Raw genomic sequence first — 57,671 nt, forward strand, 5'->3', positions numbered from 1 at the left:
GAAAGAAAGAAAGAAAGAAAGAAAGAAAGAAAGAAAGAAAGAAAGAAAGAAAGAAAGAAAGAAAGAAAGAAAGAAAGAAGTTAAAAGGGTTTGGCACAGACTCACAAAGAAATGGTATAAATATTCATTGAGTAATATCATGTCCGCTTGATTACTTATTAAACCCGAAGAACCCCACCCCGCCAAAGCTACACTTTGTCTCCCCTCCCCGCAAGCTCTTAGGGGTTGGGGGTTGGGTGCAATGACTGTGGGAATCATAACTATTTATACGGACATGATATAACATCTGCAAAATTTTTTGTATTTTATATTTTTAATGCCGACTTACCCAAAGACAAACAAATCACGTCATCTTGGGGTGTATGAATACGACTACAAAGAACATCTCGATAATGTCTTTCAAGGGGATTTTTTTTAGATAAACCTGGATTTCCGATGAGTTTTAAACCAATTTTTACGGCTCGAATGGCATTACTTGTAGCCAAATATTTCACTGTTTGTGCTTGCAAATTAAGATTCGGCTCGTGTTCACCTTTGTCAATATCTGCTGCCAAACTGTAAATTAATCGATGGTTAGCGTATAGTAATGCTTCAATTTCACCAACAGATGTTTGAAAGTGGGGTAAAGTTGCTAGACTTGCACCTAAATTCGTCGGCGATCGCTCATTTAAATAATCAACTAACCAGTCTCGTGCTGCTGTTGCTACCCCTTGATACAACGCACTTAAAAATAAACTGCCAGCTGCCAGCATTAAGGGATCGGTTTTTGACCAAAGCTTGACGGGACGGACATCTAAGGCGTATTCTGTGGGAATATAGGCATCTTCTAAAATCAAGTCGTGACTGCCCGTTGCCCGCATCCCTAGGTGATCCCAAGTTTCCACAATCTTTACCCCTGGAATGTCACGAGGAACCAAAAAACTCCCTACTTGCGGTTCATCATCATCTGTCCGCGCCCAAACTACGAAGTAACGCAAAATCGGACTGCCAGTAGTGTATTGTTTGTGGCCAGTTATTAACCAACCATCAGATGTACCTTTGGCGATGGTTCCAGGTAATCCCCCTCTGGCTGGTGTACCTAATTCCGGCTCCACACGGGCAGCATTTAGCAAAGCGATACCTTGCACAGACTCCCGACACAGCTTTTCATAGACAGTGGGATGCCAACGTCGGTGTCGGGCGGCGCTAGCGTGTTGTAAGTAGTGCATCGTCAGCACTAAGGCAGTGGAAGGATCACCACTGGCGATCTTTTCAATCACCTGACAGGCTGTGGTATATCCTACAGCCTGTCCACCAAACTCTACTGGTACAGTTAAACTCAATAATTTTGCTTTGTGAAGAGCATCAAAGTTTTCAAAGGGAAAGGAACTATTGCGATCGTGGATGGCGGCGCGGGTGGCAAAATCAGCAGCAAGAGAATCGGCCAGATCCAAGAGATTGGGCAATAATTTTGCTGTTGAGGTAACGGATGCTTCTAAAATAGGTGATTTTGACATTTAGCTTTTTACTCCTTGCTGCAATTATTGGCATTTGGCGATATCTTTATTAAAACTGCTGTCCCAAAGTTGTTTCACGTCAACTTTTGTGGGAATTACACCTGCTTGAAAAAAGGTATCAGCAACCTTTTGCTCAGAAGCAATAGCTGCGTCAGAAACAGGGAATAATTTTTGAGGATGCTGTTGTTGTCCTTCCTTGGCATCTTGATAAACGATGTCTTCATCAACATTAATGGTAGTTGCATAATTCTTCGACCATTGCTTGAGATGAGATTCCCGCCAAGTTTGGGATTTCTGCAAACGACAGAGAAAATCAGCGATCGCTACTTTCTTTTGTGGATCGGCGATCGCATCGGGTGAAGCAATAATCACGAAGTTACCGCTCAAAATATCTTTTGCAGATTCCAGTACTCGCGCTCCTTCTTTTTGGGCTTGGGGGATGGAATAACCATAGGTAGCCCAAGCATCAAGTTCACCTTTACGAAAAGCCGAAAGTCCATCGGGTATGGATAAAGGAATTGCATTGATATCCTTCATCGTCAGCCCGACTTTTTCCAACATCTTAATCAGGAAGTAGTGAGCAGTTGTAGCTTTAATGTAACCCACTTTCTTACCTTTGAGGTCAGCGATGGTTTTGGCAGTCGAGTTCTTGGGTACGAGTACAACTTGACCAACCGTAGGCCCTTTGAGAGTGGCAATAATTTTTACAGATGCTTTCGATTCAATCGCAAAAATCGGCGGAATTTCACTAGCAGAGGCCAGGTCAATTGCACCAGCATTGATTGCCTGTACCATCAAATTACCCCCAGTGAACTCAGTAAATTGAGTTTTGTAAGAGGAATTATCTAGTCCAGCTAACTTTAAATTTAAGTCCCAGCCACCTTTATACTTACCAACACGCAATTGAGTTGTATTCGACACTGCGATTTGGGATGGACTAGGATTAGCTGCGATCGTTGCCGGACTGGTAGAGTTAACCTCTGAGCAAGCTGTTGTTGCTAGAGCTAACAAGCAACCCAGAGGGAAGAAAAAATTTTGCCGCAGCCAATTGGTAGACATTTTAATTTTTGGGTATAAAAAGACAAGGAAGACAAATAACCACCAACTAATCTAGTAAGCCTGTTTCTTCGCCCACAATTGGGCCCTAGAGTGGCTGAAAGCTAAACCAACTACTACTTGGTTATGAGCAAAAGTTACTAACCTCGTGCCTTCTGCCTTCAATAAATTGATGTCAATAACTTATCTATCGCTGCTTTAAACGCCGTTGCTGCACCAGCACTCATGTCACGGGGGGCGCAGATGCATGCGATTTCTCAAATATACGAAAGCGATCGCACCCACAGCAGCGAAGATAGGATCAACACTACTATTTTTACCACCAGTCCTTCCACCCGATATAGCGGTTCTCGTTTACGTGAAGTACACCCGTAGGGGCACGGCAGTGCCGTGCCCCTACACCTTGTGATGTAATGTTGTACCGCATCTGAATGGAAACCGCTATAAAGTTTCGCTATTGCTATGAATGAGATAATCAGCTAGTTGTCGCAGGTGAAAATCAACAGCGTCCTTAACTGTGGTAAAATCATCATCTGCGGCTATTGCTTGGACTCCAGAGTTTTTGATAATATCTCTAAAACTTCTTTCCAAGTTGACACTGTGTTTTGAATAGACATTTTTTACCTCGCTTTACTAGGAATGCCGGAAAACACAAATAACTGTTGTTCTTTGGGTGCAGCCAAGTTTTCACCAAAGTATCGATGAATACCTACTCCCATATCTCCTGTACCCGTGAGTTTGAAGTTGACTTCCTCAAATCCAGATGCAGACAAAATTTTCCGTACATTGTCAGAGTAGGAAATACCTTTAGAGTGTCCGCGAGTCCAGATAACAAAAGCACCTGGTTTACTCAGAAAACTCAGGTTATCTAGTAAGCGATTGAGTTCAGTTTCCTCAGCCAGATTGCCAAAGACACCACATACAATCACGATATCTGCTGGTACTGCCCCTACATAGTTAGTGGCAAGAGTTGCATCACCATTGATAAACTCAATTTGCTTGGCTAAACCCAAAGATTCTATAGTTGCTCGTCCACGCTCAACTAACTGGGGGCTGAGTTCAACAAGTCTTGCATATACGTCATTTATTCGAGGGTGATTTTTTAAAGTTCCTAGTAAATCTCGCCCATCACCCGCGCAAACACTGACTATTCGGATAGTTCCAGATGGCGACGCATTCAAGCTGTAAGCAATATATTCCTGCACGATTTCTAGACGCTGCTGCAATTTTGGCTCAGTGTTGTAGAGGTCGTGCCATTCATACCAATCTTTTGGCATAAGGAGTGATTCCCGTTTGATGCACACTATGTAATCACAAACTACGGTTATTTTATCAAGTAACTGTTGTTTATGGATGAAGGCAGGATATCACAGAAATTTATATCAAATCAAGTCTTATTGAATAAAACCGCCCTTAATTGCTTGGTTATACGTAAAAATTATATATAGTATCAATGCGTAAATACTTGTATAAAAAATTCAATACCCGTTGCTAAGAGGTTCTTTATTTGTCAAATACAGTAAGATGATTTTGGGTAGAGAAAATTTTTAAGCGTTTTTAGCCTGTACAGTAATGGCGTTTGATTATGCGGTTTTGGGAAGAAAGCTCAAGAATGCGCGGGAAAGTCTTTTAATTACTCCGCAAGATCCTGCATCACGCCTTCAAATAAGCTTCCAGGAGTATCTAAATATTGAAGAGGGTAGGAACAGAATTACAGGTGATCAGTTAGTATTATTAGCCGTTCTATACCGTCGTGATTTTAGATACTTCGTTACGGGTGACTATCCATCAGCAGAGTCACAAGTTCAAGAGATGTTTCGACGAAATGCTGCCCTTTCCCAAAGCGATCGCGTCGCTATTCAGGAATTTGTTCGGCTCTGTGAATACGAAGATTTCCTGGAGCGAGAAATATTTCAGCGTCAGTCTATACCGATTCCCAATTATGAACAATTTTCATTTGGTCACAGACACTTCAAAAGACAAGGCGAAGAAGCTGCCTTTTTTGAGAGAGAACGTTTAGCTGTGGGAAAACAACCAATAGAAAATATATTTGAGTTGATCAGAAATCAAGGTATTCATATTTTTAAACGTCAATTAGAGGATAAAAATATATCTGCTTTATACATCAATCATCCGGTTGCTGGACATTGTATTCTTGTCAACTACCTTGATGACTTGTATCGGCAAAATTTTTCTGCTGCTCATGAGTACTGTCATGCTTTATTTGATTCATCTCAAGGTCAAGAGGTTACATACTTAAAGTCCTCAAATGATAAATCTGAGCTTGAATGGAGAGCTAATAGTTTTGCAGGTAATTTTTTGGTTCCAAAGCAAAGACTGGAATTAGACTACTCACCTGCCAACACCTATGAAGCCTGGATTAGTCTGATCCGACAAATTGCCGAACGCTTTCGAGTTAGCTCACAAGTTGTCATAATCCGTTTATTTGAACTTAAATGGATTGATAAAGCTTTACAACAGCAGTTATTTCAAGATCAACGTTTAGTTATTAAGCATGATGAGAAATTTGATCCTGAAACTCCACCAAGTTTATCTTTAGGGATACGAGACAAATCGACTCAAATTATACGCCGAGGTTTATCTTGGCACTTTATTGATCTTGGTACAGAGGCATACAGACGTGGAGAAATTACTTATCAAAAACTTCTAGATATGCTGTTACTTCCTTTAGAAGATGGTTATCAACTTCTACATGAACTCTTAACGTTTCTGGAGGTAGATAGCTAGTGAAAGGAGTGGTAACTATTGATAAGTGTTCAATTTTGAATTTCATGTATATCAATCGCTTTTATCTCCTAAAAGCACTTGGTTATTCTGTAATTACAACGGTGTATGTTCAACTGGAATTTGAGAATGCAAAACACAAATATCCTGATAGCTTGACTTATTTCAGTGATTTAGTCAATTCTGGTGAAATTTCAAGATTTCCCTTGGAAATAGAGGATTTAGTAGAAATGTCAACTGTTCCTCAGTCAAAACGTGCAAGCGATGCAGAGTTATCTTGTTTTGTAGTTGCCAAACGTATTGGTGGTAAAGTCATGACTGATGATGGGAGGGCAATTAAGTACATTCAACGATACATTCAAATGCCTCCAGATAGTGTGACTCAGTTGGTTGAGGTTTTAATAGAAGCTTACTTGGAAAATCACTTAGGAGATCATGAACTTAGACCAATACAAAAAATGCTAGCAGACCATAAGTTTGTTATCAAGATTGATTTAGCTAATGAGGCAGCGAAAAGAAGATGGATGTTGGGTGGCTACAGTTGATTAGTAATTAATGTATTCAATAATCCTATCATGAGGAATTTGTACAACGTTTTGGTTATTTAGTTTAGCAATAAGGGATGATTACTATGTAATCCCAAACTACGGTTAATTTATCAATTAAATGTATTTAATACCTAGAAAACAGGTACTATAAGAATTTAGACGTAATAAAGTCTTAATTCTTTTAGATGGGTTGTAAATACGTTTAGTCCCGTTAGATAGACTTTATGAAATCGGCGTAACTATTGATTCTAACTAAGACCGCTATGAACACTAGTTTTTTAACTGCCCAGACTCCAACCACGATCGCAATTGTTGGCGGAGGTTTTAGTGGTTCTCTAGTCGCTACCCATCTATTGAAAACTGCCAGCCAACCCCTCACCATTAAGCTGATTGAGCGTAGTCATCAAATTGGCAAGGGAATTGCCTATAGCACAGATACTAATTGTCATTTGCTGAATGTATCGGCAGGCAACATGAGTGCATTTGCCCACGATCCAGGGCATTTATTACGTTGGCTTCAGCACAACCGCGATGAGTTAACAGCATTTTTGCCCGAAGAAGTCAATGCCAGTACCTTCATACCTCGTAAGGTCTATGGTTTATACATTCAATCGGTTTTAGCAGAAGCAGAAGCCACAGCACCTAGTGATGTACGACTAGAACGCTTCACGGATGAAGTGGTAGGGGTACAGCCTGAAGTCAAAGGCGCAATGATTTCTCTGCTTAGTGGCCGCTGTTTTGCCGCAGACAGAGTTGTGTTGGCATTAGGAAACTCACCCTCTGCACCCCCCACCATACAAAAGGCCAACAGTGATGATGAAAGTTATCTGCGGAATGCTTGGTCAGCCGATGCCCTAGCAGACCTTGATGCTGATGCACCTGTGTTGCTAATTGGGACAGGACTGACGATGGTGGATATGGTTTTATCTCTGAGCGATCGCCAACATCGGGGTAAAATTTATGCTGTGTCCCGACGAGGATTATTTCCCCTAAAACATCAACCAGCTCAACCTTATCCCTCCTTCTTAACCCTAGAAAATTCACCGAAAAGTGTACGCGGCTGGTTACGTCGGCTACGTGCCGAGGTGGAAATTGCTGTTGCCCAAGGCTACGACTGGCGAGCAGTAATTGATTCTCTGCGTCCCATGATTCAGAAAATCTGGCAAAAACTATCGACGGAGGAACAGCAACGTTTTTTGCGTCATTTGACACCCTATTGGGATGTGCATCGTCACCGCATTGCCCCAAGAGTGGCGGATGTTGTCACTGAAATGCTGGATTCTGCTCAACTCACCATTACCGCCGGACGGATTCGGGAATATCAAGCTTTGCCGGCCGGTGTGGCAGTGACTGTATGCCAGCGCAAAACCCAAACTAATCATATCTTACACGTCCGCCGGGTGGTGAATTGTACAGGGGTAGCAGCAGATTATCGCCGATCGCCTCATCCTCTAATTACTAATTTGCGATCGCAGGGTTTAATTCGCCCCAATGCCATCGGTTTAGGATTAGATACAGATACCCACGGTGCTTTATATACAGCAGACGGTAATGTTTCGACGCTGTTTTATACTATGGGAACTCCCCGCAAGGGCGACTTGTGGGAAACTATCGCTGTACCAGAATTACGGGGACAGGCGCAGGAATTATCAAAGGCGTTGTTGCAGTCACTACCAGTGCGTGTGCGGACTATTTCGACTATGCCGGTGTTCAGCGATGGCAGTGCAGAGATACCCCAGTCAACTTTCCTATTTCGGCAATTTTTTGACCCTGCAACTAGTAGTTATACTTATTTAATTGCCGATCGGCAGACAGGAGATGCGGTTCTAGTCGATCCTGTATTAGAGCAAGTTGACCGCGATTTGCAATCATTAGATGAACTGGGATTAAAGCTACGCTACTGTCTAGAAACTCACCTTCATGCCGATCACATCACAGGGGCAGGTAAACTCAGGCAACAAACAGGCGCTCAGGTGATCGTTCCCCAGAATACTGCTGTGACAAAAGCCGATCGCTCCCTTGTCGGCGGCGAAATCCTAGAGGTGGGATCGGTAATGATCGAAACAATTTTCACACCAGGTCACAGCGCCAGTCACATAGCATATTTGGTCAACAAAACCCATCTGTTAACTGGTGATGCTTTGTTTATTCGTGGTTGTGGACGCACAGATTTTCAGGGAGGCGATCCTGGAACTTTATACGATGTGGTGACACAACGCTTATTCACCTTGCCAGATGATACCTGGGTATATCCTGCCCATGACTATAAAGGGCGCACTGTTTCCACCATTGGCGAAGAAAAGCGGCTTAATCCCAGATTTAGCGATCGCAGTCGGAGTCAATTTATTACAATCATGAATAATCTCAAATTGACTTATCCCCAGAAGATGAATGCAACAGTACCTGCCAATGAATACTGTGGTGATTTTATTCCTCAAGATAGCTTAGACCGGGCTACGAGTTCGGCAACAGATCAAGAACAGAAACAAATAGAACTCACAGTCATGACTAATACAGAAATTTACAATGATTACTTTGCTATGTATATCTAGAGCCGGATGAAAATGAAATTGGTGATGTTTGACATTGATGGCACTCTTACTGAGTCAAATAGCCTAGACCATGAATCATATTTACAGGCATTGCATGAAGTATTCGGGTTTTCAGGAATCTTAAGTGATTGGACATCATATACTCATGTAACAGACGCTTGTATATTAAAGGAAGTTTATCAAAGTCAACTTGGTCACGTTCCTTCATCTAGGGAAGTTGAGTCATTCCAAAAACGTTTTTTGGAATTATTAATTGATGGTGCAAAAGCACGCGATGGAGTGAAAGCAGTACCAGGTGCATCAGATATCTTGAAAAAGCTACTTGCATCTCCTGACTATGAAGTAGCCTATGCAGGAGGAGGCTGGTCAGCATCAGCGATATTCAAGCTGAAGTCTGCTAATCTTACAACTGAAAATATTCCCCATGCTTTCTCGGATGACGACGATTCACGCGAGGGAATTATGGCGATTGCACGTTCTAGATCCGAAGCGTATTATCGTCGGTTTTTTGCTGACGTTGTTTACGTTGGCGATGGGATTTGGGACATTATTTCTGCTAATAATTCAGGATATTCATTTATTGGTATTGCATCTGGCGATGAAGCCCAAGCCTTATATAAGGAAGGGGCGACTTATGTTTTTCCCAACTACGATGATTACGAGAGTTTTTTGGCAGCGTTATTTACAGCAGAACAAAAAGGCGGTGGATATAACAGTTGAAAGTCTCTGGTCTAGTTGCAAAACTTAATAAGCTGGTATTGATGGATCAAAATTTCTCTCAGCCAGGTGTTCTGAATCAGGCGATCGCAGCATTTAAATAACCATTTTTTGATAGAGTGATCCTTTGTCGATCGCTGGAATCTCTATGTCCCAGGTATCGCTCCCCCAATCGCTCCATCCATACCTACCCCTCACAGCTCTTGCGCCTATGCAGGATGTGACAAACCTCTGGTTTATGAAGGTCATTGCCCACTACGGCAGTCCTGACTACTTCTTCACCGAGTATTTCCGCGTGAATGATACCTCACGCCTCAATCGTCACATTCTGGCAGCAATCACCGAAAACGACACAGGTCGCCCCGTTTTTGCTCAAATGATTGGCGAAAGCATTCCAGACTTAGTAAGAACAGCACAGGAACTCTGCAACTATAATATCGCTGGAGTTGACTTGAACATGGGCTGTCCAGCACCTAGAATCTATCGCAAAAATGTTGGCGGTGCATTGCTACTCTCACCAGAAAAAGTGGATCGGATTTTAGGAGAACTAAGGCAGGCAGTGAACGATCGCCCATTGACCGTCAAGATGCGCGTAGGCTTTGAAAATACAGATAACTTTTACAAAATTCTAGATATAATCAATCGCCACAGCATTGATTTGCTGAGTTTGCATGGTCGCACGGTGAAAGATATGTACCACGGAGCAGTGAAATATGATTTGATCGCTGAAGCGGTTAAACAAGTCCATTGTCCAGTGCTTGCCAATGGCAATATATACTCTGCGGCAGCTGCCCTTGAAGTGCTTTCTCAAACCGGCGCGGCGGGTGTGATGGTGGGACGCTGGGCGATCGGGAATCCTTGGCTTTTTAATCAAATTCGGCAGGCTTTGCGCTTCGAGACGATCACGCCCGTTCCTTTAGTAGAGGTACGCAACTATATTGATCGTTTATGGCAAACTCCAACTGCGGCAACTATGCCAGAGCGATCGCGCGTAGGCTACCTCAAAATGTTCCTCAACTACATTGCCCTGAGTGTTGACACTGATGGTCATTTCCTGCGGCTGATGCGACAGACGCAGACTGAGGTAGAACTGTTTAACCTTTGCGATCGCGTTCTCCTTGCTGATCTGACGAAAACTTTAGCCCTAGCACCTTACTTAGGCGTTTAACTATAGCAACTATTTATTTCAGGTTTATCAGTACATCGGAGATACAGACTATACATTGAGCTATATTTACGCACAGTAGCTGATGAGTATAAATTTGCCAGATAAAGTAATACCTCTATAGCGTTTCCTAATCACATTATACACATCTTAGCCCCCTCTCGAAGAGCGGGGAGGGGGTTGGGGGTGGGGTTCTTGTACCTCACTCAAGCGAGAACCGCTATAGAACAATTTCTAGAGACATTACTACGACTAGCCCTTTCAAGGTGAGTAAATATTTTGCTCAAAAAACTCCTCTTTAATCTCTTAACTCTGTGTTCTCTGCGTCTAATAAGGTTAAATAAATTACTTTTCAACCGCAGAGGCACAGAGAGCGCAGAGTAAAGAGGGATTCTTTGACCAAAATTTTTACCCACCTTGAAAGGGCTAGTCCTAATTACTTTTAAGTCCTGTTAGGGATTTCCAAGAAATAAATTATGCAAATAAACGTAGACGCGATAGCGGCTTGCCGCAGGCTACCACAGAGACAAGGCAGCGCGGTCTTCTCACATTGGGAGAGGCTAAAAGCGATAGCGCCGGCGGCAAGCGAGTCCGCGTACCCTTACAGGGAAGCAAGCTACGCTTTTAGCGTCTCGTAGAGAGCGTCTGGGGTCTCCCCCTCCGGGTTCGGCAATCCCTCTTTGTTGGGGCAACAAGACCGGGCTGCCTCACCAAGTGGAGCATCTGGCGTGGTTTCCCCCATGAGCGACTGCCGCGCAGAGAACACAGAGAGAGGAGAAATACAGAGGTTTTTGCGTCAGTTTTGGGATATTTTTTTCTTTGGAAGTCCCTTCAATGTAGGTACTTATGTCTTGAAAGTAAGGCTGATTTCTTCTGCTACTTTGTCATTGTGCCAGTAACTGCCGTGAGCGTCACCACCATGCAGTAAGGGTAAAAGTGACTGTGCAATTATGAAGTCGAATAAGCTTGATTCCTGTGTGAGGATATCTTGAATGTCTAGATATTTTGTGTCCCCATCCACTAAGTCTGTCATCAGTTCCTTCAGTGGATAAGCAAGGGGATCGCCAGGATGAATGTAATTCTTCCAAGGTAGCTTCACTCCTTGACGCTCTTGTTGCAAAGACTCTAGCAGTTTCTGCAAATTGGGTGTAATGTCATGAGTGCTAGGCGAATCAGTGCCATCTTTACCCGGTACTATATTAGTCAGGCTAAAAATTGCTACTGGTGAACCCATAGTGTGAATACTGGCAATTTTGATGCCTTGATCGGGATTGGGATCTTTGCCAGATATACCAAAGATAGCATCACGAATCATCATCACATCATCGTGACCAGGGACTTTTGGATCATCCCAGCGAGCAGCAAACAAAATGTCAAACAGAATCACGGTTCCCCAACTGTGCGTCACTAGGTGCAGGCGGTCATCTGGCTGAGGTTTCGCCAAACCATTAACAAGTGCCTGTTTTTTGAGTTGTTCAACAACTTTCGCGCCGACATAACGGCTAATATAGAGTGCAGCATCTCCAGCAAACTGTAGAATTTGCTGTAAACGAAATTCTTGAAACCAAATCTGCTTCCAAAGGGGTGAAGCTTCAAATTGATTACGAAGCTTATTTTCATTCTCCTCATTAACATTACCCCAATAAAGAGCTACTTTCTTAAGTACTTGTTGATTATTTTCAGCGTTTTTTTCCAGAAGATTGAATAATGAATCAGCGTAATGAGGTTCTTCACGCTGCTCTCTAGTATTAACGCCGTGAATGAATAGAATGTAGTCAATAGCCATTTTTTCTCGATAATCTCTAGATATTTTGGTGTTGAAAGTTTTATGCAATCTGCCCATCATCCCCGGAGAAATTACATAATTGCGATCGCCCAATACAGTTATGGTTAACTATTGTTCAAAGAGAGTGATGGACTAATTACGGATTACTCCTGGTCAATTAATATCTGATAATTCTGGTATTTTGGGCTGTTGTTCTGAGTTAATGAATTCAGTCTTAACTGGTTTTCCGATTGTTTTAGGAGGTTGTGGTCTATCTTCTGTGGGTTGTGGTTCTGGTTGTGGGTTATCATTCTCGCTCATGTTGATTTATCTCCATTTATCCATTTGTAGCTTTAATCATTTGACTGTTTTAAGATTTCTTGCTTGGAGTGGCTAAAGCAAGAAGTTCCGTAAACTCTGTGAGTTTCTGTTCTAACTGACAATTATGACTTCAAAGGATGTCATCTCAATTCCGTAATCCTGTTGAAAATTTTGCGCCCACTAAGAGAAGCTACGGTAGATACCTTGTGGGGGGACATTCCAAACCTTGGCTTTTCGTAGCAGTAGCCAAAGCAGAAAATTCATCCGCGCCACGAGTGCAGGTGCATACTTGTAGATGATGGAATGCTGAGGGAGCAAGCCTGTTAACCAGGCAAGGCGATAACCTAACTCACATCAGCAGTAAAACACAATTTATAATCATTTCATATTAACATGACGCACTTATGACAAAGTTGTAACAAAAGTATGACCCGATATTTTTACTGAACAGCCTGTTTAAAATCAGGAAATGAAAGAAACTTATCCAGATGAATATTGGTCATAAAATTTTGACAATCAAGACTCATAAATGAGGAGATTTATTATATGAATCGGATTTTTTCTAAGAGATTACTGGGGCTGACAGGTGTATCATTTTTACTTTGTTCATCTCAATTAGTAATGGCGCTTGTGCCCAATAATGTTGCAATTATCCTCAATAGTGGATCTACAAATACCATTGGATACCGCATTTACGTATCACCATCTGGAGAAGTTAGTTATGTTGATGGTAAAGGGTCTAATCAAGGTAAATTGTCCGAAAAATTAACGAAAAAGTTTTTCCGTGACCTGAAAGTTGCTGAACCTTTATCTAACTTGCCAAAACAAAGTTGCGGCAAATCTGTTTCTTTTGGTACAACTACTACCATTAGATTAGCTGGTGAGGAGTCGCAAGACATTAGCTGTCCTGGCAATGCTAAAGCTCAACGATTGGATAATGACGTTATTGCAATTGCCAAAGCTTTAAACGTAGTTAATGTTCCTAGAAGCCAAGGAAAACCACTGCCACCTCAGAACTTTTAGGAAAACGATCAGTAGCACCTATGGAACGCCAGTTTTTTCAATGCTTGAGAATCTGAGGTGTAACTTGCGGTGTTCTGATAGCCCTCTGGGTTGACTTCTGACTTTTAATTCCTGCCCAAACGGTGAGCGGTTGTCCAACTTGCTTGTACATCAAGCTCTCCAAAATTACACCATTGTTGTTGGCGGTGAGAGTTTTATTAGGCTGATGCAAGGACTCATAAAAGCCGTTGTACCAGCCATCTTTTGATTTGAGGTTGCTTTGAACAAAATCAAATAACTGGCGGGTATAAGCAGTGTTATAAAGTACATGCCAGCCGATGGCAGCTTTGGCACTGAGGAATCGTAAATCGTTGTGCTGTTCTCTGGTATCTGCAATGGTTGCCCAAGGTTCTCCATTGACAAACAGACTACTGTAAACGAAGTATGGCGGGCGATCTAAGTTGTCTTCGGTGACGGCGGTTAATTGTTTTGTGGCTTGATAACGCGCTGCTTGAGCAGCTAAAATCCGATCGGCATAAGCTTTTGGCAAAGCTTGAAACCCAGTTTCGATACCATCTAAAATATAAGGCTCGCTCAAAACATAGTTATTGGCTCCAGAGTTTTTATAGTCGCGGCGATCGTAAGGAATTCCCTCTCCGTAAAGATCCACAAAGGCAGCATGGGACTGATAATCTAAAGCTTGCTTAACATCCAAGCCCCATAGTTTCAAACCATAAGCAGCATAATTTTCATAGCCCAAGCGACCTTCTTGGTTGTATTGTTCTTTACCTTCGATGACGCCAGTACCGTACATTTGGCCATTTTTGGTTAGACGCTTGACTTGCCAATGTTTCCAAACGGCTGCTGTTTGCGATCGCATTTGTGGATATTTTGCCCCGACAATTTTCAGCCAGATTGCCATTCTTCCCAAATCAATAGCTGACCAACCAATTTCTTCCCGTTTTTCTAGTTGACCATAATTAACGGGTACAAGGGTTTTGGCATTGTAAACCTTGTTGGGTAATTCCCCTTTGTATAAGGGCATAGATGCCAGTGTATCCAACATTTTGGTCATTTTGGCTTCAAATTCAGCCACAGGCACGATATTGAGTTCTTTAGCGCTGACCAAAGCGGCGATCGCTGCTGTCTGATCCCACATACTTACAGAGGCAAAGCCATCAACGGAATTGACCAAGCCAGTTTCATCATTCCAGTTGCGCTGGAAGTATGACCAAGCTTGACGAGCAGTTGTCATTTCCTCTGGGGTGAGTTTTCCAACTCCCGGAGCAATATAGGGAATTATGGCTACTGTTAGTTGGTTCTTAGGAATGGGTTTACCTGGCAAAACTACAGATTTGGCATCAAGGCTGGCAACTATTTCTGCTTCTGGAACAGCAGAGACAGGGGGTTGGGGTTTATTTGGTTGTACCAACTGCCCTGAAGCAGTTTGAGACGATGATATTTCCGGTTTTTCTATAGAAGTCTGGGAAAGTTGCTTAGACGAAGCATTTAAAATTGCGATCGCGGTTATAGCAGTGACTACTCCTCCTACAGAAGCTAGTATGGACAAACTCTTTGGTGGCGGTTGAAAATCTGAACTCATACTGATTAAAACCTTATCTTGTAGGTTAGCGTTGCTTGCGTAGTTTCACCAAATACATTCTTCCCAATTTTGAAATCTAACTAACACCCAGAAGTTCACCTGACGGAAACTATTAAAATTTACATTCCGCCCACTACAATAAAATAGTCACGCACCCGATCTCTGGAGTTCTTGCAGTGGGCTTATTTGATGATTTGAGTCGGTTTCTAGAAAACCGTTTAGAAGAATTCTTGCGTAACAATCCACATTTGGAGTTAGAGGCGCTGCTAGAACAGCTGCGTGAGCAAGAAGAAGATACATTAAAGCTGATCGCAGATTTACAATTACAAGAGAAGCGATCGCAAGAAGAAATTCTCTCCACCGCTCAAGAAATTCAGCGTTGGCATATCCGGGTTCAAAAAGCTAAAAACGCTGGTAGAGAGGATTTGGCGAGTGCAGCAGGTGAGCGAGAAGCAGCCCTATTGCGCGAAGGAAATCAGCGCTGGGGACAGATGCAAGGGCTGAAAGAACGCATTAACCAATCTCAGGAACTACTACAAAAAATTCAGCAGCGACGACAGGAGGTGCAAGCCAAAGCAGCCGAAGCACAGACAGCCCGTGCTAAAGCCCAAACCCAGCAACGTTTTGAAACCAGTGGCTGGTCGAATCAAACTAGCAATTATTCTGGTGGTTTTGATGACTTAGAAGAGAAGTTTCGGAGTTGGGAAACTCAGGATGAGTTAGAACAAATGAAGCGAAATATGCAAAAGTAATCGGATGAATAAGCGTCTACCCGCACTCAAAAAAGAGTTTTAACGGTGAGCATAACCTGACAGACAAGTGCTGCATTTCTCCTCTAATCTGCTGAATAAACCAGTGTTGAATGCTGCTCAACAATTGGGGTGGATTCTAGCAGTTGCAGCCGGGGTAGGCGGTTTCGTTCTGGGAGGGGTGGCGATGCTACTATTACGTCGCAGGACTAAGGAACAAACCGAAAAAATATAGCAAATAAAGTGGGAAGAAGCACTTATCAGCCCAGTAAAATTAGCTTTCATCACCGTCTCAAAGCAACACTAGTAGTTTTATTAGTTTGGGGTGGCGTGAGTTTGCTGCACTGGCTACCAGCAACACAATGGTTGATGCTGGCATTAACGGCAATCCTGACTGTGCAAACATTACGGATGCTGTTAGCAAAACCAGGGGCGGCGGTGATGGAGAGTGAGATTTATTTACCGCCAGTGTCGATTTTAGTTCCCGCTAAAAATGAAAGTCTAGTCTTGGCTGATCTAGTTTACAGCCTATGCCAATTGAATTATCCAAGGGATTCCCTAGATATCTGGGTTGTTGATGATGGTAGTACCGATGAAACCCCCCAGATATTGAGGGAATTACAAACTCAATTTCCCGCTTTACAAGTTCATCGACGGGAATCAAAAGGTGGTAAATCCGGGGCGTTGAATGCGGTGTTTCCCTTTACCCAAGGGGAGATTATCTTAATCTGTGATGCGGATGCTCAGTTAGCTGCCAATTTTCTGCGGCAAACAGTACCTCTGTTTCAGAAACAAGCGATCGGTGCAGTGCAAGTGCGAAAAGTGATTTCTAATGCTAATACCAATTTCTTAACCCGTTGTCAGCAGATGGAAATGAATTGTGATAGCTTTTTGCAAACCCATCGCATTGCTATTGGTGGAATGTCTGAACTACGCGGTAATGGGATGTTAGTTCGTCGAGAATTGTTAGAAAAGTGTCAAGGTTGGAATGAGAACACTGTCACCGATGATTTGGATCTTTGTTTCAAACTCTATTTAGCAGGTGCAGAAATTGAGTTTGTGACAGTTACATCAATTCAGGAAGAAGGTGTAACTAGTTGGGAGAAACTTTGGAATCAACGCTGTCGTTGGGCTGAAGGTGGCTATCAGCGTTACCTAGATTATTTTCCTGAAATTCTGACTTTAGATTGGGCAAAAGAAATTGATTTACTATTGTTTTTTCTATTGCAATTTCTTCTACCAATTGGACTAATTCCCGATTTACTTTGGACAATATTTTATAGCCATCATCCAGTTTTATTACCAATTCAGACATTACTCACCATCATTTTAACAATTGCCTTTATTGCTGGACTTTACCAATTTCAAAGTTTACGAGGATGGTCTTTGCTTTGGGCAACAATTCAAGGCTCATTATACATGGTGCATTGGATTCCTGTGATGATTGTAACCACTTTGAAAATGTGTGTGCAAAGGGAGCGATCGCACTGGGTGAAAACTGAACATCTTGGTGGAAATGCCTTACAGTGATTCTGGCAAAAAATAACATTACAATATTGGTGTACTCGTATTATCCCTAGACAATGGCACTTTTAAAAAGCTAATTGAAGGAGATTTGCAGGATTCATTAGACTCTGAAGATGTAGAAATAGTAGAGATATATTCTGCTCCATATAACTTCGTTCAGCCAAAGTATCAAATAAAATTTTGTAATGCACTTAGAATAACTTCTATAAAGGAACTATCCCAATGGGGTAAGCTCCCTTCAGAAGGCTAATAAATCACTGCACAAGATGATTATTTGAGCTTTTACACTGTCTCTAAAGTTTATTCGTAGGAGGTAAGCTATGCCATTATTGGGGGAGTGAAAGGTTATCAGTAGATCGAGAATATCTAGTAATAAGCGATCGCAATTCTGAAACAACCCCAGCAAATCCTTTTTCCGCTCAAGCTACAATCAATTTAGAATCAAAACTAGACAAAAGAGTGAGATGAGTATTAACCTGAATCTCCCATCAGAACTAGAAAATGAACTTCACACCGAAGCTTCTCAACTCAATTTACCGTTATCCGAGTATATTTTACGTATTTTATTTACAAGAAAATCTGTAGATAATTTACCCAAAACTGGAGCAGAGCTTGTTACCTACTGGCAAAACGAAGGTGTAATCAATTCACGCCCCGATATCACTGATAGTCAAGCCTATGCTCGTGAGTTGCGCCATCAGGCTGAAACACGGGAACGCTCATAGGTAAATTTAATGTACTTATTGGATACAGACATTCTGATTGATATTCAGCGCGGCCACACTCCTGCAATTGCTTGGTTTGCCAGCCTTCCAGAAGTACCGAGCATTCCTGGCTTTGTTGTTATGGAACTCATCCAAAATGCTCAAAATACTCAACGAGTCCGCAATACTCTCAAACTCGTTGCTCCCCTACCCGTGATTTGGCCTAATGAAACTGATTGTGGGCTTGCTCTATCAAATTTCACCAGCTATCACCTATCAGATAATTTAGGCTTACTTGATGCTTTGATTGCCGCTTGCGCTGTTGGCAGAGGAGCTACGCTGTGTACCTTCAACATCAAACATTACAGGGTTATACCTGACCTTATTACAGCACAACCTTACACACGCTGAAGTTGGAATTAAAGAATTAGAAGATATCAGGCTAAGATAAACAAACTTTTTATTGATAAAGTGCTAGAGAATCTCAAAGCCATACCCTAAAACTTGCAAGTAAGCCAAGGGAAAAAATCATGTTAGATTTGCTGATTCAAAACGGGTTAATTTTCGATGGCTTAGGCTCTCCACCTGTTCGCGGAGATATCGGCATTCAAAATGGCCGCATTATCAACCTTGCACCCTCCTTAACTACCCCAGCGCGTGAGGTGATTGATGCTTCTGGGTTATGGGTGACACCTGGATTTATAGATATTCATACTCATTACGATTTAGAGTTAGAAATTGCACCAGGATTAAGCGAATCAGTGCGTCATGGTGTTACCAGCGTGGTTATTGGTAACTGTAGCTTGTCTGTTGCGATCGCAGAACCCCAAATCCTGGCTGATATTTTTCAGAGGGTAGAGACACTTTCTCATCGATTGATTGCAAAATGGCTAGAAAAGTCGGTTTCCTGGCAGACACCAGCAGAATATTTACAGCATTTGCAACAGTTACCCCTTGGCCCCAATGTTGCCCCAATGTTTGGACACAGTGCCTTACGCGCTCATGTGATGGGATTAGAACGCAGCTTAACGGTTCAGCCGACAAAATTTGAACTAAAACTTATGCAGCGCATAGCCATAGATGCTTTAGACGCTGGCTTTATTGGCATTTCTATTGATATGTTTCCTTGGCATCGGATGAGTGGAAAATGGCAAGGTTGCACAATTCCCTCTCAACACGCGAAATTTAATGAATATGCAATGTTAGCGGATTTGTGTCGGCGGTGCGATCGTGTTTTTCAAGTCACCCCCAATTTACAAAGACTTGCTTCCTTTGTGGATATTCTGCGTATGGGTTCAGGGATTGGACAAAAACCCCTCCGGCTGACAGTCCTCTCAGCCTTAGATGCCGTACACGATCGCAACCTATGGCGAATATTTTCCCCCCTACTTTTTATTTGGAATCGGCTTCTAAATGGTAATGTGCGCTTTCAAACCCTAACGGAACCTTTCACTATTTACTCTGATGGATCTGTGACTCCCTTATTTGAAGAATTTTCCACAGGCGCACAACTCAATGGCTGTCAGTCACGAGAGGAAAGGCAACAACTATGGGCATCAGAAATTTTTCGTCGTCAGTTTCGCCAAGAATGGCTGAGTAAATGGCGTCAATCATTCCATCGTCAGTTAGATTTAATGGAAGTTATTCACTGTCCCGAAGTAAGTTGGCAAGGGTTAAGTTTTGCCGAAATTGCTCGTCAAAACCAACAAGAACCAGTAGATTTATTTATCCATGCATTACAAAAATACGATACAGATTTACGCTGGGTGGCCACAGGAGCGAACCATCGCCTAAAACCCCGTTTAGCGATGATGCAGCATCCTCATATTTTGCCTGGTTTTACCGATGCTGGCGCTCACGTCCGTAATCTGGGCTACTATGATGGAGCTTTGTCTTTGCTCAAACAAGCAGTTACAACCAAGTTTCTTTCACCGGAAGCTGCAATTTGCCGCGTTACGGGGGAACCGGCTGGTTGGTTCCGTCTGGATACGGGAGTTCTCAAAGTTGGTGCCAAAGCGGATATAGTTTTACTCGATCCCAATGCTTTAAATCAACCAATTAGCCCCCAGGTGCAGATATCAGATCCCGTTTTAGATGGTGAACCTCGAATGGTTAAGCGTGGTTCGGATGAGATTGTGCAAGGGGTTTATATTAATGGGGTTCGGGTTGTTTGTGGGGGGAAAGTGAGCGATCGCTTGGGGCGTGAAAAGTTGGGAACGGTTTTGTTTCCTTGTTGAAGTATCTCACGCAGAAGTGCAAAGAAAAGTTTGAGAGACTTCCAAGAAATAAATTATCCAAATAAACGAACCACAGAGACACAGAGAACACAGAGAAAGGAGAAATAGAGAGGGTTTTTGGGTCAGTTTTGGGACATTTTTTGATTTGGAAGTCCCTGAGAGGGGAGCATTGAATTGCTTTTACCCCACACCAGCAATGACTTGTCCAATATCTTGAGGGGTTGCACCTGTCGCTAACATTGCCCGGATCAACAATTCAATTGATACTGAAGCATCGCCATTTTCAGCTTTAGCAATCCGAGGTTGGCTGGAACTAATCTTAGCAGCGAGTTCACTTTGAGTCATCAGTTTTTGCCGACGCTCTTTCAAGTTTTGGCTGAGAGCTAGCTTAATTTCAACAAATATAGTTTCTTCGGGTGTTAACTCCAAAAAATCTGAAACTGTGCCAATTTTCCAGCCTTTAGATTCTAAACGTTCTCTCTTAGCTTGATCCATCACATTACTCCTGTTGATCGGTATCATATTTGCTCAGGCGCTTTTCGCAAACCTCAATTATCTTTTTGGATGTTGTTCTCGTTGTTTTATTAAAGACTTCAACAATCAAGATTGCATCGTCATCAATTCGATAAATGATTCTCCAGTTTTTATCTGTATCTCGAATACGTAATTCATGACAGTGAATTACTATACTTGGCATAGGGCGTGAATGTGGCAACCCAAGGGATTCACCTTCCTGTAATTGTCTGAGCAGAACACCCGCTTCTATGCGTGCTTCTTGACTGAAAGGTGGGGTTTTAACTTCGCCATGTAACCAAACTAAAGGTTTACTTTGATCTCCCATGCTCTATTTATATCATATCTGATATATCGATCCATTAACTTAGGGACTTCCAAATAAAAAAATGTCCCAAAACTGACCCAAAAACCCTCTCTATTTCTCCTTTCTCTGTGTTCTCCGTGTCTCTGTGGTTCGTTTATTTGGATAATTTATTTCTTGGAAGTCCCTTAGAGATGAGATTATGGGCAAACTACATTGATGTTATATTGGTCATAGCTTCTAAATTTATGTCAGATTACTTATTTTCCCAATTTAAAGCCAACGAATTTGAAGCCTTGCATAAGGAGTTATCTAAAGTTCTGGATATTTCACAAGATAAACTACAAAATCTCTACGAGGAGATGCTGCAAGAATTTGAATTAGAGGGCTATCCCGACGATCGTAGGCTTCCCAGAAATATTTTTCAATCTCACAATGAAAGTTTTCATAAATGCTACGAAGACGCTTTAGTTATTGGAGTAGATATTCCCAGTCTCCTGGAAAAGAACAATAATATTTCCAACAAGAAAACTGTTGCTATCCTCGGACAAGATCCTTTAAGAAAAAGTGATATAAGAGTAGAGAAAATTGGGATTGCAACACCCTACGCTTTGCATTTGAAGGATTGTCGTGAGAAGTTGCGTAATACAAGGCTATACTTTGATTTGATCAAAATCTTACTAGATGCAGGATACCGAGTCTACCTCACAGATATTTTCAAAGTATGGGTCAGTAAGGCTAGTTGCGATGACGGTATTCCTCTAAAGAAGCAAGATCGTACTCGCTTTATTCAAGTTCTGAAGACAGAGTTAGAAATTTTTGAACCAGTTGCAGTCATTACCTGGGTAAAAAAAGCAAGTAGCGCCATTAGAAGTATAAGTTTAGAAGTAAAACACCTTGAGTTTCCTCATCCTAGTGGTGCAGCAAATGGTGCTTGGTGTAAACTAATGGGCAAACCAGCAACACGAGAAAACCGGATTAATTACTGGCAGGAAAAAGTTTTTGCCCACTTATCAGGGTTGTAGACAAGGCTAGTTGCCAGTGCGTTGGTGCAACCCGCCGTAGGCATCGCTTTTCCTGTACGCTACATTAACGAAATATGACGCACTATTTTTATGAGAGTGATACCTACGATGGGTGGAGCGATCGCTGATTAGGAATGTTAGGCTTAATTCGGGATAAAAGTTAGTATCTCTTGAAGTGACTCTATCTAAATAGAGGTTGATGTATGGAATTACGTCCAATTAGAACCCAAGCTGACTATCAGGAAGCTCTTCGAGAAATTGAGTTGCTGTTTGATGCCGTCCCTAATACACCTGAATGCGATCGATTAGATGTGCTGAGTACCTTAGTAGAAGCTTACGAAAAGGCACATTTTCCCATTGAAAAACCAGATCCTATCGAAGCAATTCAATACTACATGGATACCCGTGGCTGGTCTCGTCGTGATTTGGAATCATGTCTTGGCAGTCGAGCTAGGGTATCTGAGATACTATCTCGTAAACGCTCCTTGACGTTGGAGATGATTCGGAAGTTAAATCAAGAGCTAGGTATTCCGGCTGAGATTCTGATCCAGCCGTATGATTCGGTGCAAACCTCTGCTTAATAATGGCCAGAAAAAAGCGACAAAATATGAACAATGAGTAATAACTTGTAAAATTTAAACAGCGAAAAATTCCTCCATTCTTATGAGTGAAAAACTTCAGACCGAAAAAGACAAGCTACAGGGAAGCACTAGTATAGAGATAAATCAAGAAACAGAAAACGAAAAAGTTTTATGTTCTCATTGCCAGCGTACTGCTACGAACGGTATTAAATGTAAAGGTATTTGTGTGGCTGATAATGACTATTAAGGGATAAATTCTATGGCTTTGTCACAAACTCTATTATGAGTAATATCAATTCTAATCCTCAACAAAGTTTGAGAAATCGGATTAATAATCAAATTCTAGATCATCCTTTTACAGACTATTGGGATATTTTTATCCTTAAACATCAGCATCCAATCAATATTACTTTACACATTTGGGGGATATTATTTTTTTACGGCTTACTCTTTTATACTTGTAAATCGCAAAACTTTTGGTTACTCTTGGGCTTACCATTAACTCAATTCTTGGGATTAACCGGACATTTTTTCTTTGAGCGTAGCCATATTGATTTGCAAGACGCTGTTTTTTCTTGGCGGGCTTCTTACTGTTTGGGTAAAATGTTATTTAGGATTTTGATGGGTAAATATCAAGATGATATTCGCCAACGACAAGAAATATTAAATAATTATATATCAAAAAATTATGCAAATATTCAATAATTGGAATGTAATTGCTAAGGGTTGGTATATTGCCTGTCCTAGTCATGAAATACCTAAAAAAACAGCAAAATCTGTAGACGTGTGCGGTCAGAAAATTGCCATTTTTAGAGGTGAAGATGGGCAAGTGCGGGCTTTAGATGCTTACTGCCCTCATTTGGGGACAGATTTAGGAATTGGGAAGGTTGATGGTAATTGGATTCGTTGTACATTTCATCATTGGGCATTTGATGAAACAGGGATTTGTCAAAATATTCCCTGTCAATCAGAAATTCCTACTCAAGCTAAATTACAAGCTTATGCAACAGAGGAAAAATATGGATTTATCTGGATTTATCCAGATGCTAAAGCACCAGAAAAAGTGGTTGATTTTGATGAATTGAAGGATAAAGAAATTATTACAAAAGCTGATAACGCATTTGCCAGAAGTTGCCATCATCATATTTGTATGATGAATGGGATTGATGCTCAACATTTAAAAACAATTCATCATTTAGACATCAAAATGGATCTGTCGCTACATCAAAGCAAATTAGGTACAGAAATAGACTTTACAATGCGGGGACAATTTCCTCAAACTACTTGGAGAGAAAAGTTAGCTCAAAGATTTCTGGGTTCCACATATCAGTATTCAATGCGTTATGCTCATGGTTGCATTGGCTTGTTAACAATGATGAAAGATGTGCGGCTTTTTCCGCCACTATATATGATATATGCTTATACTCCAATTACACCTGGAAGAACGAGAATTCAACCAATTTATGTAACTGAAAAACGTCAAGGTATTGTGGGATATCTGCTGAGTCAGTTTTTGCTATTTTGTACTCGCTTGGCTTACTATATGCTCAGAGATGAAGATGGCAAGATTTACGACAATATTCGCTTTAATCCGAAATTACTTCTTAGTATTGATCAGCCATTAGCTCAATATATGGACTATGTAAACCAGCTAAAACCGTCTCGATGGTCAAAAAATAGCGGTATAAAATAGTAGGTTGGGTTAGCGATCGCGTAACCCAACAAAAGCTTTGACAATGTTGAGTTTTGTTTCTCAATTTAAGAGGTTGTTTTAAAAGTATTATTGCTAACATCTAAGCCTCGGAAACCCAACCCCTCTTCCCTACAAGGTAAAGGGGGTTTCAAAGCCTCTCTCCGTTGCGGGGAGAGGTTTGGAGAGGGGTTTTTAGTATACTTTAAGACTATTTCAAACATCCTCTAACCTATACCTGAATTATTTTGTAGAGTAGGTAATGCCCACCTGAGAAGGTGCAAGATGTGAATACGGAATTGTAGCGTAAATAACCATTCTGGAATCTGTCACATTACACCGTAATTTTACCAAATTGGTCGATAAAGTGTTATAAAAAACATCTGACAAATCGAGTTTAGGTAATTTCCGAATAATGAAGAGTTTGCTGATTCCTGTTCAAAAGTTGCAACCAAGCGATCGCACCGCCATGTATGCGCTACTACAAAATCACTTTAAAGGTATAACCTGGGATGGATTTCAAATTGATCTAGAGCGTAAAAACTGGGTTTTGTTGTTGAGAGATGAAACATCCAACGCACTCAAAGGATTTTCAACTCTGATGTTATGCCAAAAAACTTTTTTGGGAGAAAAAATTAGTGTAGTATATTCCGGCGACACTATCGTTGATCCTAGTGCTTGGTCTAGTACAACACTACCACGTTGCTGGATTGCCGCTATCAATTTTCTGCGTCAACACTATGCAGAAAATAAACTTTACTGGCTGCTAATTTGCTCTGGTTTTCGCACTTATCGTTTTTTGCCTACCTTTTGGCAAGATTTCTATCCTCGTCATGATGTCACAACACCTGCCGATGTTAAGAATCTAATGGGGAATTTGGCACGGGAATACTATGGTAGTTTATACCAAGAAGCAACTGGTATTGTCCGGTTTCCGCATCCCCAAATTTTACGGGAAGGGTTGATTGAAATTCCATCAGGACGACAGACTAATCCACATATCCAGTTTTTCGAGGAAAAAAATCCCGCCTATCGTTTAGGTGATGAATTGGTTTGTTTAACTGAAATTAACTATGACAATCTCACCCGTGCTGGACAACGGATGTGGCAATCAAATTCATTGTTACAATCTGTACAAGATCCTGTTCTTATTTAATTTTTCCTCATATCAATTCAAAAAAAATTGCGCCGGATAAGGTATTGAATAAAGCTACCAATCACTTTCCCTATATATCAATTTTCATGAGCATCGGTGATATTTTATGCATTCTACCAGCCCACACTCAAACTTTAACAATCCAACGCAATTTGTGGAGGGATGGTACTGGGCATTACCATCGAGAAAATTAAAATTTAGCAAGGTGAAAGCTGTAACCTTGCTGGGTAGAAATTTGGCAATTTATCGGGGAGTTAGTGGTGAAGTGGTGGTGGTGGATGCTTATTGCCCACACATGGGCGCTCATTTAGCAGAAGGTAAGGTAGAAGGTGATGGAATTCGCTGCTTTTTTCATAATTGGAAGTATGACAGTCGCGGAATTTGTGTAGATGTTCCTTCTCTGGGAAAACCGCTACCTGTGTGTATTAAGACTTGGCACACTGCGGAAAAGTATGGCATGATTTGGGTTTGGGTGGGAGAAGAAAAGCCAAATTCACTGCCCTTTGTACCAGAATTAGAACAGGCAGACTGTGATTATATATTGGGGACTCGCTTTGTCAAAAACTGCCATCCCAATGTCTTACTAATTAACGCAATTGATGCTCACCATTTCAATACAGTACACAATCTGCCCTTAGAGATTGTATTTAATTCTCAAGACCTCAACCCCAACGCTATTAGCTTCAGCAACACTACACGGGGAGGGGATGATTCCTGGTTAATTCGCCTGATTCGTCCTCTATATCGCAACGAAGTTACTTATAGTATGTGTTACTGGTATGGCAGCACTGGTACTGTAACGCTAGGCCCGGATTTTCTGCACTTTTACATTCTATTTACACTGCGAATGATCGAAGGTGGTAAAACAGAAGGGCAAACAATTCTTGTCACTCCCAAGCGTCCGAGATTTTGGGGATGGGTTTTAAATCGTGGTTTGTTATGGTTAACTCAACAAGTTGGTAATTACTTCGCAAAAGGAGATACACAGGTATTTAAAACAATTCAGTTTGATTTGAAGACTCCCACCAAAGCAGATGAATCTATTCTGAAATTTATTCAGCACGTTAATCACCAGAAAGCCTTAACCTGGGGAACTTGGGACACTGTTAATTATCCAAATATTCAAACTCTATCAACACCTAACCCTGAATTCACATTAATTGAACAGGAAAAAAATGGATTTAAAATATAATATTGTCGGTTTGGATCTACCGCACACTGATTCTCATGATCGTTTGCGACGTATATTAACAGCAGCATTACCCAATCAAAATAATTATGCTCCTTACCCACAATCAAATTATTGGGATGCTGATTTTTTCAACTTACATCAAGTTAAAGTTTTTCAAGAATCTAATATTAATGAACAATCTGCTATTCTAGAACTTGCCAACCGCAGTCTGTTAGAAGAATCTTATGTTATTGAGAAAGCAGGCGTTGGCTACATGGCAAAAATGGTACTGTTAGCAGAAACAGTTGAAGAACGAATGCTTTATGGACTGTTTACGGCTGATGAAGCTACCCACCTTCACCAAATTAGCCATTTTTTACCAGAAATGGAAGTAAATAGCACGGACGATCCGTTTGTGCGCTTACTATCAGAAGTGGTTGAAAGTGCAGATAAAACAGTTTTGTTGTTTGTGCTGCAAGTCGTTTTAGAAGGATGGGGTTTAACCCATTATCGGCGTTTAGCGAAGGAATGTCGCTATCCAGTTTTAGCAGAACTTTTTTCCAGCTTTTTACAATCTGAATCTCGTCATCACGCCACGGGAACCACCTTGTTTAATCAAATTACTGTTTCAGCATTTAGTCAAACAACAATTCTTGATGTATTGGCACAGTTTTTGTTTATGGTACAGGTGGGGCCACAAAGTCTACTAACAGCAGTTGAACAGGTGAAAGGACATCTGACGCGATCGCAAAAAATCCAAATCTTAGAAGAACTAGATACAGAGACTCATAGCGGAACCCGATTACAAATATTGCGATCGCTCATGGGAGGAAAATCAGCCCAGTCTATCCTGCAAACCTTAGAAGAACGCGGAGCCTTTGAACCCCTCCCCGCCCATCAATGTGTGTAATAAATATCAATCTTATCTCTGCGTGAAATAAAAACGGATATGGAAAAAACTATTCATCGCAAATTACAAATTAACCACACGCGCAACAAACAGCAAGATCATACTGCTTTAATGGATGAAGCAGTTACCAATTTTCGCTATGAAGATTGCCAAAACGAGTATTGGAACCCAGAGGAATTTTCCCTGCTATACGGTACACCTCTATGGGAAGAGTCAAGCCAACATCAGCGTATAATTTTAAACCAGCTTTACTGGGTAGCTTACTACTCACAAATTGTTTCTGCTGAAATTGCAACTATCTTTTTCAATCAAACCAGTGCAGCCGGACTTTACGCTCAAGAAGATTTTCGCTTAATCTGCGATACCTTAGATTTGGAATCCGCCCAAGAGCGATCGCACATTAACGCCTTCCGCACAATTGCCAAACAGGTTGAACAAGCGTTATTTGGGGAACTTCTCTTTACCTACCCCATGCGTAGCCCCTTTACAGAAACGATGGTTTATGCTGACACCAATGCTCTAAAAACTTGGTGGAAAAAAATTCAACTTCAGTACTTTGGGCTAATTTCTGCGAATAATACTTTTTTGGCTTGTCAGTATTTCACTGTCCGGGGAGTACGGACACTAAACGGCAAGTTAGTACAGCACAAACTCAGCAATTATTATCAAAAACATCCCCATCCTGAAGCTGCTCCCATTCCTGCTAAAGTCTCCTATTATCACTTCATGGATGAAAGTTTTCACTTCAATAGTTCGACTATTATATCTCACGATGTTATCACTTGTCTTAAGCCACCGACTGCATTTGAGCGACTGGTGGCTAATTTAGGATTGCTGGGATGTCAGCGCGATCATTATCATTTTTCGGCGGCGATAAACGGGATTTTTTGGTACGATCCGGCGCTCTATGGCAAGATTTATCGGGTGTTGCGATCGCCCATTTTTCAGATGAGTGATAGGGATGCTAAAGAAATGATGCGGCGTTGTTTTACGGAGGAATCGGAAGGATTGCAGCACAGTTTTTCAACTCATCAGGAAGCGATGAAATCTTATCAGGTGTATGTTGAAAAACTCGATTATCTTTGGCAACGTAATCGTGATATGTCACTGATGGCTACTAATTCAATTTCTCGATATTTGGCAACTCAAAAAAGGGCTTTTCAAGGTTTTGAACACCAAGAGGATTTGTTTATATCTCACGCAAAGGCGGAAAGGCGCAAAGAAGAATGGGAGAGTGTTGTTTAGGTAACAGTGTTTTTGTTATGGCTGATTTGTGTAAGATATCGTTTCCGGGAAGTGATTTTGTTACTATCACTCTGAAATGTCATCAAAGTTTGTCTGAACATCTCACGATTCAGAATTCACCTGTTTTATTTGGTTGTCGAACTGGTATTTGTGGCACTTGTTTGGTTGAGGTTATTGGTGATATTCCTCCACCTCAACCTGATGAACAGGAAATGCTGGAAACTTTAGCAGCTAATCATTCTCATGCGCGGTTAGCGTGTCAGGTTGATGTTACAGGTAATCTTGAAATTCGTAAGATTTAGATGGTGATTTAAAAAAAACTAAAAGAACAAGTATGGATTTGTCAATTCGCAATTTACCCGAACCACTTAAGCTTATTTTTAACGAAAATCAGCTTCCGCCATGTTCAGATTTGGAAATAATTCAATTTGAACAACAAGGTATTATTTTGCCCAGTAATTACAAAGACTTTCTCAAGATTATGGGGCATGGTGCTGGTAAGTTTTTGCGTGGTTCAGATTGCTTTTACCAGCATCTACCGCAAATTCAAGAATGGGCTAAACAACTTTTGGTAGAAAATGATTTTCCTGAAGCTTTGCCAGAGGATGCTTTTGTATTTTTCATGCACCAGGGTTATCAGTTTAGCTTTTTCAGGCTTTCAGAAGGTGATAATCCACCAACTTACTCATATTGCGAAGGACAGGAAGAGTCTTATTTTGTCAAAAGTCATGATACCTTTAGTGATTTTCTAGCGGTGGAAATAGACCTTTATTTAAAATCTTCAATGTCTCTAGCGAGTTAGATATTTAGCACATCAAATGGAAAATCAGCTTTTTCTATACCCACTATTGCGCTTGTCAGTTTTGAGGAATGTTGGTTTTCATAGCGTCAACTCAACCTACTCGCTTTTCTCTTCAGGTATTCGTATCTGTTTAAGTGCTTTTAGCGTGGCAGCCGAATTAGCCATTTGTAGCCGTGCAAGTTCTTTTAGCGCATTTGAATTAGGTATTAGTGTCTGTTCGATTGCTTTTTGCATTAATAAATTAGGGTTCAGGCTCAGTCCAATTGCTTTCTGCATATCTGAATAATTAATTTGTAACCCTGCAAGTTTTTTTAGCGCATCTGAATTAGGTATTAGTGTTAGTGTCTGTCCAATTGCTTTATGCATATCTGAATAATTAATTTGTAACCTTGCAAGTTCTTTTAGTACAGCTGAATTAGGGTTCAGGCTCAGTCCAATTGCTTTCTGCATATCTGAATAATTAATTTGTAACCCTGCAAGTTCTTTTAGCGCATCTGAATTAGATATTAGTGTCTGTCCAATTGCTTGCTCAATAACCTTATCATTTTGTTCATCAATCAAGTCAGCATCGGCAATTGCATTTGTTTCTTCAATTGATCTTGGATTAATCTCAACCATCAATTTATCTTTAGCCATTTCCAAAAACCGTTGAGTTCGATATATCCAAAATGGCTGTTTCACATATTCCTGAAATTCGCGTCTTAGTTCTATATGCGGAGAAACGATCTCTCCATTGTTTTTTATCCACCAGTCTCCTTTTTTCTCCCCTGTCACAAAAACAATGGGTACAGACCCTCTCTGTGCAAAAGTTAATATTTGTTTCCAAAGAATGAAGTCTCCATACTTCCGTTCATCTCCCTTGTCTTTAACATCCCCAAAGCCAGGAGGTTGTAATTTTTTGTATCTATCTTCGGCTTCTTTATACAAGCTCTGTAAAGTTTGCTCATCGTAGGGTTCTCCCACTTTTGACTCAAATATTGAGAGAATACTTTCCAAAATACTGTCATTGTCTGCATCAAATGGAAAATGAGCATTGGCAAGCTCATTTATCTTTTCTCGAAAAACCCTCTCGACCTCATCCACTGCATCAAGATAGTTTTTCTGCATATCAAATAAAGAGTCCACTTCAGCAGCTACAATCCTTCCTGCTTCGTTAAGTTTACCTCGAAGACTGTTAAATTTATTTTGTTCAGATTTCCATTTTTCTAGTGCTGAAAGAGCTTTCTTAAAAGATGCTGCCTCCGAGTCAATGATTTCTTCTCGCCTTGTCAAAAACTCGTCGGCTACTTGATAAGGCAGCCAAATTCTATTTTGAAGCTTTTCCAATATTTTTAGAAAATCCTCTACAGTAGGACGCGATACCCGATATAAATCAAGGAGAAAATTTGTATCAAAGACAAAAGTGGCATTTTCCCACAGCTTTGAAAAATCAGCCTCAGATGGGCGAAGTCTCCAGGAAAATAAGTTTCTCATATACAGGGGATTAAATTAAGAATTTTAGTATGATTATAATGTAAAAAATGAAACTTTTCCAACTGAATATTCATTGGAAGGTGATTAAATTACTTGGCTTGATATTTCTGTACCTTTTGCAATTCCTCGTAGTCGGGATAAGTTACCCTTTTTCAATTCAGAACTAGTTTCTTGCTGTAGCGACTCCAAAAGCACCTGCACTAATGTCCAGCGATCGCTAATTGGTAACTCTAATACCTGCTTTTGCAGTTGTTGTAATGTCATGCTCGTTTTCCCATCTGAGGTTATCTCATTTTTAATTGTAAATTAGCTCTTTTGCAATTCGATAGGTACAGCAATGCAGTTCTACCCAAGACATTGCCATAATTTAAATACGATCGCTCCTACCCACCATGCAATTTGCAGATTTCTGGTACATTGTCGCACTCAGCGAACAGTTACAACCTAACAAGGTATTATCACGCACCGTTTTAGGAGAATGGTTAGCGATATTTCGCGGTGAAGATGGACAAGCCGTAGCTTTGCGCGATCGCTGTTTACACCGCAATAGCCGTCTATCATCAGGTAAAATCTGTAACGGTGCTTTACAATGTCCCTATCATGGTTGGGTATATGACGGGGTTGGAAACGTGATTGCTGTTCCAGCCGAAGGAGATGACTTCAAACCTTCGCCACAGCGTCGAGCCAAGTGTTACGCTACCAAAGAACAGGATGGCTATGTTTATGTGCGGTTAGCCGATAGCCCAAGTGTTGCCCCAAGTCTTAATTTTGAACCCTTTTCTATGCCTCACTACGGAGAAACAGGATGGGAGACGGTGCGGGTAATTAACCATTTTTCTAACAATGTTACTAATTGTGCGGAGAACTTTATTGATATTCCCCATACGGCTTTTGTTCATCCTGGTGTTTTCCGTACTTCTCGCCAACAAAAGTTAGAGATGACTATTGAACGCCAGAATGGTTCGGTTTTGGTGGAGTATCGCAACGAAAACAGTAATTTGGGATGGTACAGCCGTTTTCTAAATTTGCAGAGTGCAGAGATTAAACATAGCGATCGCTTTTATATGCCAAATATTACCTCTGTAGAGTATAAGATGGCACATAATCGCCATTTGTTCATTACCAGTCAATCTATTCCAGAAACTGATAATTCAACTCTGGTTTACACCGATGTCACCTACAACTATGGTATTTGGAATAAGTTAGCACGTCCCTTTGTGCGGTGGACTGCTCAACACATTATCCGCCAAGACGTGGAAATCTTGGGTATTCAAGGGGAAGCGATCGCTAAATACGGGACACAATTTTATAATACGTCTGCGGACACAATTCATATATTTGTAGAGTCAATTATGGCAGCCATATCTCGTGGAGAAGATCCGCGTTTATTGCCAAATCAATCAGTAAAAGTTACATTTTGGGTTTAAGAATAATTTGTAATTACCCCCCTTAATCCCCCCTTGTAAAGGGGGGATATCGGAAAATCCAGTTCCCTCCCCTTTATAAGGCAGGGCTGTTTCATTCGTTCAGATCAGAATTTTGTCAAGAGTATCAACCAGAAAATTTAGTGAGTTGGTAATCGAAAAATTACTGTTTCAATCGGTAAATTTAAGTGCGATCGCCTGGTTTTTGACCCAATTAGAGTGTTTAAAAACCTGATTTTTTTGACTGATACGCTTGTAAATTAAGGTCTTTTGGGGAATGAATCAGCCCTGCTTTATAAGGGGAGGGTTAGGGTGGGGTAAAACCCATGTTTAAAATCAGTGTGAGCAATCAAAAGTGGGAATACAAAACTTTTCACAAATACTAATTTTTGGCTCTTTTATTGGATTAGTTGGTTGGACTATTACCAATCAAATTGGACGAACTCAACTCAAAGTTAAAAGTCATGAAGATTGGTTGCTAGATGGTACAGGATTAACGATTCAAGGAATTTTGATTCCCTTACTACAAGCAACTTTAGTTTATTGGCTTTATAAAAACTTACTACCCACTCAAAAAGGATATTTTCAACTATCATTAATTCCGGCTTTTATTATCAGTTTTATTGTGGTTGATTATTTATATTATTGGAATCATCGTTTATTACATACTAAATTATTGTGGAAGGTTCATCAAGTCCATCATACTGTTACTCAGATGGATGTATTGGGAACTTCTCGTAACACACTTTGGACGAGTTTGTTAATTATTTATTTATGGATACACACTTTGTTTTTATATCTGTTAGCCGATCCAACAGGTTATTTACTTGGAGTAAGTCTAACTTCTGCCTTAGATTTATGGCGACATAGCCGCTTAATAATTCCTGAAAATAGCTGGCTTTATCAATTTTTATCTCCTTGGTTAATCTTACCACAGGATCATGCTTGGCATCATTGCCGTGAAGTCCACAATTATAACTATGGGGCTAATCTGAAAATTTGGGATAAGTTACATGGAACATATTATGAAAGCGAAAAATTGCCATCTATAATCGGAATTCCTCTATCATTAAACTTGCTCCAAAAACTTTTATTTCCATTTCCATGACAGTTATAAGTAAAATTCTTTTGTTTTTTCCCACCATTGTATTATTGCTAACTGGGGCAGCAATAGTCTACCTTGCCTATTCACCCAACATCTTCAGCATTATGGCGGTGTTGCTTTCTATTTATGGGCTACCAGTGCTAGTTTACCGCTTGCATGAATGGGTTTATCCTCTGCGGGAGGGTATTAGTTATCTACAAGGTAAAGAATATAGTCCCTGGTGGGGTAGTCATCAAATTCAGGTAATTTATATTGCAATTCCGGCGTTAGAAGCAGTGTTGCGACTGATTCCGGGGGTGTTTTCTTGTTGGTTGCGATTGTGGGGTGCTAAAGTAGGGCGAGATGTTTATTGGACACCAAGTTTAGAAATTGCCGATCGCAGTTTGTTAGAAATTGGCGATCGCGTCGTTATCGGGCATCGTGTCGGTATCTATTCTCACATCATTAAACCCCGTAAGCAAAATTTAATGTTGTATGTCAAAAAAGTCAAGATTGGCAGCAATGTTTTTGTGGGGGCTGGATCTAATCTTGCTGCTGGTGTAGTCATTGGTGATGGTTCTTATTTACCAGCAGTCAGCAACCTTTATCCTAATCAAAAGGTGCAATAATGCGTCCGATTATTCAGCTTTTTGGGCAAATCCTCGCACCAACGGCGAGGCGATTTCATCAAGCTTTGGATAACCCAGAGTTAATGCAGACATCTGTACAGAAGGAAATTTGCGATCGCCTAATCAAGAGTGAGTATGGTAAAACTTTGGGAATTCATTCTGTAAAGGATTGGCAGCGTGTACCAATAGTAGATTATGATACACTCGAACCCTACTTAAATCAAAAACCTCAGCAAATTTCCCTCACTCCCGAACCCATTTTGTTCTATGAAAAAACCTCTGGTAGTAGTGGGGCGGTGAAATGGATTCCTTATACTCAATCTTTGCGGCGATCGTTTAATCAGATGTTTTGTGTATGGGCGCATGATTTAATTGTAAATGGCCCGAAATTTTCCACAGGTAAGATTTATGCTTGTATCTCGCCGCAATTAAATGTAGCTGATAGCCCAACTTTACAGGATGATCTAGATTATTTAGATGGCTGGTTGCGTTGGTTTTTGCGTCCTTGGTTGGTGATGCCAAATAAACTTAATCGGCTGCATGACGCGAATTTGTTTAAACATCAACTGGCTTTGGCATTATTAGAGGCTGAAAAATTAGAAACTATTTCTATTTGGAGTCCTAGTTTTCTACAAGTACATTTAAAATATATTCAAGAGAATCAAGATTTATTGCAAGCAGAATTACAAAACCGGATTTCACATCATCGCTTGCAACTTCTCAGCAAAAATAATATTCCCTGGATGGAACTCTGGCCAAATTTGAAGCTGATTTCTTGCTGGGATAGCGCCAATGCAGCAGATCAAGCTCAGGGATTAAAATCGCAATTTCCAGGCGTATTAATTCAAGGTAAAGGACTACTAGCAACCGAAGCCCCAATAACGATTCCGTTGATTGTCGCTGGGGGATGTGTGCCGGTTCTCGATGAAGTATTTTTTGAGTTCGAGGATGATACTGGTTCCCTGTCTGGTTTACATGAACTCAACATTGGCAAGGAATACACGATTATTTTATCCCAGAAAGGCGGATTGTATCGTTATCGAATAGGCGATCGCATCCGGGTAACTCATTACTATCGCCAGACTCCCTGTTTGGAGTTTCTCGGACGACATCAAGCTATTAGCGATTTGGTGGGCGAAAAGTTGCAAGAAACCTTTGTAAATAATGCTCTGACTCTGTTGAACTTGCAAGGAACTAATTTTAAAAGTTTGATGCCCATTGCCGATCCTCCACATTATATTTTATTACTAGATTCGGCAAAAGAAACGCCAGAAATTATCGCTCAACAACTGGATCAGGCTTTATCAGGATCATATCATTACAAGATAGCGCGATCGCTCGGTCAACTTGCACCACCACAGGTTTTAATCTCTAATCAAATTCCTGAAGTCTTAGTTTCCCATCGTATCTGCGCTGGAAGTGTTTGGGGAGGTATTAAGCATCCAATTCTGGCAACATCACCCATTAGCACTGAACTTTTACAAGAATTGAAGTTGGAAATTGCCCAGAAATAACTAGATGGACAACAATATTTACAGTCATATCATGTCCGCTTGATTGCTTATTAAACCCGAAGAACCCCACCCCCGCCAAAGCAATGCTTTGTCTCCCCTCCCCGCAAGCTCTTAGGGGCTGGGGGTGGGGTGTATTGACTGTGGTTAGGGACTTCCAAGAAATAAATTATCCAAATAAACGAACCACAGAGACACAGAGAACACAGAGGAATAAGGAGAAGAGAGTTTTTTCGCCAGTTTTTTGAGTATTTTTTTATTTGGAAGTCCCTTAGCATAACTAATTATGCGGACATGATATCATTGCAAATTCGCTACAGTTACCAAAACTGCAACGGTGAGCAAATTCCAGCTTGCTCAAGACTATTCTAGATAAACAGTACTGAATTCCCAGTGCTGTTATACCGTTTCACTTGAATTCTGATACACAAATTTAATATGAGGATTTAGCCATGTCTTACCCGATTCCGTCCAAAATGTGGCAGCGAGTCAGTATTGCAACATTGTTGTTATTGATACCGTCAGCAGGAATTGCAATTTTACGTCAGTCTGCTACCGTTGCGGTTCCAACCAATCAGACTCCTCCCAGTTCAACCTCTATTCTACCCAATCACCCTGACTACCAAGCACTCCAGGCATTAGTACAACAGTATAGTTGTGTCGTCCCCGTCCAAAACTTTGGCACTCTTCCTGTAACCCGGACTGAGTTTGCCGCAGTCTTAAATGCCTGTGTGAATCGGAGCAATGAGCTAATAGCGACTGACCCCAAGATTGTTACCCAAGCAGATATAAAAACCCTGCAACGCTTGCAGTCAGAATTTGCACCAGAGTTAGCAAGCTTAAGAAGTCCCATAGATGAATTGGAAGCTCCTAATCAAAATACCAGAGAACGTACTCAAGCCGAGGCGAACCGAAAAACTCAACCCTTATCCACACTGATAGCCCCACTTCCTAGTATTTCGTCTGGCTCATCTGTGGATCAACTTGCTAGCCGTCCCGTAAGTCCTAAATTCCGAGATGGTGGTAGTGTTGGAAGGTTTGCCCCCCAAGCTCAAACAGATAGCAAATTCAATACAGAAAACTACAACCGAATTGACGATAATCCCTTTCATCGCGTCAGTAATGACCCCCTTTCCACCTTTTCTATTGATGTCGATACAGCATCCTACAGCAACGTGCGACGGTTTATTACTCAAGGTGAATTACCACCCAAGGATGCAGTGCGAATTGAGGAAATGATTAATTATTTTACCTATAATTATCCCCAACCAAAAGGCGACTCAGGGCAGAGCGATCGCCCTTTTTCCGTCACCACTGAAGTTGCTGCTGCTCCTTGGAATCCTCAACATAAACTAGTACAGGTGGGTTTGCAAGGTAAACGCCTCGAAAGCGAAACCTTACCACCCAGCAACTTAGTATTTCTGATTGATGTCTCCGGTTCTATGGATGACCCCAACAAATTACCCTTGGTGCAACAGTCTCTCAAGTTGCTGGTAAATAAACTGCGTCCTGAAGACCGGGTAAGTTTGGTAGTCTACGCGGGGAATGCTGGATTGGTGTTACCTGCTACTCCTGGTAGTCAGAAATCAAAAATTCTGGCGGCCATTGACCGCTTGGAAGCTGGAGGCTCCACAGCTGGTGGACAGGGCATTGAACTGGCTTACAAGATAGCCAAACAAAACTTCCTCAAATCTGGTAATAATAGAGTAATTTTAGCTACCGATGGAGATTTTAACGTCGGGGTTTCCAGTGATGCCGACCTGACGCGATTAATTGAACAGAAGCGAGATCAGGGAATCTTTCTAACGGTGCTGGGATTTGGCACCGGCAATTATAAGGACGGGAAAATGGAGCAATTGGCTGATCAGGGTAATGGCAACTACGCTTACATCGATACCCTATTGGAAGCCAAAAAAGTTTTAGTTAATGATCTCAGGGGAACTCTATTTACGATCGCCAAGGATGTGAAAATTCAGGTAGAATTTAATCCGGCGAAAGTCCAGGCATATCGCTTGATTGGCTACGAAAACCGCCTGTTGCAAAACCAGGATTTTAATGACGATAAGAAAGATGCAGGAGATATTGGGGCTGGTCATTCTGTCACCGCGCTTTATGAAATAATTCCCACTGGCACAAAGAGCGATGTGAAACTGCCGGAGGTAGACCCCTTGCGGTATCAGCGTTCTGGTGAAACTGCCGTGAATCCTGGCGGCAATGAGTTGATGCAGGTTAAACTACGCTATAAATTGCCCCAAGATAGCACCAGTCAACTAATTACCCAAACCATCCAAGATGATGATTTGAGAACCGACCAAATACCCTCTACAAACCTGAGATTTGCTGCTGCGGTGGCAACTTTTGGGATGCTGCTGCGTGACTCTGAGTATAAGGGGAATGCTAATTATGATTTGGTGATGAATTTGGCAACTCAAGGGAAAGGAGAAGATCGGGAAGGCTATCGCGGTGAGTTTATTCGCTTAGTAGAGCAATCTAGAGGATTGATTGCGAAAACAGGGAGTAGAGAGTAGGGAGTATGACATTGATCACACAATTCATATCATGTCCGCATAATTAGTTATGCTAACCACAGTCATTACACCCCACCCCCAACCCCTAAGAGCTTGCGGGGAGGGGAGACAAAGCATAGCTTTGGCGGGGTGGGGTTCTTCGGGTTTAATAAGCAATCAAGCGGACATGATATCACTTGACTAGCACCTTTGTTGCATTGCTTTGCACCTTTGTTACATTGCCTTGCATCTTTGTTGCATTGCTTTGCACCTTTGTTCCATCGACTTGCATCTTTGTTGCATCGACTTGCAAAAGTTAACCCATTTTACGTTACAACCCACACCAAAAAAAATACTCAACTATTTCTTGTGGGGTGGGTGTCTCACCCGCCCACAGCCAAAGGCACTCATGTTGCCCACTCCACAAGATTGGATAATTTATTTGTTGTCAGTCCCTTACGCTTGAATCCGAAGTGTTAACAGCACAGTACTGGTGAGGGTTTGGGAAGGTAGCCAAGCTAAAAGCGATCGCTTAATTAATTCAATCACTGTCTGTTCTTTCAGAGATGAAGCCTGTTCATCAAGCATTAACTGTTTTACCCGTCCCTGCTTAACCTGGAATTCAAACACCAAATCACCACCGAAACCCCTAGGGAGTTGAATTGCTTGCAAGTATTGAGTCAGCAAAGAAATCATCTGCTGATCCAATCCCGTTACGCTCACAATCTGTAAATGAGGGACAGAAGATTCTTCTTTCTGTAAGGCTTTGAAATCTTGCAACCGATCATCTACGCTCATCTCTTCAAACTGTGGCATCAATTGTTCAGAAACTGATGACAAACTTTCAAGATTACTCAACTCATCAACCTCTGCAAATCCAATTTCTGGCTCTGATGCTGGAATATCGAATTCCATCGCCAATGACTCCATCTCCTCAAACCGTGGCATTGGTTTTGCTGGAGCAGGTGCAAACCTTGGGGCTGGTGGGGGTGGTGCAGATACTGGGAATGCTGGCGCTGGTGCAGATTGTTTCTTCGCTTCCCGGCTGCGCCTTAACATTCCACCCCCAGGAGCAGCGCTAGAAGCAACGTTACCAAAGATACCCTCATGGCTAATAGCTTCAGGTATTTCCACAGGTACTTGCACAGATACATAATCCTCGTTGGGATTGACTCTGACATCATCACTAACGGCAACAAAAGCGGTATATTGCGATAATAGTTGATAAGTCAGAGCCGTATCTGTCACTGCTTCCACACCTTGCTTTGTGTCACCACTCACCATTTGATTCATTAAATCTTTGATGCGAGAACGCCCCCAAAGTTGAGCAATAGCAGGATTACCTGTTTGGGGAAAATTCAGATGAAAACTGTGCTGATAACGCCTACCACCCGCAGCAATGCCAGTGATGTGCAGTTTTCCAGAATGGGCATCTGGCTTGCGTCCAAATAACACTAAGGGTTGCTCTGCAAATAAATCTGGTGGTGTAGACGGATACATGATTGGAGATTCCCCATCACCCTCCCATTGCAATTGGATATTGGCAAGGACTGGATTATTGATTTGGCGGAAGAATTTTTCTACCACCTCATCTACAGGTTCATCGTGGCGAATAATATGAGCAATACCTCGTCCTAATTCTGCAATCCGATTGAGTAAGAAGCGATTCACCGAACTACCAGCACCAAAGCTATGAAGGCGGGTTCCTGGTTGGAGACGCTGTTTAACTTCTGCTAAAATTTGGTTTTCGTTGCCGATATAGCCATCAGTTAGTAAAACAATATTTTGCAAGCGTCCCGAATTTGTAGCTTTTAAGTTTAAAACGGTGCGAATACCGCCTAACATCTCCGTTCCCCCACCAGCGTTTAACCGATTGATATAATTGATTGCTAATGAGCGATTTTGGGAAGTATTGGCGAGGGGAACGGGTGAAAGTTGCTGTGTGGTATCGGAAAAATCAATAATGCTAAAGGTGTCATCGGGGTTGAGTCCATTGATAAAACGGCGCATCAATTCTTGACATTGCATCAGTGGTTCGCCACTTTGAGAACCGGAGGAGTCGATGAGAAACACCATATCTTTGGCGACTATCTCATCAGGACGGTACTCAAGGGCGGGAATCAAGTATAGTGCGAAGTGTCCACCCCGTTCATCAGCTTGGGTAAGCGTGGTTGTTTGGATGTTATTACTGGCGACTTGGTAGCGTAAAATTAGGTCTTTGTTGGGTATGGTGTCTCCACTTCCTAATTTGACATTCACTAACTGTCCTTCACGGATGATTTGGATTTGGTGAGAGGGTGAGTTGATATCCTGAATTTCAACGCCAGCATTAATTTCGATGGTGACATTAATATCATGACTTGAGCGCATCCCCGACGGTAAAATGGGAGCATTCAAGCGCGAAGCATCTGGAACTAAATCAGTATCTTGATTTGAAGTCATAGGTGCAATAGCTGAACCACCCCTGACTGCATCTTCTGCGATGGTGATTCCGGGAATGTAACGGGGGCCAACAACCATCGGGAAGACAAATTCGTAATTTCCACCCTCAAATTTTAGGCGATCGCTGTAGCGAATAATCACATCAATTTGTTCACCTGGCTTGATGTTCGCCAGGGATTGGGTGAAGATATTGTCTCGTTCTTGTTCGAGGAGTCCGGCTGTTTGTCCTTGTTTTCTGGCTTGTTCGTAGATGGCTACAGCTTCTTGGCGTTTTTTGATGCTGCCTTGAATGGTGCGATCGCCTATACGAATCAGCATATCATCAACGGCAGCTTCATCGGGTAAGGGGAAGATATAAACGGCTTCTAGGGTGGTGGTAAAAGGATTTTCAAAGCTTTGGGTAACTTCCACCCGTGAGATGTTACCATCTATTTTGGCTTTTACTTCAGTGTGTTTGAGGGGAAAAGCAATCTGTTGGTTAGAGTTTTGCAGATATAAGCCACTGGGTTGTTGTTCTAGGGTTTGAGTCATAATCTTTACCTGACGCTTTTGTTTGCTATCTCTAGCGTAGGCGGGTTTTTTTGGGAGATATGCTCAGTTTTATGCTCAGTTATTGGCTCAGTGATGGGTTTAGTCAGTATATAGTAGGGTGGGCATTGCCCACCGTATCATGGTTTTGTGCGGCATAGCCCTACCTACTTTACGCCGATTTTAGCAAGGCGATCGCTTTTAGCAGCATTTCCACAGATAGTATGAAAATTGTTCAAGAAGTTTCTTTAATCAGTGTTGGGAGTTTTGAAGAATCAGGGGATTGGTCTATCATTCGTACTGAAATTTGTGATGCTATCTCTCTTATTGTTCATCCTCCGGGTACATCCAACTTTACAATTAATCCCACAAGACATGGTAACGGTGTCAAGCCAATAAAAGAAGCTTGCATGATTGCGTTGAGAGATAGATTTACATGGAGGCTGGAAACTCGAATTAACTATGCAACCAAATCACCAGGAAAGGTGGACGCAACAAAAATAATAGATAATTATCTTTTTGCTCTGGAGTGGGAAACAGGCAATATTTCCTCAAGCCATCGCGCAGTTAATAAGATGGTTCTCGGATTACTACGCGGTGTCTTTTTAGGTACTGCTTTGGTACTTCCAAGCCGAAAACTTTATCCTTACCTAACAGATAGAATTGGTAACTACGAAGAGTTAGAACCATACTTTGATGTTTGGCGATCCGTTCAGATCCAAGAAGGTTTCCTGGCCATCTTCGTAATTGAACACGATCAGCTAGATAGCAAGGTACCAACACTTACTAAAGGAACAGATGGACGTGCATTATAGCAGTTATCGTTTACGTGAGGTACACCCGTAGGGGCACGGCATTGCCGTGCCCCTACACCTCGTGATGTAACGTTGTACTGCATCTGAATGGGAACCGCTATAGTCTGAAAGTTTCTCTTATTACGTAGAGTAAGGAATTGGTAGTTGCAGTGCAGTGGTTTTGCGTGGCTTTGATTTCTTATTTCCTCTTGCTGATTCCCATTCTTCCATGATTCCGTTAGCCAAATCAGTTAATCTTTCTACTGCTGGATCTGTATCCCCAATTTCTGAACCAATCCAGTAACGTTGTAACTTTTCTGCTGCATAAAATGTCGTACCAGATCCTGCAAATGGATCAACTACAATTTGTCCTGGATTAGATGCCATTGCAATAATTCGCTCTAGCATAATTGGCGCAAGTTCATTTGCAACTCGTTTTTTGTGTTGACGATGCCGAACTGGTGGAATATCAACCCACATTTCTTCTGCCAATGTCCATAAAATGTCATTATAATTAGCCTCAGAAACATCTTCCCAAACCTCTTCCGGTTCATCCCAAACATCCATTAAGTTAATACCCTGCTGGTTAAGTTTTTTGCGATGTCCACCATAATCACGAATTTCTCCACCGCAATGGCGACAAACTTGTATTGGGGTGTAAACTTTATTGAAAACTGCTGGTTCTCCTTTAGTGTAATAGAGTAACCCATAGTGAGCAGGAGACATTTTTTTACCTCTGGGAAAAGCTTTCGGCATTCTGCAAGCAATCCAATGACGAAAACACATTCCTTGCTGATTCAGATATGCACCATATTCTATACACCATTTTGGCAAGTTAAATACAAATAAACTGCCACCTGATTTCAGGACTCGAATACTTTCATTAAGCCACTGTTGCGACCAGATTAAATATTGATTCGTATCTATTTTATCGTTGACACCTTCACCATATTCTTTACCAAGATTAAAAGGTGGATCGGCAAAAATAACATCTACAGATTCATCAGGTAATGCTGACAAAAGTTTTAAACAATCTCCCTGATAGAGAATTCCATACTCACTTTTGTAAACCTGTTTTAATCCTTCTTGAGTTGCAACATCAGTCGCAATCATTTGAAAAGGCAGCATTAATTTAACCTTTACTAAGTTAGTATAGCTTGAGTCTACAAAAATGTATTGTCAGTTGTCAATAGAGTTGCTTTGAGAACTTGTGCTACGAGGTTGATAAGGTTTCCCAGTAGGCTGGTTCTGATATCTCTCTACTTCAGCAGGTTCTATGTAGTAATAACGCCCAAGTTTATGAGCTATAATCTGACCATTTTTAATTAAGTCGTGTACTCGCTGACGGGTTACACTAAGTAATTTGGCAGTTTGAGCCACAGAGAGTAACTCAGGAGTGTTGTTAGAAGCAGAGTCTGTCATACTACGTATAATCTAGGATAATGCCTTAATTCTGCCGAGCCGTTTTACCGATATTGCATCCTAAAGTGTAAATATTATGATATAAAAATCGTTAACTAAGCGGAAGTTATCAGGGTGTCTTCGTGAAACTGGGAAAATTTGTAAAAAGTACTGGTAAACAACATGAGTTTGAAGGATATCAAAGAAAAATTATTTTCCGTCATCAAAGTAATATCCATAGTAGCGATCGCCACTGCAATAGGCTTAGAATTATGGAATATTCAAGCATTAACAACTAACAATCATCTACCTGTTATCTTAAATCCAGTTTTGATAATTGCTCACTTGGCATTATCGGCTCATTTAATTGAAGGAATAATTGCCGCTTTTTATGCACCTGGGAAAAATCATCAGCCCATTCAATATGGAATTTATACTTTTTTCGTGGGTACAATTGGTTTATTAGAATTGTTTGAAAATCATTCCCAGATCCCCGACTTCTTAAAGAAGTCGGGGATCTAAAATTGTAGATATATGTCAAACTCGCTGAAAGCCTCTGATTCAGGACTAGCAATTGTAGACAAATCCCGTCAACGTTTAGGTTGGACAAAAACTAGCACGGCGCGTTGGTGGCAAGACGCCCATACCTCTAGAGCTACTTTACGCCGATTTTGGCAAGGCGATCGCATTCAGCGAGAAATCTTCATCGCTATCTGTCAAGCTGTTGGGATTGGAAACTGGGAAGCGATCGCTGATTTATCTCACGCAGACTTAGAATCTCTTGCAGATATCCCCACACCTTACCGAGACTGGAATGAAGCACCTGATATTGAAAGCTTCTATGGACGCAATCAGGAATTGACACAGTTAGAACAATGGATCACCAGCCAAAACTGTAAATTAATCACCATTAACGGGATCGCTGGTATTGGCAAAACCGCCCTAGCTGTGGCTTTAGTAGACCGCATTCAATCAAATTTTGATTGTTTAATTTGGAAGTCTCTGCAAACCTCCCCATCTCTCATTTCCCTGCTGAATTGTCTGCTAAACTCCTTTGGGCAAACCGTTGTCCAAAATATTCAACAAGGTACGGCACAACTCATCCAGCAGTTACAAAAACATCACTGTTTGTTGGTATTGGATGGACTAGAGGCTAGTTTCTCACAGCCAGAAGACCTCAGCTATGGTCAATTTATCCAACAATTAAGTCGAGAACGGCATCAAAGTTGTATTCTGATTAGCAGCCGTGAACAGATAAGCACTGTTGAAATTAATACAAAAACATTTCGCTGTTTAAATCTCAAAGGATTGCCAAAAACAGAGTCTATAGAATTATTACAATCAAGGGGATTTACAGGCAAGGAACTGGGGTTATCAGCCTTAATTCAACTTTATCGCGGCAATCCCTTGGCGCTGAAACTTGTAACACCATTGATTCAGTCTGTATTTGGCGGGAATGTTGCTGCTTTTTTGAGTCAGAATACTTTAATTGTAGGCGATCGCTTGCGTGTGATTCTCAAACAGCAGTTTGAGCAACTTTCCGGCTTAGAGCAAGATATTCTCTACTGGTTGGCTATTTGGCAAGAACCTGTGTCATTCTCTCGATTGCAAACCCATTTGCTGATATCCGTTGATCCAGCGATGGTTTTAGAGGGCATTGTGGCGTTAGAAAGGCGATCGCTTTTAGAAAAATGGATCGGCGACTATGAACCCTCATTTACATTACAACCCCTGGTAATGAAAATAGTGACAGATGAATTAGTCGAACAGACTGCCCAAGAGATACATCAAGTCGTGCAGAGTCATGATATCCGTCATTTTCAGATATTGCGAACCCATTGGTTGCTACGACCGGGTACAGACGATATTACAGGCGATCGCATTTTAACTCAACTTGGCAAAAAGCTCTGGCGTTCCTATGGTGCAACTCTTCCCCAAATCCTCAATCAGATTTTTTTGTTGTTAAATGGTCAATCTCCTTTAGCAATGGGTTACATCGGGAGTAATGTAGCGATCCTCTCAGGAATAGACTTGATATGACCCTTATCTGCTTATTTGCTTGCGGTTTATCCTGACAAACACAAGAGACTTCTTGCATAAATCAAAAAAAGAACCCCACCCCGCCTTTGACTTACGTCAAATTCTCCCCTCCCCGCAGGCGGGGAGGGGCTGGGGGTGGGGTGTTAGGGACTTTTGCAAGAGGTCTAAGATGTAAGTATAGGGACTTGAGGAGACAGCAATACCTAGTTTGGGCTACACCTACCCAGTGGTAGATTTTTGCGATCGCATCAATTAGTGCGATCGCAATTGAGTCACAATAATAATAGGCAATCATTGAAGGTGCTGTGATGCTTCGTCTAACTCAAACTGTTCGCAACTTGTTCCTTCGTTTTGAAGGGTTGTTTGGTGTTTTATTCCAAAGTGTTTCTAATTTTTTCGGAAATGTATTTGGTTTTTTTGGCAAGCTTTTCGGATTTACTCGGTCTGGTTATTTCTTGGAATCTGATCAGGTGCAAGGAATAAAGCAAGCTTCGGCGAAACAGCCAATTGAAAAGGATCGGGATAACACCGCTAAAATTCCTGCCACTAACTGCCGTCGTCCTAATGCCAAAATTGACGACTACTACCTCAACATGGCTCGTGATGTGAAAAAGAACTAACAAAAGACATCAATTAATTGGAGGGTGATCTTAGTGATGCGTAGACGCAAAGTGGGTTGTCGCCAGACATCGCCTACGGTGAAAGCTTTGCGCCATCATACTCCCAATCTTTCCTCTCGGAATTTTATAAATTACTGTCGCCTGCACTAGTATAGTGTCAGGGCGTTTTTGTGGAAAATCATCCAGCCACAATTGACGGATTTGTTTGTGCGTAGGCGTAGCTCAACCCAGACATCGCACCTTTAAGAAAATTAAACCCATTTTGAGGCTGGACAAGAGCTACAGAGATTTTTGAGATTTAATTTTAACTTACCAAATCAACTAAAGCGTTCGACTGAAAGCGGACTATAGATGAAACTGAGCAGCCACGATAATTCTCAGAGGTGAAGACTGATAGTGTGATATTAGCTTGACCGGGATCTAAAATGCGTTTTACCTTGCAGGTTTGCATTTTGTTGTTGCAGTAAGCAATAATGCGATCGCCAGCCTTGACTTCCAACGCTTGAATTTTCAATTAATACCAACCTTGCCAGGAATTTGCTTCGTTAAAGGAAAAATATATTGCTATATTTTGCTTCCTCAACAATAGCAATGTTTATTTAAGTATAACACAAAAATTGAAGTATTTAATGGTATCAATTTCATCTTGATAATGTCAACCTTCTTTATGCTTAAAACACTAGTGAAGAAGGCAGGAGGTAGAAAATTATCCGTTGCTCTCAGCCCCATCTAATTCCAAGCCACCAAATCCTTCGCGCAGCTTTTCGACTGAAGCCTCTGTTGAACTGGGGACTGGGGACTAGGAAGAGTTTTCTTCTCGCGCGTAAGCATAGCTCGCCGGAGGCATCGCTGCGCGAACAAAACTTGGTTTAGGTCTGAATCCCCAGTCCCTAATCCCCTAGTTCAACTTCCTGACAATTCAGCAGCATCTGGAAAACCTCACTTCTATTTCTCTCTTCCTTTAAGGAGAGAGACTTTGAATTTTCCCCCTTCCCTCCTAGGGAAGGGGGTTAGGGGGTTAGGTTTTTGGTGGACTTTTCCACATAACGTGAAAAGTCAGGTTCAACTTCTGGGGAGCTAAATTCTTTCGAGGACAGATTTTTTATTTCGATGTTTTTGTTACAATTATTGAAATTTTTACCTAAAAATACCACTATGGCTTTATATGCTGAATTACATAGACACCTAGGCGGCTCGGTCGTCCCACGAGTTTTATGGCAATATTTCGAGCGACATTCTTCAGAGTTAATTTCCGGCTTTGCTGACTATTCAGAATTTGAAGATTTTTATACCCGCCCACGCAACACCCTAGATGAGTATCTAGAATTACACACCCTGGTAGAAAGTGTGCAAACTGTGGAGACTTTACCTTACTTTATCTATCGCTTGGTGCGGGGTGCTTACATATTTGAAAACTTGGCTTATCTGGAACTGCGATACACTCCTTATTTACGGACGCCTGAGCATCTGAGTCAATCCGAAAGAATTGACAAGATGGCAGAAATTGTGCGAGTAGTAGGACTTGCCAGCCAACAGCCAGAATATCCCATTGTTACTAGCCAAATTCTGTGTATGCACACGCGCCTACCCTTAGAGGTGAACAAGGCGATTGTTGATTTAGCGGCGCAAAATAAGCAGTATGTTTGTGCAGTAGATGTAGCGGGGGGTGATAGCTATTACGCCGATCGCTTAGAAGAATGGATTAGCTTATATGATTATGCGCGATCGCTGGGCGTTAAAACCACGGGACATCTATATGAAACCACCGCCGGTTGTTACCCAGAACTGTTACCCTATTTGATGCGGATTGGTCACGGCATCCAAATTCCCCTACTGTATCCAGAGTTACTTAATGATGTCGCTAAACGCGGACAATGTTTGGAAGTTTGCCCCACAACTTACCTGAAAACTGGTACTTTGCAGGATATACGTCAACTCAAAGTAGTTTTTGACCGTTGTTTTGATGCTGGGGTCGATATCGCTATCTGTACTGATAATGCTGGATTGCACAATGTGCGTCTACCATTTGAGTATGAAAATCTCTTGACTTACAACATTATTAGTTTTGAACAACTACAAGCTTGTCAAGATGCAGCTTTCCGTCATGCTTTTGCTTGGCCTTACAGTCAGCGTCCCGTATCCCTGTTGAACGGTTTGCTCAAACCTGAAACACCTAAAGTTTTGGCAGTAAGGGATAGTAATTAACCACTACTTAAAGATGTGCATAAAGTCAGGTAATTTAATGTTAATTAATGTTGCAGAACGCGCTTTTTCCTGATGCCGTAGAGAAAGTTGTAATGCACAATAGATATGTTGTAAAAGTCCATGTTTTAGAAATTAAACCATAAATAAACACCGATGAATTATCTGTGTTTATTTGTGGTTATTTTTTCGTTGAGAAAGGATTTGGATTTTGCAAGAAGTCTAATGTGCAGTCCAAAAAAACCAGCAATTTAAGCTTTTACTAAAAATTTATCATAAATTAGCCTCCCCATCTTCCCCCGCGCCCAGAAGCTATAAACTAGAACTTATGGCATCTACTATTCAAGCTCTACCAACAGAAGTCGTATATCTCATTACAGCTGGAGAGGTAATCGACTCTTTAGCTTCTGTGGTGCGGGAATTGGTAGAAAATTCCCTAGACGCAGGTGCAACACGAATTGTGGTTTCTCTGTGGCCGCAGCAGTGGCGAATTCGTGTGGCAGACAATGGTTATGGAATGAACCTAGATGATTTGCAACAAGCAGCCACAGCCCACAGCACGAGTAAAATTCGCTCTAGTGCCGATTTATGGAAAATTAACAGTTTGGGGTTTCGTGGTGAGGCGTTGCACAGTTTGACGACTCTGGCAGATTTAGAAATTTTGAGTCGTCCTGTGGGTGGAAAATTAGGATGGCGAATGATTTATGGCGATGGTGGGGAAGTTGTGCAAGTTGAAGCAACTGCGATCGCACCTGGTACTGTAGTTACAGTTTCTCATCTTTTCGGCAATTGCTCATCTCGTCGTCAGGGATTACCCACAACAGCACAGCAAATGAAAGCTGTGCAAGCCACAATTCACCAAATCGCCCTGTGTCATCCTCACGTCACCTGGCAGATTTGGCAAAATGATCGTCAATGGTTCACCATCTGTCCCGCCGCCACAACAGGGCAACTACTACCGCAGATTTTACCGCAAGTCCGACAAGGTGACTTGCAAGAAGTGAAACTCGAAATACCCAACCCACCAAACTGTACAGACGCGATTAATCGCGTCTCTCCCCACTCCTCACTAAATTTAGTGGTAGGATTACCCGATCGCGCTCATCGTCATCGTCCAGATTGGGTACGTGTAGCCATTAACGGCAGGATGGTTAAGACACCGGAACTAGAGCAAACCATATTATCAGCATTTCACAGAACATTACCACGCGATCGCTATCCAATTTGTTTCTTACATCTTGCCATTTCGCCCGATCAAATTAACTGGAATCGCAATCCAGCAAAAACAGAAATTTACCTCAACGAAATCATTTATTGGCAAGAGCAAATTACCCAAGCAATTAACCAAGCCCTCAGCATCTCTTCAAGCAATCTCAAAGAAGCTGTCCATACAACACGAGTTAGTAAATTACTCAAAGCCGCAGAAGCCAAAGGCGGTTACAATTTCCATCCTCAAAATCCCAACGAAGATCAAAAAACTCCTAACTCTTGTACAGACGCGATTAATCGCGTCTCTCCTAACTCTTTAAAAGCTGTCGCTCAAGTTAGCAACACCTATATTGTGGCGGAACATTCAGGTGGGATGTGGTTAGTAGAACAGCATATTGCCCATGAGCGAGTTTTGTATGAGAAATTGTGTGATGATTGGCAACTTGTCCCCGTCGAACCACCAATAATTCTTTATCAATTATCGCCAGCGCAAGTATTGCAACTGCAACGCATCGGCTTAGAAATAGAACCCTTTGGCGAACAACTTTGGGCAGTCCGAAACATCCCCGCACCTTTGCAGCAACGAGACGATTGTGCAGAAGCAATTTTAGAACTTAGTTGGGGAGGCGACTTACAAACAGCCCAAGTAGCCGTCGCCTGTCGCAGTGCCATTCGTAATGGTACACCCATGAATCACCAAGAAATGCAAACACTTTTAGATGATTGGCAACGCACACGCAACCCCCGCACCTGTCCCCACGGACGCCCAATTTATCTATCCTTAGAAGAATCAGCTTTAGCTCGGTTTTTCCGGCGTAATTGGGTAATTGGTAAAAGTCATGGAATTTGATATTTCAGGTGACACATTACAATAACTAAAAAAGCTGTACTTAAACATGTTTAGCGCATCTTCATACAGAATTGGTATAAGATAACAAGCACGAAATTGGAGAGATAAATGGAAGATAATATAGGGCAGGTAGTAGATGCCATAGCATATATTTATCGTCTTAGAGAATGGTTAGGTGAAGGAATTGAGATAATCAGATGGTGGAAAATGCCAACAGTTAACAAAATAATTGATATTCTTCAAAAGAATAGGTGAAATAATTTTATTGTTTTAGGCAAATACAAAAACTCCACTTGCTCAAAGTTAGTGGAGTAATTAATGTGAGAATATTACTAATGAATCATCGCTAGTATTGCTATTTGCACTGCACAAGCTAAATTAGTCTACAACTTTCTTAAGTTCGTCTTTAATGTTTTCGACAGTGTGAGCAACTTGGGCTTCAGCTTGCTTTGCTTGTCCTTCAGCTTTCTCTTGTGGATTACCGGTTATTTCACCCACAACCTCTTGAATTTTCCCTTCAATATTTTTTGCAGTAGCTTCTACTCTTTTTTCGACGCTCATGGTTTTTATTTGCAGCTTGTAGTTGATTCAGCTATTACATAAACTAACAGTGGTGTATTGTTTTTTACTTCTATCAAGCGATAGAATAATTTAGTAACTTACCTTAACCTAAGATAGATACGGGGTGTCACAGGAACACGCCAGGTAAAAAAATATCATATCAATATATCATAAATTTCATCAGGGGCTACAGATGTGCGCCCCTAGAGCGTGAGATTACTCACGCAAAGATATATTATTGCTAACGCGTAATAGTTTAAGCTTTGACTTTAGCTTTAGACCAGATACCATTATCATCTTCATCATATTGCTGGTGAACAGTCTCCCAAGCAGCTTGTTCAGCCGTAAACTCGTCACTTCTCTCATTGAGTACAGCATTATAGCGCTCAATAAATGTACTCTGAGCTTCATCAGAAAGATGAGCGCGAACTTCAGGAGACAAGTCTTCTGGGCTGTTGCACTGTCCAGAACAAGAACGAGCCAGAGTTTTTTCAATTGTGTGAATTTCTTCGCCCCCAGCGCTTTCGAGCAGCAATTGAAATTCGCCAGTGCGATCGCTCGGAACTTCTGCCATTACGAAAAATTCGCCAGCTTGTAGGCGAGTTTGGTAGATAGCCGCTTTATCCTCTGGCATTCCCAACGGCACCTGCACTATCTGCCTTCGCTCCACTAGCAGCCCCCAGCAACACTTGATTCTCCCTAGAGCGTGTTTTCAAACTACTCGTTTAGTCTCATAATTTTTTATATCCCCCTAAGTCCCTCTTAAAAAATGCGGACTTTAAGAGATTTTGAGCAAGCCTTTTTTAAGGGGGCTGGGGGGATCTAAGACTTTGAAAACACGCCCTAACCCTACTTAAAAAAGAGGCAATTAGAGCAAGCCTTTTTAAAGGGGTTAGGAGGATATTACAGGGCAAAATATCGCTAACTGAATAGGAAGAATCAATCTTCCCTCAACTGGTTTCACATACAGCCATCCTCAATTCAGACGTTATAGCTAGACACCTACAGGAGTCTTAGCCTTTTCTGCTGGCTGTCTACCATCTGGATCTAATGCTTCCCCTTCAATAAATGAACGCAGCATCCAAGCTATTTGCTCATGTTCTTCCAGGAGTCCAGTCAGAAAGTCAGCAGTTCCCTGATCGTGGAACTTTTCACCAGACTGATCTACATGGTCTCTTAAGTTGCGAATAACCTGCTCGTGATCATCCACTAGATTAGCTACCATCCCCGTTGCTGTGGGCACATTACCAGCATGTTCCTTCAGGCTAGCAATCTTGAGAAATCCCTCCAATGTGCCAACTGGGAAACCACCCAAAGCACGAACCCGCTCTGCCAAGGCATCAATATTTATAGTCAACTTTTGGTAGTGTTCTTCCCAAAGCTGGTGCAAAGAGCGAAACTGAGGGCCGACTACATCCCAGTGGTACTTTTTGGTTTTAACCAATAGTAGATAGGCATCTGCCAAATCTTGATTCAACAGATTAATTACACCTTGACGCTGTTCGTCTGTCAAACCAATGTTTATCGAACGCATTGTTTTCCATCCCTAAGCAAACTTATTTATTAATATCCCAAATTATCCACATAATCCACATCAACCAAAGGAAACATTATGAGTTTAAATTAATTATCACATTACATATTTTTACCTATACCTTAATAGGTAGTATTGTTTAGGCGATAGATAATTTAACGATGAGCTATATTTATTTTACTACCGAAAAATTCCCAAGCTATTATATAGGAATCCGGTTTGATTTCTGGAAAAAAATTAAGTATTTGTCGGGTGCGTTCTGACTTTAGTCAGACGCACCAAACCCTTGGAAATGGTGCCGTACTCTCGGCGATAACACACCCTACGTGTTGTTCAAAAATCAAATAGTAATCCTATAGCCCTACTTAACGAGAACCCCGAATTCTCTAAGAATTTGGGGTTCTAAGTCTCGTGACTTTCAAAAATCAAATAAGATTGCTATAACTATTTACCTGTAATTTTCTCCAAGAAATTCTTTACATTTTCTTCCGATGAAGTTGCACTCTGTGAATTTTCAGGACGCTTCTGCTTGTCAATATCAGCATCTCCCTGAACCTCATTTAGTCCTTTGTTGGACTCCTCTTGAACCTTTTCCAATCCAGCTGGTGGTTCTGTAGCGGCTTTGTCAGTTTTGCGCTGAATATCAAGCAGTTGCGTAGTACCTTCTTTGGGATTACTTTGGTAGCTATCGATTGCAAAAGCAGGAAAAGCATTAGATAATAATATTAAGGCACAAGTAAAAGCCACAACTAGAAAACGTACTGGACGGAAGATAGATAAAACAGAAGCAACAGTTTTCATTTGAAATCCTCGATAACAGCTATAACAACGTAGAACCTTCACCAAAAGAGCCGATGCTCATAAGTATTATTTAGCAAACTTTAGCAACAATAAAACTAGTAAGCTCCGCTTCAATCTGGAAGTTCTTGAGAAACGAACCTGGCGAAGAAATTGTCTTTGTATTTCTGCATCGAATTAGTCAGGGATAATAAGTAAATACCACCTTAACTTTTTAGCAAAATAATTACATATTGAAATTCTTCGTTTCCGGTTTGCTTATTTATACTTTTACTTTGAAAACGCTAATGTCTGCATCAATCTCTAGAATGAACTTTCCTACGTCTGTAGTTGTAATAAAATCAGTCGCTAGATATATCGACTTAATATAGATAGTTTTGGCAGATTAATGGCTCTAGTATGTATGTTCAGTTAGTTCGACTTTATCCAATCAAAGGAATTTAAAGACTATGCACCTAAGAAGACATTTGTAAAGTATTAATTTATGTAAATATCCACCCTAAACCCTTTTCAAAAGGGGGAAAATGAATATTTCCTTTAAAGTTGATAAGTCTGCCTTATTACCTCTTGTATTGAACTTAGGTGATGGAACATTGCTATTAATTCGTGGGATCTGGTTTTTCGTTTCGCCAGCAGCACTTTTAGTGGCGTCAAAAAATGAACATCTGGATCATCTCCCAAAGCAACTTCAGCTGCTTGCAATACTTTTGTCGCATTCTCAAAAATATCCTCATTTTCAAACCCTTCTTTTGCAGAAAGTTGGTGTAACCCTGCATCTGGCACAGTTACTCTACCCAGCAAGGTTTTATCTAACACCAAACCTTTCAATAATGTCAGTAAAGCCGCATAGATTAAAAAATCATCACAACTATCACAAGCTTTAAATTCAATGCGTCCCACTTCCGCCGGAATGCGGGCGATTTTTGTCAAGGAAGGTATGCTATTAATCAGTTGTTCCTGTTTCTCAATAAAAACTAGAGCTGCTGGTCTTTTTCCGGTTCTGATAAATGTTCGTACCGATAGCCCATCCCATAAACCTCCCTGATAAAAAGGGGAGCTATAACTAAAAGGGACGATATAGGGACTGTAATAAGTTAACTTTTTGCCAATATCAATCACATCTTCAGGAGACAAATCTGCCAATGAAATATTTAAATCTGGCCCATAAGACACCATGTGAATATTAGCAGTTTGCTCGTCAGGATAAGCCTCTAACTGTTTGATTTCATAATCATTTAACGGGGGTTGAGGCTCAAAAACCGGATTATAGGGATTAAAACTAACCAAAACTGGTGAGAAACCAAAGTTAGCAGCAACCTCACGTAGCAAGTGAAAACTTTCTGATAATTCAGTAATAGCGCCTTGAATATCAGAATGTATAGTTGTTCTAATTTCAATACCTTTAACATGACAGTCTATCACCTGGTCTGAATCTGCAAATCTTTCAAATCCCTCAATGTACCATCTCTTCATCTTAATACCCGCATCGCCGACGCGTAGTTGAGGATAGTCGCTGGGGTATGTAGGTAGCCTTTCAATAATTTGATTGAAATCAGCAAATTTTGTGTGTGAAAAATCAGCAAACTTTCCTTCTTTGTTGAGGAAAGCGACTTCATGCTCAATGCCAAAGAAAAACATTATATATACCTTAATTGCTTATATTTAACCTAATCTAACCAATGCCAAGTGATAGGAATTCTACAGAGGAGGAAGTAACATCAGTAAACGATTCATTAGTGAAAAACGTCGGCGATATTTAGCTGGCAGGTTCGCATACTTACAAACTTCCGTCATTGTGTAGGGCGAATTCCAGTCTTGAATCTTATCAATATTTGAGAGACTCCAATCAAATTTACTTTAAGTATAAAAATTATGAATAACACTCCCAGATGGATTTTACCCTAAGACCGACTATTGCAATTTGAAAACTTCTCTGGTTTATTTTTCTGTGCTGCCCCCACTATCTTCATAGTCACTGGGTAGGATAGCTTAGTATTGACTGAGGAAAGCTTGAGACGTGAGTTTATGACAAGTACCGTTCAATCCCCCTACAGCAGCGAACAGATTGCCGCTTGGTTGCGTGGACTGCTCACCATCGCTTGGGCAGATGGTAATTTTGATGCTCAAGAACAGGAATTAATTGCCAGCATCACTAAAGATGAATTAGCTCTTGGGATTAAATGGGACTCACTAGAGGTAATTACCCCAGAGGAATTAGCCGCAGTGTTGGCTAAAGGTACGCCAGCATCGGAAAATTTTTTAAGGACAGCGGTGATGGTAGCGATCGCAGATGGTATCTATTCTCACTGCGAAGATGAGGTTATGCAACAGTTCTGCCAAGCCTTGGAACAGCCAAATAACTTACTGGAAGCCCTTCGCCACACCCTGGAACACCCACAACAAAGTACCCCCACTACCCTCACAACTGAACTTACAAAGCGTCAAATTAATGCACTACACCCCCTGCGAGACTGGCTGGATGGGCTAGATATCCAAGACCCAAGAGTAGCCCGTTTTTTGTGTAAAATGATTCCCTCCCAGTGTCCCTTTGAGCGGGATGTCACCTTATTTGGACGCAAGATTGTCCATATCCCGCCCATGTGTAAAATTAATCCATTGTATGAACAACTGGTGGGCTTACGTTTCCGCGCCCTTTCCTATCTGGCAGATAAATGCGGTGAAGATATTTCACCATATATTTAGTCATTAGTCATTGGTCATTAGTCATTAGTCATTGGTTAAGAAGGATAATGTCAAGTAGGAGGTTTCAAGAATTACGGGTTTATCAATTGCCAGAACGATTAGCTGACGACATCTGGAAAATTGTTAATAGATGGGAGTCATTGCCACAAGATACAGTAGGTAAACAGATTATCCGTTCAGCCGATAGTATTGGTGCCAACATAGCAGAAGGGGTAGGACGAGGGAGTTATCAAGACAATCGGCGATTTGTCAGAATAGCAAGAGGATCTTTATATGAAACTCAACACTGGCTAAGACGAGCATATAGTCGTAATCTGTTAACAGATCAACAGGTAGAGGCACTCAAGCTAATCATTAATGACTTAGCACCTCAATTAAACGCCTACCTAAAATCAATTGGCAATGTTACAGATGACAAATGACCAATGACAAATGACTAATGACTAATAACTAAACTATGCAATTTATCGACCAAGCAAAAATTGAAATTGAAGCTGGTAAAGGCGGCGATGGGATTGTCGCCTTCCGGCGAGAGAAGTACGTGCCCACTGGTGGTCCCTCTGGTGGTAATGGGGGGCGAGGCGGTTCGGTATTTTTTGTTGCCGATGAAAACCTACAAACCTTGCTGGACTTCAGATATAATCATCGCTTTCAGGCAGAAAAAGGGACTCGTGGCGGGCCAAAGAACTGCACTGGAGCAGCAGGAAAGGATTTAATTATCGAAGTTCCCTGTGGTACAACCATTTATAATGCTGAAACTGGCGAATTGCTGGGTGATTTAATTGAGCCTAAGCAGACTTTGCTGATTGCCCAAGGTGGTAAAGGCGGACTGGGAAATCAGTATTTTTTGAGTAACCGTAACCGCGCCCCAGAATACGCTCTCCCCGGATTACCAGGGGAAATAAAGCAGCTGCGTCTGGAGTTAAAACTTTTGGCAGAAGTGGGGATTATTGGCTTACCAAATGCTGGTAAATCCACTCTGATTTCATCTTTATCAGCTGCACGTCCCAAAATTGCCGACTACCCCTTCACTACCCTCATCCCAAATTTGGGTGTAGTGCGAAAACCTACGGGTGATGGTACTGTTTTCGCTGACATTCCTGGACTAATTGAGGGAGCAGCTCACGGGGCTGGGCTGGGACATGATTTCTTGCGCCACATTGAGCGCACGCGGGTACTACTTCACTTGATTGATGCCACAAGTGATGATGTGGTGAAGGATTATAACACAATCAAGCAAGAATTACAAGCTTATGGACAGGGTTTAGCAGAACGTCCGCAAATTTTGGCGCTGAACAAAATTGATGCAGTTGATCGGGAAACTGTCGATTTAGAGGCGTTAGCTACCCAACTTAATCATCTCTCTTACGCTCCAGTTTTTGTGATTTCAGCAGTTACCCGCACCGGGTTAGAGCCGATGTTACAGGAAATTTGGGGAATTCTCGACCAAATCAAGGTTCCTGAAGAAGTTGAGGTATTTAGCTGACCAAATAATGACGCATTATGTTGATGTATCCTGGATCAGGGGAATCTTAATCACAAACTCAGCACCTTGTTTTGGCGGCGAAATACATTCTAAAGAACCGCCATGTCTTTCTGTAATGATCTGGTAGCTAATAGCAAGCCCCATCCCCGTACCTTTGCCGATGGGCTTGGTGGTAAAGAAGGGGTCAAATAGTTGTTTTTTAGCATCTTCTGGTATCCCCAATCCGTTGTCGCCAATCCTAATTGTTACCTGATTTGGCTCCTGTAGTTGGGTACGAATATGAATCTGGGG

General features: G+C 41.4%; 59 protein-coding genes and 1 pseudogene (1 of these 60 running past the window's edge). 39 read left to right on the plus strand and 21 right to left on the minus strand.

Annotation, left to right across the window (positions count from 1 at the left end; genetic code table 11):
* Positions 1-305: 305 nt before the first annotated feature.
* Positions 306-1,496 (minus strand): acyl-CoA dehydrogenase family protein, encoded by a 1,191-nt coding sequence (locus V7K97_RS10680; protein WP_334800893.1) that lies wholly within the window; start codon positions 1,494-1,496, stop codon positions 306-308.
* Positions 1,497-1,520: 24 nt separating this feature from the next.
* Positions 1,521-2,555 (minus strand): ABC transporter substrate-binding protein, encoded by a 1,035-nt coding sequence (locus V7K97_RS10685; protein WP_334800894.1) that lies wholly within the window; start codon positions 2,553-2,555, stop codon positions 1,521-1,523.
* A gap of 240 nt (positions 2,556-2,795) precedes the next feature.
* Between V7K97_RS10685 and V7K97_RS32015 the strand changes: the two genes are divergently transcribed.
* Positions 2,796-2,927: a hypothetical protein gene (locus V7K97_RS32015; RefSeq protein WP_442936899.1), complete on the plus strand. Its 132-nt coding sequence runs from the start codon at positions 2,796-2,798 to the stop codon at positions 2,925-2,927.
* Positions 2,928-2,993: 66 nt separating this feature from the next.
* Here V7K97_RS32015 and V7K97_RS10695 read toward each other — a convergent pair whose 3' ends face one another.
* Positions 2,994-3,143, minus strand: a complete 150-nt coding sequence (locus tag V7K97_RS10695; RefSeq protein WP_334800895.1) for a hypothetical protein — start codon at positions 3,141-3,143, stop codon at positions 2,994-2,996.
* Between the two features lie 29 nt (positions 3,144-3,172).
* Positions 3,173-3,829, minus strand: a complete 657-nt coding sequence (locus tag V7K97_RS10700) for a class I SAM-dependent methyltransferase family protein (protein ID WP_334800896.1) — start codon at positions 3,827-3,829, stop codon at positions 3,173-3,175.
* 295 nt (positions 3,830-4,124) lie between these two features.
* Between V7K97_RS10700 and V7K97_RS10705 the strand changes: the two genes are divergently transcribed.
* The 5 genes from V7K97_RS10705 to V7K97_RS10725 all read left to right on the plus strand — a co-directional run bounded on the left by V7K97_RS10705 (position 4,125) and on the right by V7K97_RS10725 (position 10,282).
* Positions 4,125-5,300, plus strand: coding sequence for a helix-turn-helix domain-containing protein (locus V7K97_RS10705; RefSeq protein ID WP_334800897.1), 1,176 nt, complete (start codon positions 4,125-4,127; stop codon positions 5,298-5,300).
* On the plus strand, positions 5,300-5,842 hold the full coding sequence (locus tag V7K97_RS10710) for a hypothetical protein (protein ID WP_334800898.1): 543 nt from the start codon (positions 5,300-5,302) through the stop codon (positions 5,840-5,842). The genes V7K97_RS10705 and V7K97_RS10710 overlap by 1 nt, the downstream gene beginning before the upstream one ends.
* A gap of 266 nt (positions 5,843-6,108) precedes the next feature.
* Positions 6,109-8,397, plus strand: coding sequence for an FAD/NAD(P)-binding protein (locus V7K97_RS10715; protein ID WP_334800899.1), 2,289 nt, complete (start codon positions 6,109-6,111; stop codon positions 8,395-8,397).
* Between the two features lie 6 nt (positions 8,398-8,403).
* Positions 8,404-9,117 carry an HAD family hydrolase gene (locus V7K97_RS10720; RefSeq protein ID WP_334800900.1) on the plus strand — a complete coding sequence of 238 codons (714 nt, stop codon included), beginning with the start codon at positions 8,404-8,406 and terminating at the stop codon, positions 9,115-9,117.
* Between the two features lie 145 nt (positions 9,118-9,262).
* Positions 9,263-10,282, plus strand: coding sequence for a tRNA-dihydrouridine synthase family protein (locus V7K97_RS10725; protein ID WP_334800901.1), 1,020 nt, complete (start codon positions 9,263-9,265; stop codon positions 10,280-10,282).
* Between the two features lie 841 nt (positions 10,283-11,123).
* On the opposite strand, the gene V7K97_RS10730 is transcribed toward V7K97_RS10725, so the two are convergent.
* Both V7K97_RS10730 and V7K97_RS10735 read right to left on the minus strand, forming a co-directional pair.
* The gene (locus V7K97_RS10730; protein ID WP_334800902.1) at positions 11,124-12,158 is read right to left on the minus strand and encodes a hypothetical protein; all 1,035 of its coding nucleotides are present in this window, start codon (positions 12,156-12,158) and stop codon (positions 11,124-11,126) included.
* A 60-nt stretch (positions 12,159-12,218) separates the two neighbouring features.
* Complete coding sequence (locus tag V7K97_RS10735; RefSeq protein ID WP_334800903.1) at positions 12,219-12,365, minus strand: hypothetical protein; 147 nt, start codon at positions 12,363-12,365, stop codon at positions 12,219-12,221.
* A 546-nt stretch (positions 12,366-12,911) separates the two neighbouring features.
* On the opposite strand from V7K97_RS10735, the gene V7K97_RS10740 reads away from it, so the two are divergent.
* Complete coding sequence (locus tag V7K97_RS10740; RefSeq protein ID WP_334800904.1) at positions 12,912-13,388, plus strand: hypothetical protein; 477 nt, start codon at positions 12,912-12,914, stop codon at positions 13,386-13,388.
* Positions 13,389-13,425: 37 nt separating this feature from the next.
* Here V7K97_RS10740 and V7K97_RS10745 read toward each other — a convergent pair whose 3' ends face one another.
* Complete coding sequence (locus V7K97_RS10745; protein ID WP_334800905.1) at positions 13,426-14,970, minus strand: DUF3131 domain-containing protein; 1,545 nt, start codon at positions 14,968-14,970, stop codon at positions 13,426-13,428.
* A gap of 176 nt (positions 14,971-15,146) precedes the next feature.
* Here V7K97_RS10745 and V7K97_RS10750 point away from each other — a divergent pair, with 176 nt between their 5' ends.
* The 6 genes from V7K97_RS10750 (at position 15,147) to V7K97_RS10775 (ending at position 20,187) form a co-directional block, all read left to right on the plus strand.
* On the plus strand, positions 15,147-15,722 hold the full coding sequence (locus tag V7K97_RS10750) for a TIGR04376 family protein (protein WP_334800906.1): 576 nt from the start codon (positions 15,147-15,149) through the stop codon (positions 15,720-15,722).
* Between the two features lie 67 nt (positions 15,723-15,789).
* On the plus strand, positions 15,790-15,954 hold the full coding sequence (locus V7K97_RS10755) for a hypothetical protein (RefSeq protein ID WP_334800907.1): 165 nt from the start codon (positions 15,790-15,792) through the stop codon (positions 15,952-15,954).
* An 8-nt stretch (positions 15,955-15,962) separates the two neighbouring features.
* Entirely contained in the window at positions 15,963-17,249 is a 1,287-nt protein-coding gene (locus V7K97_RS10760) for a glycosyltransferase (RefSeq protein WP_334800908.1), read from the plus strand.
* A gap of 461 nt (positions 17,250-17,710) precedes the next feature.
* Positions 17,711-17,971 carry a hypothetical protein gene (locus V7K97_RS10765; protein ID WP_334800909.1) on the plus strand — a complete coding sequence of 87 codons (261 nt, stop codon included), beginning with the start codon at positions 17,711-17,713 and terminating at the stop codon, positions 17,969-17,971.
* A 9-nt stretch (positions 17,972-17,980) separates the two neighbouring features.
* The gene (locus V7K97_RS10770; protein WP_334800910.1) at positions 17,981-18,361 is read left to right on the plus strand and encodes a PIN domain-containing protein; all 381 of its coding nucleotides are present in this window, start codon (positions 17,981-17,983) and stop codon (positions 18,359-18,361) included.
* Positions 18,362-18,480: 119 nt separating this feature from the next.
* Positions 18,481-20,187 (plus strand): N-acyl-D-amino-acid deacylase family protein, encoded by a 1,707-nt coding sequence (locus V7K97_RS10775; RefSeq protein ID WP_334800911.1) that lies wholly within the window; start codon positions 18,481-18,483, stop codon positions 20,185-20,187.
* Between the two features lie 180 nt (positions 20,188-20,367).
* Here V7K97_RS10775 and V7K97_RS10780 read toward each other — a convergent pair whose 3' ends face one another.
* The gene (locus V7K97_RS10780; protein ID WP_334800912.1) at positions 20,368-20,682 is read right to left on the minus strand and encodes a helix-turn-helix domain-containing protein; all 315 of its coding nucleotides are present in this window, start codon (positions 20,680-20,682) and stop codon (positions 20,368-20,370) included.
* Positions 20,683-20,686: 4 nt separating this feature from the next.
* A complete protein-coding gene (locus V7K97_RS10785; protein ID WP_334800913.1) occupies positions 20,687-21,028 on the minus strand; it encodes a type II toxin-antitoxin system RelE/ParE family toxin in 342 nt (113 codons plus the stop codon).
* Between the two features lie 224 nt (positions 21,029-21,252).
* On the opposite strand from V7K97_RS10785, the gene V7K97_RS10790 reads away from it, so the two are divergent.
* The 11 genes from V7K97_RS10790 to V7K97_RS10840 all read left to right on the plus strand — a co-directional run bounded on the left by V7K97_RS10790 (position 21,253) and on the right by V7K97_RS10840 (position 29,584).
* Positions 21,253-22,029 carry a uracil-DNA glycosylase gene (locus V7K97_RS10790; protein WP_334800914.1) on the plus strand — a complete coding sequence of 259 codons (777 nt, stop codon included), beginning with the start codon at positions 21,253-21,255 and terminating at the stop codon, positions 22,027-22,029.
* Positions 22,030-22,232: 203 nt separating this feature from the next.
* Positions 22,233-22,610 (plus strand): helix-turn-helix domain-containing protein, encoded by a 378-nt coding sequence (locus V7K97_RS10795; protein WP_292783496.1) that lies wholly within the window; start codon positions 22,233-22,235, stop codon positions 22,608-22,610.
* 82 nt (positions 22,611-22,692) lie between these two features.
* A complete protein-coding gene (locus V7K97_RS10800; protein ID WP_334800915.1) occupies positions 22,693-22,857 on the plus strand; it encodes a hypothetical protein in 165 nt (54 codons plus the stop codon).
* Positions 22,858-22,892: 35 nt separating this feature from the next.
* A complete protein-coding gene (locus V7K97_RS10805) occupies positions 22,893-23,315 on the plus strand; it encodes an Mpo1-like protein (RefSeq protein WP_334800916.1) in 423 nt (140 codons plus the stop codon).
* Positions 23,299-24,303, plus strand: a complete 1,005-nt coding sequence (locus tag V7K97_RS10810; protein WP_334800917.1) for an aromatic ring-hydroxylating dioxygenase subunit alpha — start codon at positions 23,299-23,301, stop codon at positions 24,301-24,303. The genes V7K97_RS10805 and V7K97_RS10810 overlap by 17 nt, the downstream gene beginning before the upstream one ends.
* A gap of 412 nt (positions 24,304-24,715) precedes the next feature.
* Positions 24,716-25,456, plus strand: a complete 741-nt coding sequence (locus V7K97_RS10815; protein WP_334800918.1) for a hypothetical protein — start codon at positions 24,716-24,718, stop codon at positions 25,454-25,456.
* 106 nt (positions 25,457-25,562) lie between these two features.
* On the plus strand, positions 25,563-26,648 hold the full coding sequence (locus tag V7K97_RS10820) for an aromatic ring-hydroxylating dioxygenase subunit alpha (protein ID WP_334800919.1): 1,086 nt from the start codon (positions 25,563-25,565) through the stop codon (positions 26,646-26,648).
* Positions 26,632-27,537 carry a ferritin-like domain-containing protein gene (locus V7K97_RS10825; RefSeq protein ID WP_334800920.1) on the plus strand — a complete coding sequence of 302 codons (906 nt, stop codon included), beginning with the start codon at positions 26,632-26,634 and terminating at the stop codon, positions 27,535-27,537. Before V7K97_RS10820 ends, V7K97_RS10825 begins: the two co-directional genes overlap by 17 nt.
* A gap of 39 nt (positions 27,538-27,576) precedes the next feature.
* A complete protein-coding gene (locus tag V7K97_RS10830) occupies positions 27,577-28,782 on the plus strand; it encodes a P-aminobenzoate N-oxygenase AurF (protein WP_334800921.1) in 1,206 nt (401 codons plus the stop codon).
* A 17-nt stretch (positions 28,783-28,799) separates the two neighbouring features.
* Positions 28,800-29,084, plus strand: a complete 285-nt coding sequence (locus V7K97_RS10835; RefSeq protein WP_334800922.1) for a 2Fe-2S iron-sulfur cluster-binding protein — start codon at positions 28,800-28,802, stop codon at positions 29,082-29,084.
* Between the two features lie 32 nt (positions 29,085-29,116).
* Positions 29,117-29,584 carry an SMI1/KNR4 family protein gene (locus V7K97_RS10840; RefSeq protein WP_334800923.1) on the plus strand — a complete coding sequence of 156 codons (468 nt, stop codon included), beginning with the start codon at positions 29,117-29,119 and terminating at the stop codon, positions 29,582-29,584.
* Between the two features lie 96 nt (positions 29,585-29,680).
* On the opposite strand, the gene V7K97_RS10845 is transcribed toward V7K97_RS10840, so the two are convergent.
* Positions 29,681-31,057 (minus strand): PIN-like domain-containing protein, encoded by a 1,377-nt coding sequence (locus V7K97_RS10845; RefSeq protein WP_334800924.1) that lies wholly within the window; start codon positions 31,055-31,057, stop codon positions 29,681-29,683.
* Positions 31,058-31,141: 84 nt separating this feature from the next.
* Entirely contained in the window at positions 31,142-31,321 is a 180-nt protein-coding gene (locus V7K97_RS10850) for a hypothetical protein (protein WP_334800925.1), read from the minus strand.
* A gap of 128 nt (positions 31,322-31,449) precedes the next feature.
* Here V7K97_RS10850 and V7K97_RS10855 point away from each other — a divergent pair, with 128 nt between their 5' ends.
* The 5 genes from V7K97_RS10855 (at position 31,450) to V7K97_RS10875 (ending at position 38,233) form a co-directional block, all read left to right on the plus strand.
* A complete protein-coding gene (locus V7K97_RS10855) occupies positions 31,450-32,484 on the plus strand; it encodes an aromatic ring-hydroxylating dioxygenase subunit alpha (RefSeq protein ID WP_334800926.1) in 1,035 nt (344 codons plus the stop codon).
* A 352-nt stretch (positions 32,485-32,836) separates the two neighbouring features.
* Positions 32,837-33,589 (plus strand): sterol desaturase family protein, encoded by a 753-nt coding sequence (locus V7K97_RS10860; RefSeq protein WP_334800927.1) that lies wholly within the window; start codon positions 32,837-32,839, stop codon positions 33,587-33,589.
* Positions 33,586-34,194, plus strand: coding sequence for a DapH/DapD/GlmU-related protein (locus V7K97_RS10865; RefSeq protein WP_334800928.1), 609 nt, complete (start codon positions 33,586-33,588; stop codon positions 34,192-34,194). The genes V7K97_RS10860 and V7K97_RS10865 overlap by 4 nt, the downstream gene beginning before the upstream one ends.
* A complete protein-coding gene (locus V7K97_RS10870; RefSeq protein ID WP_334800929.1) occupies positions 34,194-35,708 on the plus strand; it encodes a GH3 family domain-containing protein in 1,515 nt (504 codons plus the stop codon). Before V7K97_RS10865 ends, V7K97_RS10870 begins: the two co-directional genes overlap by 1 nt.
* 449 nt (positions 35,709-36,157) lie before the next feature.
* Positions 36,158-38,233, plus strand: a complete 2,076-nt coding sequence (locus V7K97_RS10875; RefSeq protein WP_334800930.1) for a vWA domain-containing protein — start codon at positions 36,158-36,160, stop codon at positions 38,231-38,233.
* 435 nt (positions 38,234-38,668) lie between these two features.
* Here the strand turns inward: V7K97_RS10875 and V7K97_RS10880 are convergent, their stop codons facing one another.
* Positions 38,669-41,185 (minus strand): VIT domain-containing protein, encoded by a 2,517-nt coding sequence (locus V7K97_RS10880; protein WP_334800931.1) that lies wholly within the window; start codon positions 41,183-41,185, stop codon positions 38,669-38,671.
* Between the two features lie 221 nt (positions 41,186-41,406).
* Here V7K97_RS10880 and V7K97_RS10885 point away from each other — a divergent pair, with 221 nt between their 5' ends.
* Positions 41,407-41,997, plus strand: a complete 591-nt coding sequence (locus V7K97_RS10885) for a restriction endonuclease (RefSeq protein WP_334800932.1) — start codon at positions 41,407-41,409, stop codon at positions 41,995-41,997.
* A 120-nt stretch (positions 41,998-42,117) separates the two neighbouring features.
* Here V7K97_RS10885 and V7K97_RS10890 read toward each other — a convergent pair whose 3' ends face one another.
* Together V7K97_RS10890 and V7K97_RS10895 are read right to left on the minus strand one after the other, a co-directional pair.
* The gene (locus V7K97_RS10890; RefSeq protein WP_334800933.1) at positions 42,118-43,104 is read right to left on the minus strand and encodes a DNA-methyltransferase; all 987 of its coding nucleotides are present in this window, start codon (positions 43,102-43,104) and stop codon (positions 42,118-42,120) included.
* Positions 43,105-43,155: 51 nt separating this feature from the next.
* Entirely contained in the window at positions 43,156-43,398 is a 243-nt protein-coding gene (locus V7K97_RS10895; RefSeq protein ID WP_334800934.1) for a helix-turn-helix domain-containing protein, read from the minus strand.
* 162 nt (positions 43,399-43,560) lie between these two features.
* Between V7K97_RS10895 and V7K97_RS10900 the strand changes: the two genes are divergently transcribed.
* The 3 genes from V7K97_RS10900 to V7K97_RS10910 all read left to right on the plus strand — a co-directional run bounded on the left by V7K97_RS10900 (position 43,561) and on the right by V7K97_RS10910 (position 46,037).
* A complete protein-coding gene (locus V7K97_RS10900; RefSeq protein WP_334800935.1) occupies positions 43,561-43,899 on the plus strand; it encodes a hypothetical protein in 339 nt (112 codons plus the stop codon).
* 12 nt (positions 43,900-43,911) lie between these two features.
* The gene (locus tag V7K97_RS10905; RefSeq protein ID WP_334800936.1) at positions 43,912-45,417 is read left to right on the plus strand and encodes an NB-ARC domain-containing protein; all 1,506 of its coding nucleotides are present in this window, start codon (positions 43,912-43,914) and stop codon (positions 45,415-45,417) included.
* Positions 45,418-45,725: 308 nt separating this feature from the next.
* Complete coding sequence (locus V7K97_RS10910) at positions 45,726-46,037, plus strand: threonine dehydratase (RefSeq protein WP_334800937.1); 312 nt, start codon at positions 45,726-45,728, stop codon at positions 46,035-46,037.
* A gap of 304 nt (positions 46,038-46,341) precedes the next feature.
* Here the strand turns inward: V7K97_RS10910 and V7K97_RS10915 are convergent, their stop codons facing one another.
* Positions 46,342-46,551, minus strand: a complete 210-nt coding sequence (locus tag V7K97_RS10915) for a hypothetical protein (protein WP_094352741.1) — start codon at positions 46,549-46,551, stop codon at positions 46,342-46,344.
* Positions 46,552-47,192: 641 nt separating this feature from the next.
* On the opposite strand from V7K97_RS10915, the gene V7K97_RS10920 reads away from it, so the two are divergent.
* The 3 genes from V7K97_RS10920 to V7K97_RS10930 all read left to right on the plus strand — a co-directional run bounded on the left by V7K97_RS10920 (position 47,193) and on the right by V7K97_RS10930 (position 50,553).
* Positions 47,193-48,242, plus strand: a complete 1,050-nt coding sequence (locus tag V7K97_RS10920; RefSeq protein ID WP_334800938.1) for an adenosine deaminase — start codon at positions 47,193-47,195, stop codon at positions 48,240-48,242.
* Positions 48,243-48,567: 325 nt separating this feature from the next.
* On the plus strand, positions 48,568-50,298 hold the full coding sequence (gene mutL / locus V7K97_RS10925) for a DNA mismatch repair endonuclease MutL (RefSeq protein WP_334800939.1): 1,731 nt from the start codon (positions 48,568-48,570) through the stop codon (positions 50,296-50,298).
* Between the two features lie 108 nt (positions 50,299-50,406).
* The gene (locus V7K97_RS10930; protein WP_334800940.1) at positions 50,407-50,553 is read left to right on the plus strand and encodes a hypothetical protein; all 147 of its coding nucleotides are present in this window, start codon (positions 50,407-50,409) and stop codon (positions 50,551-50,553) included.
* Between the two features lie 123 nt (positions 50,554-50,676).
* Here V7K97_RS10930 and V7K97_RS10935 read toward each other — a convergent pair whose 3' ends face one another.
* The 5 genes and pseudogenes from V7K97_RS10935 to V7K97_RS10955 all read right to left on the minus strand — a co-directional run bounded on the left by V7K97_RS10935 (position 50,677) and on the right by V7K97_RS10955 (position 54,829).
* Positions 50,677-50,859, minus strand: a complete 183-nt coding sequence (locus V7K97_RS10935; protein ID WP_334800941.1) for a CsbD family protein — start codon at positions 50,857-50,859, stop codon at positions 50,677-50,679.
* A gap of 256 nt (positions 50,860-51,115) precedes the next feature.
* Positions 51,116-51,548: pseudogene (locus tag V7K97_RS10940) on the minus strand (ChaB family protein); the annotation flags it as partial.
* Between the two features lie 305 nt (positions 51,549-51,853).
* Complete coding sequence (locus tag V7K97_RS10945) at positions 51,854-52,393, minus strand: Dps family protein (protein WP_334800942.1); 540 nt, start codon at positions 52,391-52,393, stop codon at positions 51,854-51,856.
* A gap of 444 nt (positions 52,394-52,837) precedes the next feature.
* Positions 52,838-53,194, minus strand: coding sequence for a hypothetical protein (locus V7K97_RS10950; protein ID WP_334800943.1), 357 nt, complete (start codon positions 53,192-53,194; stop codon positions 52,838-52,840).
* Between the two features lie 534 nt (positions 53,195-53,728).
* Positions 53,729-54,829, minus strand: coding sequence for a glutamate--cysteine ligase (locus V7K97_RS10955; RefSeq protein ID WP_334800944.1), 1,101 nt, complete (start codon positions 54,827-54,829; stop codon positions 53,729-53,731).
* A gap of 387 nt (positions 54,830-55,216) precedes the next feature.
* Here V7K97_RS10955 and V7K97_RS10960 point away from each other — a divergent pair, with 387 nt between their 5' ends.
* From V7K97_RS10960 to obgE, 3 genes are read left to right on the plus strand one after another with little or no spacing between them, the layout of a single operon-like run.
* The gene (locus V7K97_RS10960) at positions 55,217-55,894 is read left to right on the plus strand and encodes a Mo-dependent nitrogenase C-terminal domain-containing protein (protein ID WP_334800945.1); all 678 of its coding nucleotides are present in this window, start codon (positions 55,217-55,219) and stop codon (positions 55,892-55,894) included.
* Between the two features lie 47 nt (positions 55,895-55,941).
* Positions 55,942-56,316, plus strand: a complete 375-nt coding sequence (locus V7K97_RS10965) for a four helix bundle protein (protein ID WP_334800946.1) — start codon at positions 55,942-55,944, stop codon at positions 56,314-56,316.
* Between the two features lie 35 nt (positions 56,317-56,351).
* A complete protein-coding gene (gene obgE, locus V7K97_RS10970; protein WP_334800947.1) occupies positions 56,352-57,380 on the plus strand; it encodes a GTPase ObgE in 1,029 nt (342 codons plus the stop codon).
* 15 nt (positions 57,381-57,395) lie between these two features.
* On the opposite strand, the gene V7K97_RS10975 is transcribed toward obgE, so the two are convergent.
* Positions 57,396-57,671, minus strand: partial view of a PAS domain S-box protein gene (locus V7K97_RS10975; protein ID WP_334800948.1) — the final stretch only. Its footprint extends 2,490 nt past the window's final position; the window shows 276 of its 2,766 coding nt (coding positions 2,491-2,766); the start codon falls outside the window, past its right edge — the gene reads right to left on this strand; it ends in the stop codon at positions 57,396-57,398.

Origin of the sequence: Nostoc sp., assembly GCF_036917815.1 — a bacterium.
Lineage (GTDB): Bacteria > Cyanobacteriota > Cyanobacteriia > Cyanobacteriales > Nostocaceae > Nostoc.

Excerpts from the sequence above, each read along its gene's own strand:
- V7K97_RS10830 (WP_334800921.1), top strand. The coding sequence starts at position 27,577 with ATGGAAAAAACTATTCATCGCAAATTACAAATTAACCACACGCGCAAC.
- V7K97_RS10825 (WP_334800920.1), top strand. The coding sequence starts at position 26,632 with ATGGATTTAAAATATAATATTGTCGGTTTGGATCTACCGCACACTGAT.
- V7K97_RS10775 (WP_334800911.1), top strand. The coding sequence starts at position 18,481 with ATGTTAGATTTGCTGATTCAAAACGGGTTAATTTTCGATGGCTTAGGC.
- V7K97_RS10705 (WP_334800897.1), top strand. The coding sequence starts at position 4,125 with ATGGCGTTTGATTATGCGGTTTTGGGAAGAAAGCTCAAGAATGCGCGG.
- V7K97_RS10890 (WP_334800933.1), bottom strand. The coding sequence starts at position 43,104 with ATGCTGCCTTTTCAAATGATTGCGACTGATGTTGCAACTCAAGAAGGA.
- V7K97_RS10840 (WP_334800923.1), top strand. The coding sequence starts at position 29,117 with ATGGATTTGTCAATTCGCAATTTACCCGAACCACTTAAGCTTATTTTT.
- V7K97_RS10795 (WP_292783496.1), top strand. The coding sequence starts at position 22,233 with ATGGAATTACGTCCAATTAGAACCCAAGCTGACTATCAGGAAGCTCTT.
- obgE (WP_334800947.1), top strand. The coding sequence starts at position 56,352 with ATGCAATTTATCGACCAAGCAAAAATTGAAATTGAAGCTGGTAAAGGC.
- V7K97_RS10835 (WP_334800922.1), top strand. The coding sequence starts at position 28,800 with ATGGCTGATTTGTGTAAGATATCGTTTCCGGGAAGTGATTTTGTTACT.
- V7K97_RS10905 (WP_334800936.1), top strand. The coding sequence starts at position 43,912 with ATGTCAAACTCGCTGAAAGCCTCTGATTCAGGACTAGCAATTGTAGAC.
- V7K97_RS32015 (WP_442936899.1), top strand. The coding sequence starts at position 2,796 with ATGCATGCGATTTCTCAAATATACGAAAGCGATCGCACCCACAGCAGC.
- V7K97_RS10880 (WP_334800931.1), bottom strand. The coding sequence starts at position 41,185 with ATGACTCAAACCCTAGAACAACAACCCAGTGGCTTATATCTGCAAAAC.
- V7K97_RS10715 (WP_334800899.1), top strand. The coding sequence starts at position 6,109 with ATGAACACTAGTTTTTTAACTGCCCAGACTCCAACCACGATCGCAATT.
- V7K97_RS10770 (WP_334800910.1), top strand. The coding sequence starts at position 17,981 with ATGTACTTATTGGATACAGACATTCTGATTGATATTCAGCGCGGCCAC.
- V7K97_RS10875 (WP_334800930.1), top strand. The coding sequence starts at position 36,158 with ATGTCTTACCCGATTCCGTCCAAAATGTGGCAGCGAGTCAGTATTGCA.
- V7K97_RS10845 (WP_334800924.1), bottom strand. The coding sequence starts at position 31,057 with ATGAGAAACTTATTTTCCTGGAGACTTCGCCCATCTGAGGCTGATTTT.
- V7K97_RS10720 (WP_334800900.1), top strand. The coding sequence starts at position 8,404 with ATGAAAATGAAATTGGTGATGTTTGACATTGATGGCACTCTTACTGAG.
- V7K97_RS10725 (WP_334800901.1), top strand. The coding sequence starts at position 9,263 with ATGTCCCAGGTATCGCTCCCCCAATCGCTCCATCCATACCTACCCCTC.
- V7K97_RS10780 (WP_334800912.1), bottom strand. The coding sequence starts at position 20,682 with ATGGATCAAGCTAAGAGAGAACGTTTAGAATCTAAAGGCTGGAAAATT.
- V7K97_RS10800 (WP_334800915.1), top strand. The coding sequence starts at position 22,693 with ATGAGTGAAAAACTTCAGACCGAAAAAGACAAGCTACAGGGAAGCACT.
- V7K97_RS10815 (WP_334800918.1), top strand. The coding sequence starts at position 24,716 with ATGAAGAGTTTGCTGATTCCTGTTCAAAAGTTGCAACCAAGCGATCGC.
- V7K97_RS10960 (WP_334800945.1), top strand. The coding sequence starts at position 55,217 with ATGACAAGTACCGTTCAATCCCCCTACAGCAGCGAACAGATTGCCGCT.
- V7K97_RS10850 (WP_334800925.1), bottom strand. The coding sequence starts at position 31,321 with ATGACATTACAACAACTGCAAAAGCAGGTATTAGAGTTACCAATTAGC.
- V7K97_RS10945 (WP_334800942.1), bottom strand. The coding sequence starts at position 52,393 with ATGCGTTCGATAAACATTGGTTTGACAGACGAACAGCGTCAAGGTGTA.
- V7K97_RS10930 (WP_334800940.1), top strand. The coding sequence starts at position 50,407 with ATGGAAGATAATATAGGGCAGGTAGTAGATGCCATAGCATATATTTAT.
- V7K97_RS10790 (WP_334800914.1), top strand. The coding sequence starts at position 21,253 with ATGTCAGATTACTTATTTTCCCAATTTAAAGCCAACGAATTTGAAGCC.
- V7K97_RS10805 (WP_334800916.1), top strand. The coding sequence starts at position 22,893 with ATGAGTAATATCAATTCTAATCCTCAACAAAGTTTGAGAAATCGGATT.
- V7K97_RS10910 (WP_334800937.1), top strand. The coding sequence starts at position 45,726 with ATGCTTCGTCTAACTCAAACTGTTCGCAACTTGTTCCTTCGTTTTGAA.
- V7K97_RS10895 (WP_334800934.1), bottom strand. The coding sequence starts at position 43,398 with ATGACAGACTCTGCTTCTAACAACACTCCTGAGTTACTCTCTGTGGCT.
- V7K97_RS10810 (WP_334800917.1), top strand. The coding sequence starts at position 23,299 with ATGCAAATATTCAATAATTGGAATGTAATTGCTAAGGGTTGGTATATT.
- V7K97_RS10865 (WP_334800928.1), top strand. The coding sequence starts at position 33,586 with ATGACAGTTATAAGTAAAATTCTTTTGTTTTTTCCCACCATTGTATTA.
- V7K97_RS10700 (WP_334800896.1), bottom strand. The coding sequence starts at position 3,829 with ATGCCAAAAGATTGGTATGAATGGCACGACCTCTACAACACTGAGCCA.
- V7K97_RS10885 (WP_334800932.1), top strand. The coding sequence starts at position 41,407 with ATGAAAATTGTTCAAGAAGTTTCTTTAATCAGTGTTGGGAGTTTTGAA.
- V7K97_RS10855 (WP_334800926.1), top strand. The coding sequence starts at position 31,450 with ATGCAATTTGCAGATTTCTGGTACATTGTCGCACTCAGCGAACAGTTA.
- V7K97_RS10820 (WP_334800919.1), top strand. The coding sequence starts at position 25,563 with ATGCATTCTACCAGCCCACACTCAAACTTTAACAATCCAACGCAATTT.
- V7K97_RS10955 (WP_334800944.1), bottom strand. The coding sequence starts at position 54,829 with ATGTTTTTCTTTGGCATTGAGCATGAAGTCGCTTTCCTCAACAAAGAA.
- V7K97_RS10935 (WP_334800941.1), bottom strand. The coding sequence starts at position 50,859 with ATGAGCGTCGAAAAAAGAGTAGAAGCTACTGCAAAAAATATTGAAGGG.
- V7K97_RS10745 (WP_334800905.1), bottom strand. The coding sequence starts at position 14,970 with ATGAGTTCAGATTTTCAACCGCCACCAAAGAGTTTGTCCATACTAGCT.
- V7K97_RS10685 (WP_334800894.1), bottom strand. The coding sequence starts at position 2,555 with ATGTCTACCAATTGGCTGCGGCAAAATTTTTTCTTCCCTCTGGGTTGC.
- V7K97_RS10950 (WP_334800943.1), bottom strand. The coding sequence starts at position 53,194 with ATGAAAACTGTTGCTTCTGTTTTATCTATCTTCCGTCCAGTACGTTTT.
- V7K97_RS10680 (WP_334800893.1), bottom strand. The coding sequence starts at position 1,496 with ATGTCAAAATCACCTATTTTAGAAGCATCCGTTACCTCAACAGCAAAA.
- V7K97_RS10740 (WP_334800904.1), top strand. The coding sequence starts at position 12,912 with ATGAATCGGATTTTTTCTAAGAGATTACTGGGGCTGACAGGTGTATCA.
- V7K97_RS10735 (WP_334800903.1), bottom strand. The coding sequence starts at position 12,365 with ATGAGCGAGAATGATAACCCACAACCAGAACCACAACCCACAGAAGAT.
- V7K97_RS10920 (WP_334800938.1), top strand. The coding sequence starts at position 47,193 with ATGGCTTTATATGCTGAATTACATAGACACCTAGGCGGCTCGGTCGTC.
- V7K97_RS10785 (WP_334800913.1), bottom strand. The coding sequence starts at position 21,028 with ATGGGAGATCAAAGTAAACCTTTAGTTTGGTTACATGGCGAAGTTAAA.
- V7K97_RS10965 (WP_334800946.1), top strand. The coding sequence starts at position 55,942 with ATGTCAAGTAGGAGGTTTCAAGAATTACGGGTTTATCAATTGCCAGAA.
- V7K97_RS10900 (WP_334800935.1), top strand. The coding sequence starts at position 43,561 with ATGAGTTTGAAGGATATCAAAGAAAAATTATTTTCCGTCATCAAAGTA.
- V7K97_RS10765 (WP_334800909.1), top strand. The coding sequence starts at position 17,711 with ATGAGTATTAACCTGAATCTCCCATCAGAACTAGAAAATGAACTTCAC.
- mutL (WP_334800939.1), top strand. The coding sequence starts at position 48,568 with ATGGCATCTACTATTCAAGCTCTACCAACAGAAGTCGTATATCTCATT.
- V7K97_RS10870 (WP_334800929.1), top strand. The coding sequence starts at position 34,194 with ATGCGTCCGATTATTCAGCTTTTTGGGCAAATCCTCGCACCAACGGCG.